The organism is Bacteroidales bacterium, from assembly GCA_016707785.1.
In the GTDB taxonomy this organism is placed as follows: Bacteria; Bacteroidota; Bacteroidia; order Bacteroidales; family UBA4417; genus UBA4417.
Window position 1 is genome coordinate 1 of the sequence record JADJGZ010000033.1, and the last position, 57,601, is coordinate 57,601.

Genomic DNA, 57,601 nt, shown 5'->3' on the forward strand with positions numbered 1-57,601 from the left:
CACCCATTACTAATCGCCCTGTTCAAAAACGTATTCAGTGGTAACATAGCCTTCGATATTTCAAGAATCAGGGAAGGAAATTTAGCAGATAAAACCACTTCATCATCAATCATTGAAGACACTATGTAACTCTTATATTTCAGCAATTCAACAAATGGAAAATCTGCAGGGAAATCTTTTGGAGGCTTCTTTAACTTATCAAAATCATCCAAAGTCCCGAAATACTTCACAAAATCTTTTGCTTCCAATATCTTGTTGAACTCATCACTATTGAAATAGACTTCATTCCTGACCAATTTCAGGATATCAGGTTGTGGCATATAAACACCCCCGGCAACCATACTGGCACCCGGCTCAATATGAATATAATATCCCGGGTTGAAAGTCTTCCTTCCACCTTTGCTTATAAAGGCTCCAAAATTTGTTTTGTAAGGAGACTTATCCTTCGAAAATCTTACATCTTTAAAAATCCGGAACATGCAATCCTTGACTTCCGGTGCCTGTATCATTGGATCTAAAATATTCAACTCCTTGATGGTAATCGCTATCAACGCTTCTGCCTCTGCCTTTGCAGCTTCATAGGCCTTTTTATTTGCCTGAAACCACTCCCTCGTATTATTCTCTTTTAATTGCCTTAGAAAATCAAATGTTTTATCTGTGATCATATGAAAAGTTTGAAAAGTTGTTGATCAAAAATACAATTTTCCTGTCGAAACACTCCGATTTTTTACTACTTTAGACTTGCGGTATCGCATATCAGTTATTTCAGTTTTTCATATAAATCTTTCTTCTATGAGGCATTTTATTTTATGCACAATTGTGCTATTCTTCAACATTTCCCAAGAAATTAAGGCTCAATACGGAACTCCTGTTGGCTCCAGGTCATTATCCCTTGGAGGAGCATCTGTCACTTTAACAGACCCATTTTCTGTTTCCAATAACCAGGCAGGAATGGCTTTTATTGAAAAATCCTCCCTGGCTATCTGTTATGAGAATCCATTTCTTTTAAAGGAACTGTCAAAAAAAGCATTGCTTTTGTCCTTAAAAACCCGCTATGGCAATTTGGGAATGACGCTCCTTCAAACTGGAAATTCTGATTATAATACACTCTTCACTGGTATTGCATATTCCAGGAGGTTAGGACGACAAATTGCCTGTGGAATTCAATGCGATTTGTTGCGAACTCATCTCTCAGATGGATATGGCCAACGGTATATTCCCAGTTGTGAATTAGGACTGATAATGTTTGTTAAAGAAAATCTTCTTTTCGGGGTTCACATCTTCAATCCGGTTCGGTCCTTACTGAGCCCGGCATTTCATGAGAGAGTGCCTACCATCATGAAATCCGGACTCAAATATATTTTCTCATCGCAGCTCTCCTTATTAGTTGAGGTATCGAAAAACACTCATCAACCCATGCAATTCCATTCAGGCATTGAATACTCACCTGTCAAATCCATTTCAGCCAGGATGGGTTATGGTTCTTTGCCAAATCGCTACTCTTTTGGTTTTGGGTTTCAAAAGGGTACCTACGACATCAATCTAACTGGATGTTATCATGAAACCCTGGGCTTTTCACCAAATGCTTCTATATCATATTCCTTTTAATGAACACTTTTAAGTATTTATATATGAAAACATTAGCTTCTAAATTGCTGATATTTATTGTTATTATTTGTCAATCCCATGAGGTTCATTCTCAAACCCTGGATAGCCTTGTTGGTGAACCGGAAAGTCTGCTCGAGGGAATGATGGAACAATACACTTCAGCGACTTCTTCAGAGACAGACTTCAGTCAATGGTTCCTCGAACTGGAAACCCTGAAATTCCGCCCGGTAAACATCAATTCCATGAATCAGGAAGAACTACAAAGGCTTCCTTTACTCAACGATCAGCAGATCATGAATCTTCAGGCTTATACCAGGGAATATGGCTTACTGGCTTCAATTTATGAGTTGCAATGGATTGACGGGTTTAATCAAGTCTTCATCGACCGTATTGCTCCTTATATCACGATTGAGTTCAGGCAGGAAGATGATTTTAAACTAAAAAATGCTTTTAAGTATGGTCATTCTAAAATTGAAATGAGATACCAGAGAATTATTGAAGACCAGTCTGGTTATGAAAAGGTTTCAGATAGCCAGATTTTTCTTAAACCCAATTATTATTACACCGGCAACCAGGACGGATTAGCCATCCGATACCGATACTCTTACCGGGATCAGCTTCAACTGGGCATCGTTGCGGAAAAAGATGCCGGGGAGGCATTGTTTGGTGGCCCTGATTCCTTAAGAAAAGGATTTGATTATTATTCATGGCATCTTTACCTGAAAAATATCAGGAAGTTATCCTACCTGGCTCTGGGAGATTACCAGGTCCAGTTTGGACAAGGGTTAACGCTGTCAACAGGACTTTCCATGGGGATGATATCGGGAATCCTGCCTTCCAGGAAAAGAGCTACCCTAATCAAACCCCATAACTCATTTAATGAAAATACATTTTTTCGGGGCATTGCTGCAGGGATCCGCCAGAAACGATTCTTATTTACAACCTTTTATTCGATGAGAAAAAAAGATGGTAACCTGGTAAATTCCGACTCCACAGAAGATGCATCAGCATTTGTAACCTCTATTCAGGAATCCGGGTATCACCGGACAATTGCTGAGATTGCCGACAAAAAGGTCATTTCAGAACAACTGATGGGGTTAAACATCCAATGGTCCGGATCCCATGTGCTTTACGGAGCAACATTTTACCATTCCGGCTATTCGCTTGAGATCCAGAAGAAATCAGATCCATCTGATTTAACATCAAATGGAACAGCTGGTGGAAATTATTTGGGAGTGGATTATTCCTATTCCTACAAAAGGATGATTTTGTATGGTGAAGGCTCTTATCAATTAAATGGTGGATATGCTTTTATCCAGGGATTAAATTTATCGCTTCATCCAATGCTGACTGTCTCCTCTTTTTATAGAAGCACTGGTTTCAATTATATAAATAATTATTCAGCCATTTCCGGCAGTTCCGGTACTAATAAAAGTGAATGGTATATGGGAATTGAAACGGTTTTTAAAAGATTCAGCATCACTGCATATACCGATCTGCAGCAATATTCCTGGTTACGTTACAGGGTTGATTCCCCTTCGCTGGGCTCAAGCCAGGGCATAGAATTATTTTTCACTTTAGGCAGGAAAGGTGAAACAAGTTTCAGGTATAAGAATTCCATCAATGCAATGAACATGGATTTGGAGTTAGAAAAGGTTCAAAAGATCGGATATTCAAAAAAGCAGGATTTTCAGTGGACTTTATCTTATCAACCTCTTCCATGGCTGAGAATTGGCAATAAAGTATATATAAGTCAATTACAATCAGCAGATGCAGCAAAAGAGAAGGCCTACATGATCAGTCAGGATTTAAAAATCCAGGCATTTGGTTCAAAACTGGGTTTCATGCTCCGCTACACGATGTTTGATACCGATTCCTACGAATCCCGGTTGTATTCCTACGAAAACGACCTCCCTTCCAGTTTTTCAGTACCTGCACTAAATGGAAGAGGAAGCAGGTATTACCTTATGTTGCAGCTAAATATGATTAAAGATACCGATATTTGGATTCGCTATTCCAGGACCTGTTTCCCTTCTGCAACTCATATTTCAGAAGGCTCCAGCCAGATAGCGTCGGATCACAAAAGCGATATCAGGTTGATGGTATCATTCAGATTTTAACTTTTTGGACCACTGTATATCAGCGTTAAAATCTCATTACTGATCATCCTTGGTATTCTTCCATATTTGGCTATATTTGTCCGTGAATGAATGAATGTCTTTTAATTCTAACTAAACACATCCAATATGTTTAAGAATCATCCAAAAGGATTACTAGCGGCGGCCCTTGCTAACATGGGCGAGCGATTTGGGTTCTATACTATGATGGGGATTCTGGTTTTGTTTTTGCAAGCCAAATTTGGGCTTTCAGGAACTAATGCCGGACTTATCTATTCCATCTTCTATTTTTCAATCTATATCCTCGCATTTGTAGGAGGATTAATAGCAGATAGAACCCGGAATTATAAAGGAACTATACTTGTTGGACTTGTGGTAATGGCAATAGGATATTTCATGATTGCTTTCCCAACACCCACACCAGTATCAAATCAAACCTTATTTCTGATTATTACTTGTATTGGACTATTCACCATCGCTTTTGGAAACGGACTTTTCAAAGGAAACCTGCAGGCTTTGGTAGGACAGATGTATGATAATAGTACCTATTCAAAAATGCGGGATAGCGGGTTTTCATTATTCTATATGTTTATCAATGTAGGTGCCCTGTTTGCCCCATTGATTGCAGTAGCTGTAAGAAATGGCTGGCTTGGCAGTCATGGCTTCGAATACAATTCAAGTCTACCTGAACTTTGTCATGCATATCTGAATAAAACCATTACCCCTGAAGCCCAGGAAAAACTAAGTACCCTGGCCAATGAAGTAAGCCGCGGTGTTCCCGTGACCGATCTTGATGCTTTTGTAAATGCCTACCTGAATGTATTTACAACAGGATTCCATTATGCTTTTGGAGTTGCCATATTTGCAATGGCAATATCATTGGTTATTTACCTGGTGAACAAGAAAACATTCCCTAATCCTGCGCCTAAGGTTTCAACATCAAAAAGCACTGATCCATCTGCCATTCACATGGATGTTAAAGAAATCAAACAACGCATGTATGCATTGTTTGCAGTATTCGGTGTAGTGATCTTTTTCTGGTTTTCATTCCATCAAAATGGGCTCACGCTTACATACTTTGCAAAAGACTATACCGATCTTAGCATTCTAAAAATTAACCTGGGATTTACAGTTATCAAAGGGGCTGAAATCTTCCAGTCAATTAATCCGTTTTTTATTGTCCTTCTCACACCTATTATTATGGGCCTTTTTGGCTGGCTCCGCGCAAAAGGAATCGAGCCTTCAACTCCCAAAAAGATTGCCATCGGTATGTTTATAGCAGCTCTGGCTTATTTCGTGATGTCAATGGGTTCTTTTGGACTTCCTTTGAAATCAGAAGTTGAAGCTATGGGTGGCTTACCTGAACCTGAGAAAGTAACTCCATTCCTTCTTATTGGCACCTATTTTATCCTGACTGTTGCAGAACTTTTCATTAGTCCATTAGGAATCGCTTTTGTTTCAAAAGTAGCACCTCCTCAATACCAGGGTATAATGCAAGGTGGATGGCTGGGAGCAACAGCTATAGGAAATCAACTGCTCTTTATCGGTGCAATTCTTTATCAGGATGTACCCATCTGGCTTACCTGGTCAGTATTTGTTGTAGCTTGTCTTATTTCAATGCTCACAATGTTATTTATGTTGAGATGGCTTGAAAGAGTAGCTAAATAGAATTAAACAATACCTTTGAGAGGCTGAACGATCATTGTTCAGCCTCTCTTTTTTTATGATAACCTCAGAAAACATATTTCCCTGGAATCACCAGCGACGGTTCAACTCGTATGCTGAACATTTCAGAAAAGAATTTGGCCGTCGGGTACAGAAAGTAACCATCGATGCCGGTTTTACCTGTCCGAACAGGGATGGCACCAAATCAACAGGAGGATGCACCTATTGTGATAATGATGCATTTAACCCTTCCTATTGCCAGCCTCATAAATCAATAGAGCAACAGATAACCGAAGGAATTGAATTCCATAGGGTCCGCTATAGGCGTGCCACCCATTTTCTCGCCTATTTCCAGGCTTTTTCTAACACCTATGCCTCTCTTGATGAACTGAAAAAGCTATACAATGAAGCTCTTGCAGTACCTGGTGTTATTGGACTGGTTATTGGCACCCGTCCAGATTGCATTGATGACGAAAAACTGGAATATTTTGCAGATCTGGCTAAAAAATATCACATCATCATAGAATATGGGATTGAATCCTGTAATAATACTACACTGGAACGTATCAACAGGCAACACACCTTTGAAGATAGTGTTGAAGCCATAAAAAAAACTGCTGACTATGGAATCAGAACAGGTGCCCATCTTATCTTCGGATTACCAGGCGAAACAAGGCAGGAAATGCTGAATAATGCCTCACTCCTCTCAACCCTTCCTTTGAATAATATTAAATTTCATCAACTTCAAATCATAAAAAATACAGCCATGGCATTAGATTATTCCAAACACCCTGAAGATTACCATCTTTTTAGCCTGGAAGAGTATATTGAATTCATCATTCAATTCGTAGAACGCTTAAATCCAGAATTTGTAATTGAACGGTTTACCTCTGAAGTACCTCCCCGATACCATGTTGGGCCTGGTTGGGGTAACCTTCGAACTGACCAGATTATGTTGATGATTGAAAAAAAAATGGAGGAATTGGAAACATGGCAGGGGCGACTTTTTACAAATATCTGAAACGAAACCTCAACAATAAAATGGGTTAATCGTCCTTAAAGTGTGTTAATTTCTTGAAGACCCCCTAAATTTTCATTATATTTGTAATTCAAACCATTAACCAACCTAAAAACTATGAAAAAATTTACCCTTCTGATCCTGGTGATCGCTGTATCATCATTTTCATCCTTTGCTCAAAAAACTACCCATCAGATAAATAAATCAACTATTGGGGAAACTACTATCCTTACTGACTTTACAGAGTTTTCTGATGACTTTGAAGCTGGTATGTCCAAATGGACAGTAACCAATAACTGGGGACTTACTACCAGTAAATCCCACTCTCCATCGAATTCCCTGAGTGAAAGTCCTACAGGCAATTACACCAACTCCCAAACCTCCTATTGCACTATGACCAATGGGGTTGACCTTTCAGCAAAAATGTCGGCTTCTGTATCTTTCTGGGCACAATACAAGATTGAAGCTGCGTTTGATTATATGTACCTTGATGTTTCCACTGACAACTTCACAACCTTTACCAATCTTGAAGTATTTGATGGAGAAGTTACCACCTGGACTCAATACACTTACTCATTAGGAGGATTTGTGGGCCTGGGAAATAATAACATTAAACTGCGGTTCCGCTTTATTTCCGACCAGGGTTTCGTAATGGATGGAATGTATATTGATGACTTCGTAATTACAAGTTCCGATGAAGACCATTCCCCCCCATTAGTACTCTCTGCAGCCCCTGAGTTCTATGAAGGCGTATTAGGAGAATACGTAGTTGGTGCTGATATCATTGATATTTCCGGTCTTGCAACGGTGCAATGTACTTACAATGTTGATGGAGTTGCCCAGACTCCTGTACCAGGTGTGTTAGCAACAGAAGATCATTATACATTCACTATTCCTGCACAGAGTGCCGGTTCCAATGTGGATTATATCATTGAAGCTACTGATGCTTCCACCTTCGCAAATAGCGTTTCTACTGCTGAAGCTTATTATATCGCTGGTGAATATTACAAATACGATAATGCACAGGTCGACTTTTTCGTATCATTCGTTGCTTCAGAAGGAGCTGCTGTTGCATTCTCTCTTAATGGTCCAACCCATTTGGCTACTGCCCTCATCAGGAATTATATAGATATTGAACATAATAATTCCGATATGCTCTTTCACATTTGGTCAGCAGGGCCGGGCGGACCAGGGACAGATCTTATTACTCCATTTACTGTAACACCGGAAGCATCACTTTCCAACACCTCACCAATGACCCGGATAGACCTCAGGCCATATATGGCACAACTGAGTAACCTGACCGGAGATATCTTTGTTGGCTTTACAGTACTTAATGACACTGTAAACCTGACTGAAACAAATCCAGGCAGTACAGGAAGATCATTCTTCTTTGACGGGTCAGCATGGGGTGTAGCCTCAGGAGCAGATTTCCACTTCAGGTTGATCACCACTGGCTCAGGTGTAGGAGTTCCGGAAGCAGAAGGAAAAAGCTTCACACTTGCTCCAAATCCTATGGATCATTACACATTTGTCTCTATATCAGAGACCCTTCTCCAGCCCAGAATTGAACTTTACAACATGGAAGGCAGAAAACTTGATATAAAACAATATATCCAGGGTGATAAAATCCAGCTTGTCAGAGGACAACTCACCAGCGGTCTATATTTACTTAAAGTAATGGATGGAAATAAAATCGTTGGACAGGAAAAACTTATGATAAAATAATCCGACAGATTCTACAGAATTCTAAGAGAAAGAGGCTGTTTCAGTTCATGAAACAGCCTCTTTGCTATTTAAATAAATCCAGTCGTACAAATTTACCAGGATATTGTGGATCCTGAAAAAAGTCGTCAATCTCTATGTAAAAGCCTGAATAGGTTTCCTTCCAGTATAATGATTCGATATAAGGAAAGGATTCATCAGCCTGGTAAGTATCAGCGTACCAATTAGAAATATTCAATGGTATTGAGTTTACTTTACAGTCCATTATCATTATCGCGGCTCCTGCATCGGTTTCCTGGTGAATGACAGCAGTTACAGTTTTATCTTCATTTATTGTTATCGTTGCATCACCTTTATTGGGGTTCGCTCCATAATTTCCATCCCAGGATGCAGTGAGAACATTTCCATTTTGAGTAACAGGAATTTCTATGAATCCATTGCTGACCCAATTCCCGTAAGAATGGCTGGGATTACCGGTATTGTAGTAAGTTGTGTGATGACACATTGTGTTTAGATAAAAAGAGAAAGCTCTGAATAGCTGCTTTTTAGTTATCCTCACCTTGAAGGATAAATTCGCCGGATCATTCCCACTTGAATAATATTGGTTTGTATATACCAGCAGAAAACGATACCCTTCAGTAACCATGGATTTAAGGTCATTAACTGAAACAGTCCCTGAGCCTGATCCCACAAGTTCCAAAGGTGAAGTACCATTTTTGAAACGGAATAAAGAAATCCACTGATCAAATGTTTGATCAGGAACAATTGAAAGGGCAGATTCATCATCCAGTGCTTCTTCTTTTATTGTAATTGAGTAAATCTTCGACGATAGCTGAGGGTATGAAGAAGAGAACGTCTTAACACTATCGGCAGAGCTATTTATATTAAACTCATCAGCTTTTGATCCTATGAGGTATGAAGTGGAAATATCCGAATATATGCTTCCCCTGCAATACTCCTGGATCATGTTTCCATACCATTCATCATACGATTTATCCAATCCAGTCCTGATTGCCTCACCTACATTGCTGCCGGTTCTGATTTTTTCATAAATCAACTTTAATTTTTTCAACACCATATTTGGCAACCATGTGTTTAACAGCAGTTGACATCCCATAACCATATCCGCGTGCATCCGGTTTAGAATCATTCAGTCCTCCTTCAAAAGGCGCTAGTTCATTGCCTGCTCTTGCTTTAGAAGTATATCCTGACACATCAGTAAAGTATTCCTCCGACCACACCGCCACTGCCTCATCAAACCAATAATGCGGAGAGGCGAACTTGGCTTTTGAAAATCCAGACCTTGGATCATAAAGTGATTGTACAAAATGGAAAAATTCATGCCCGGCAGTAACTCGTATTTCTGGCATTTCATTCAACTTTTCAGAATTGATGGAAATTGAAGCATAATTGTCGCCCCAGGCAGAAGAAACCTGCTCACCATAGAGTGTATTGTCCATAGGATAGAGGGTAACACTCATTGGCCAGGAAGTCCTGTTACTATAGTCGAATGAAAACGGAGGAGAATTGAATGTAGTATAGGCTTCTTCGAGATAAGAGGCAACTGTGGAAGCCTGGCTGGCTTTTGAAGCCGGGAAAGTCAAATTAAAATGCCCGCCGCTGCTTGTAAGCGATTGTTGCGATTTTGCAACCATGACTCCTATGGTCAGCTTCTCATCGCTAGGTGCATTTGATTTCTGGTAAATAGATGGGGTTCTGGGAATAGTCACCACAATTTTACCATCAATTTCCAGGTGCTCAATTTTCCGATACACCGTTAATGTAGAATCCAGTGACTTAACATGGGTGACCTCCGCAAAAAAAACAGTCAGGGGTTGAGAAAGATCAAGCCCACTGAGCTTTACCTCCATAGGCTGACCTGAAGAAGGAGGTAAATCAGTTAAGAAATATAAGGGTGAAACGGCATCAGATGAAAAGGGTGTTTCAACAAGCTTACTTATTTTAACAGGCGTTGCTGCAGAAAAGGTTCCTTCAGGGATTGAGAGAGAGAAATCCCCTGAAACAAGATCAGCACCTGCCGAAGTCACAGTTTGATCAATAATCAGATCTCCAAGATTGATTTCCGGATCGTTGGATTTGTCATCTTTTGAGCAGGAGGCAAAAAGCAGTACAATGCTTAATAAGCCAATAAAATATTTCATATGATGTGAATTAGGTATTTCATGAAAAGTACTATGCATGAAAAGGCAAAGAATCCATCTTAAATTGACCCTAAACCTTACTACTATTCATTTCTAGAATTTCAAATGGTAATAGTAACCTACTCTCTTCCTGGAAATTTATTCGCCTATCTCAGATATTGAGAGTCGATAACCAATGTTGTGAATGTTTTCAATTTTTATGGAAGAGTCTTGCTTTAATAATTTTCTGAGTCTCGAAATAAAAACATCAAGGCTGCGGCTTGCATAAAACTGGTCATTCCCCCATACTGAATTCATGATGGCATCTCTTTTTACTATTGTATCCATATTCTTACAGAGGTACAAAAGCAATTCTGATTCCTTGTGCGTGAGGCTGGTTGTATCATTCCCGTTTGACAGCATCAACTTCTCAGGCATAAATTGATAAGTCCCCAGTGTGATGATTGAGTCATGATGATTTCGGCTAACTTCCACTTTGCTTCTTCGAAGGAAAATTTCAATTTTGAGAATCAGCTCTTCAATGCTGAAAGGCTTGGTGATGTAGTCATCTGCACCTATCTGCAGGCCATAGATTTTATCATCAATGGTTGACCTAGCCGAGAGAAATAATATAGGTGCTGATTCATCTTTTTCACGAACTTTCCTTGCAAGGGTAAACCCATCTATTCCCGGGAGCATCACATCCAGGATATATAAATCAAAATTTCCGGCCTTAATCTTTTCATAGGCAACAATGCCATCTTCGCAATAATCAACCTGGTAACCGGCACGTTCAAGGTTGTCGCGTGTGACAAATGAAAGAGTTAGGTCATCTTCCACATAAAGAATTCTGGCTGATCTCATTATTTACACTGCTTGATTTTTGATTTCCAAAACAAATATAGCCCCTTTTCCCTGCTCAGGTAGCAGACGAATTTTCCAGTGGTGCGCCTCACAAATACTTTTTACATAGAATAATCCCAATCCAAAACCTTTAACATTATGGACATTATCAGTCGGTACTCTATAGAACTTCCTGAAGACTTTCTTCTGATGCTCTTGACTGATTCCCGGCCCATTATCAGAGATAAAAACCTTAATTATATCACCTTCAGTTTTTGAAAGAATTTCTACTTCCGGAACAGGCCCAGCATATTTAATGGCATTATCAAGCAAATTATAGAAAATATTAGTTACATGTAGCTGATCTCCTACCACTTCAACATTTCCAGGAACCAGTAATGTATTTATGGTGGCATCTCCTTTGTATTGAGCCCGGCAATTTTCCACCACATTCAGGATCACTACATTAAGGTCAAACTTTTCCTTTTTAAGATGAAATCCATTTTTTTCAATCCTTGCAATCTGAAGTACTTTATCTACCTGGTCATTTAATCGTCCGATTTCCTGCTTAATTATTGAGCCATAGGTTAATAATCTTGAAGGCTCATGAACAATATCCGGATTGATGATCACGTCAGCAGAGATATTGATACTGGCTATCGGAGTCTTGAATTCATGAGTCATATTATTGATAAAATCACGCTGCATTTCGGATAATCGCTTTTGCTGTAATATTACAAATATGGAATAAGCAAAAAAGATCACAGAAATGCCTAATATTCCCAGCATAAAGAACCATATTGCCATATCGCCAGTAATGGTATTATCCAGTAAAGGGAAATTGACCCCGAAATAGTAATTATATTCCTGGTACTTAGGAAGATCTACTGAAATAGCATCCTCTTTGACCGAGCCGTTATAAAAAAAATAATTCCCATACTCCATCACATCAGTATTGCAATTGTATATTGCATACTCAAAATCAGTATGAATGTTCAGTCTTGAAAATTCCGACTTGAGGTAATGTTCTAAAATATTGGCATCAATTACACTATTTAAATCCACAACGAAATAGTTCGATGATACTTGTCGGACCGGGTTTGTGGTGGATGGCATTGTATGATTAAAAGCATAGATCCTGGAAGCAACATTCCTAAGGCCAATAATTACAGTCTGAGAAAATTGCTTTTCCTTATTAGTCCATTCCTTCTTGATGAAATAGCCTTGTATGGCAATTATCCCAATGATGGCAAAAGCCCCTAATAAAACTACGTACCTGATATGCCTAAATCTCATTTACCTCTATTAAGAGTATAAAAATAGGGTAATTTAAAGAATCCCGGCTGCGCGTTTACAATTCGTTTACACAGTTTTACATTTCATTAGGAGAGTTTTACATTTCCTTTAATAAATCAACTAATTATCGTTGCATATTTGTAGCACCAACATTAACCCCTTATATTATGAAAAATCTACTCCTCCTCACAATTGTCATTGCTATGATTGCCGGCTCAGGTTTTGCACAAACTACTGCCACCAAACCGAACGAAACTTATACAGTTCCAGTAAACCCGAATGCTCCGAAAGCAAAATGGGACAAAACCATTAATGATTTTGGCGAAATTGCCCAGGGAATTCCAAAGACCGCTGAGTTTAAACTTACGAATGACGGGAAAGAGCCTTTACTCATTCAGACAGCCAAGGCATCATGTGGATGTACTAACCTTCAATATTCACAGGAACCAATTTTACCGGGAAAATCCAGTATTATTTCAGCCACTTACAATGCAGCAGCACCTGGGCCATTTACAAAGACAATTACAGTTACAACGAATGCTGACCCTAATCCCGTTGTACTTCAGATTAAGGGAACGGTTGCACCTAAAAAGGAAGAACCTAAATAATGTTGAATCCTGAAATTTAGCATTAGCAAAAGGAATGTGCATAAAAGATAAGATCGGCAGTATTTGCCGATCTTTTTCTTTTCACAACGCACTCACAATATTTACTATAATCATTTCTTACTCTCCGGCTTCTTTCCGTCTTGATTTGCATTAGGGCTTCTGCCAGCATTTGATAATGCCTTGCTGATGATCCATTCCAGTTGGCCATTCACACTTCGAAATTCATCTGAAGCCCATTTTTCAACAGCTTTCAGCAGATCCTCGTTAACACGTAGTGCAAATACCTTCTTTTCAGCCATATTAATTATTCTGTTGATTCATCATTTTATTCAGGGCAATTCTCAATTCAGATGGATTTTGTGTGCCAAAGAGTACCTTCTTCCCATTCTTCAGGTAAAAACTGACTCCTTGAGAACCTCTGACATTAAAAGCTTTACCCCGAAAAAGCCTGTAGCGTATTCCCCAGCCACCATAGTCAAGCAACGGATTATATTTCCCAACATCAAATTTCTCAATCTCACTCGGCTTTATAGAACGTATATTATTGATAAGAGGAGGAAACCGATAATAAAAACCGTCATTTCTGACCTCTGTAATGAGTTTTAGATTGAGTATTAACAAAGCAGTAACTGAAACTCCGATGACTGAGGCTATTGAAGTAATTATCAAACCGTTATCTGACATTGGTTGATCACCCCAGGGTTTACCCAACTGGATCTGCTGATATAAACCATATCCCATCAGGATTACCATAGCAAGAACCCCAAGGAAAACAAGAATTATGATCCATCCTTGTCTGAAATCCTGTTCCTCATGGAACAGGTAATGGCCTGAAGCTTTCATTGTTCCTAGTATAAAGAGCCTGTGTTTACAACCGGTGAAGCATCTTTATCAGAGCACAGTACCACCAGAAGATTGCTAACCATCACAGCTTTACGTTCACTATCAAGGGATACCAGCTTCTTTTCTTCCAGCTTTTCCAGGGCCATTTCAACCATGCTCACAGCTCCTTCAACAATTTTAGTCCTGGCTGCTACAACTGCCGTAGCTTGCTGCCTTTTTAGCATTGCCTGCGCAATTTCAGCTGAATAAGCGAGATGGGCTATCCTTGCTTCAATAACAAGAATCCCGGCGATCTGAAGTCTTTCCGAAAGTTCTTTCTCAAGAACATGATTAACTTCTTCTCCCCCTGAACGTAAGGTAATTTCTGACTGTTCATCATCAAAATTATCATAAGCATAATGCCCGGCAAGTTTGCGTACTGCCGACTCACTTTGGATTTCAACAAACCGCATGTAATCGTCCACCTGGAAAGCTGACCTATAAGTATCCTCTACTTTCCACACCAGGACAATGCCAATATTGATTGGATTCCCCAATTTGTCATTTACTTTGAGTAATTCACTGTTGAAGTTTCGCGCCCTGAGAGAGATTTTCTTCTTTACAAAAAACGGATTCAGCCAATAAAAACCATTATTCTTTAAAGTACCTTCATATGCACCAAAAAGAATGAGAACACTGGATTCATTCGGATTGACAACCAGGAAGCCGGTTGACAAAAATGAGAATACCACTACAGAAGCAATACCTGCTATCAGGCCAATAATGTTTTGATTGAATAAAGCAAAACAGACGATGGCCAAGGCAAGTAATAAAACCATAACAATCAGTGCAAAATAGCCTGAAGATGGAGATGCAATTTTTTCTTTTTCCATATTATTTTGATATTATTTTGATATCACAATAATACAACCTATTTTGATGTTTCCAACATTTGGAATAAAATTTTTTTCCTGACGGGTAAATCATACTTTTGCCACCTTATGAAAAAAATATATAATCATCTATTCTTTGATCTCGATCACACATTGTGGGATTTTGAACGTAGTGCAGAGGAGGCTAAACAATCACTCTTCACAAAACTGAAGCTGAAGGAAATGGGTATTCCTTCTTATGAAGCATTCAGGGAAAAGTATATTGGGATAAATTCAGGCTTATGGGCCCAGTATCGTGAAGGCAACATTGAAAAAGCTGCACTGAATTTCAATAGGTTCTACCTTACACTTTGCGAATTCGGAGTGGATGATTCTGAAGTGGGAAAAAAGATGGCAGCTGGTTTTATTGAAGAGATTTCAGCAAATACTTATCTCTTCCCTCATGCAGTTGAAATCTTAGAGTATCTGTATGCTAAATACCCACTATATATTATTACTAATGGATTTGATGAAGTTCAATTCCCTAAATTGAAAAATTCAGGTTTGGATAGATTTTTTAAAGTTATCATTACCAGTGAAGAAGCCGGGTCAAAGAAACCTGACCCTTCAATTTTTCATTATGCTTTAAATAAGACACATGCCCGGGCAGAAGAAAGCCTCATGATAGGAGATGACCTTGTGGTTGATATTGATGGAGCCAGGCAGGTAGGCATAGATCAATTGTTTGTCAATCACAACCAGACCATCCACCAGGATTTAGTTACTATTGAAGTTAAAAGCTTAATAGAAATTAAGAACTACCTATAAAAAAAAATCCCGCCAAAGGCAGGATTTTCCGATAGCAGAACTATCCTTAATTCTTTTTAGGTACAGGTGTAGCTTCAGTTTGAGCGTGACCTTCTTTAGTACAAGCTGCTTTTTCAGCAGGTGTGCAAGTTTTTGAGCAACCTGATTTTGAAGTACTAGCCTTATCACTGCAGCAAGCTTTACTTGAAGTAGCTTTCTTATCTGAACAACAAGCCTTAGCGGCTGGAGCAGCTTTATCTGAGCTTACCTTTTCGGTTGTGGCTTTCTGAGTACTGGTAACTTTCTGAGCTGAAACGGTGTTAAGGGTGAAAGCAAACACCAGGGTCATCAGGGAAACGATCATTGCAAGTTTTTTCATATCAAATAATTTTTAGAGGTTTCAATCATTTAGTAACGCAAAAGTAATAGGTTTTGTTGGATACTCCATCCGGATTTTTGTTAAGGAGTTGTTAAAGCCATATAGCACCAGTCCATTTCACGATTGGGGAAATTAATATAATTGTTTCTTCACGACCTTAATTAAAGTGGCCTATTTTAGTTATCCCACCTTTTACCTTCTGTTCAAGTTTCACTTCTATTGATGCAGACAGCGGGAGAAAAAGATCCACCCGGCTGCCAAACTTTATGAATCCGAGCTCATAACCCTGGTTAATTCTCTCATTTGTTCTGGAATAGCATACTATTCTTCTTGCCAGGGCACCGGCAATCTGCCTTACCATGACAAGTCCGTGTTGAGAGTTTTCTATTACAACCGTATGTCGTTCGTTTTCAGTTGAGGACTTTGGATGCCAGGCTACCAGGAATGAACCCGGCCAATAATTAGTATAAACAATCTTTCCACTTATAGGGTAAAGATTCACATGCACATTATTAGGTGACATGAAAATGGAAACCTGTCTGCGACGGTCATGAAAGTATTCCGACTCTTCAACTTCTTCTATTGCGACAATAGTACCATCTGCCGGACAAAGAACAACATCAGGGTGTGACTGCATAATTCGTTCAGGTATCCGGAAGAATCGCAGAACAACAAGGTAAATAGCTGCTACGGCAGTGTAAAAAAGGTAATGAAAGATTGTGTGGACCGGGAAAAATCCAACCAGGGCAACAATCAGCAAAATGCAAAGAATGGTTGTAAAGAGGATGATACGGTGGCCTTCCTTATGAATCCGGTACCTGGTCATAATCAAAAATTAACTTTAACGGGTGAGTGTCAAAAATACAAATACAAATGGCACGGAGATCAGCACAGCATCAAATCGGTCAAGTATACCACCATGGCCGGGCAAAATATTACCTGAATCCTTTACCTGTAGACTCCTTTTCATCATCGACTCCACAAGATCACCCAGTGTTCCGGTGATGACAATTATGAGACCCATTACAAGCCACTTCCATAACGGATAAATAGGAAAAATCACTGAGCAGAGATAAGCTACCAATAAAGCAAATAGTGCTCCTCCTATACTCCCCTCCCATGTTTTACCGGGTGAGATACGACTGAATAACTTATGTTTCCCGATGAGTGAACCAACAATATATGCACCGGTATCATTCAACCACAAAATAAGAAGAAACCCGATCATTGTCCCAAAATGCTCAGGTCCGGAAAGACTTACAGGATCAAAAAAATATATTGCAAGACCCAGGGGAAGAGGAATGTATAATATCCCTGCAAGACTAATGGCGATATTTATAAATGGTTCAGTTTTTACTCTCCATAGTTCTGCAATAAATAACAGGAACAGTATTGGCAGAATAAGAAGTATTAAGCTGCCATTTAAATACCCCAGTGCATTCAGGGCAAGAAGTGCGTATAACAATGCACCTGCCACAATTGCCATGGAGCTAAAAGGGGAAAAAGGACTATGCTTCTTAAAAAGTCCATAGAATTCAAAAAGCCCCAATAAAGATACCACTAGAAAGAGCACTGAAAAAACCAGTTGACCCAGCAGGGCTGAGCCCAGCATCACCACAACAAAACCTGCACCTGTGAGAGAACGTAATGTAAAATTATTCACCTTTATATTCTACGATTAATTGTCTGGCTATAAATGAATCGTCTGTTGAAACATAGATTTCGATATCACCTATAAGGTAAAGAGTATCCTGCTTGTTTACGATAATTGCCTTAATCTGGGAATCTTCAAGTATAGCTTGAATCATGTCAGCTTCATAGAGCTTGTCTGTTTCATAAATTTTGATCCAATCCGATTCCATTTCTATTCTTCTTCAGTTTCCTGTTCAGTCAGTTCTGTAAGAAAAACATAGATTTCTTTAGGCCCATGAGCACCCATTACCAGTGTTTTTTCAATATCAGCAGTTCGGCTGGGGCCTGTAATTACAGAAATCATAGAAGGAATTTTATTCCCATATTTCTCCCTGATTCCTGCTAATGCATCTTTAAGGTCTGGTACCAGCTGAGAGGTATATGCAATCACAATGTGTATTTCAGGGTATACATTAAGCCGACGACCGGAATCCTGCCTGGAGGACACCATTATACTACCTAACCGTGAGATAAGAAACTCACAGGAAGTGATTCCTACTTTCAACACTTCGAAGTTTTCAGCATCTGACAGGAAAGGAATATCAGCCTGTGAAAGGAGATACTGCAATTCAGGATCAGTACAGAATACATCCTGCCATTGTTGCTCATTGGCAAGAGCTGATAAAGAAGCCACAAGGTCCAATTCCCCTTCACAATAAATGAACTTCCCTCCTATGCTGGTAAATTCCTGAGCAAAATTCACATCCGGGGATTCCTCCATTTCCTGGTAGATCCTGGAATCAAAATCGACCTGGGCATAGGGGTTATCTGTTTTATAAATAAGTGCATTTCGCACTCTTTTCAATACTTTTTCCCTCGAGGTACTTTCTTCCATGGAAATCAGGTTGCAGTGAAAGACAGGTATTAAAGAAAATGATACTGCTTACTTAAACACCGGGTGGTGGTGGTGGTGGTGTGCTCTTATCATCAGCATCAGCAGACAGAAGCCTGGTATCATCCTGGCTTTCTGCAGAATCAGTTGAGTTGCCATTAAGCGTCACATGTTCATGGTCGTCAAATGGCCTGACACCGAAAATATGTTCAAGATCTTCCCGGAAGATAACCTCCTTAAGAAGAAGAATATCTGCCAGTTGATTCAGTTTCTCCCTATTATCTATGAGTAGTTGTTTAGCTCGTAAATAAGCCCCCTCTATCATTTTACTGATTTCTTCATCAATAACCTGGGCTGTTTTTTCACTGAAAGGCTTACCAAGCATATATTCCTGCTGGCCTGAAGAATCATAAAAACTTATGTTCCCGATTTTGTCATTCAATCCATAGAAAGCAACCATAGCATAAGCCTGCTTTGTTACTTTTTCCAGGTCATTTAATGCACCCGTTGATATCTTTCCAAAAACCACTTCCTCAGCGGCACGACCTCCGAGGGCGGCAGTGATCTCATCGTACATTTGCTCGAAAGTAGTAATTTGACGTTCTTCCGGAAGATACCAGGCGGCACCTAATGCTTTACCCCTGGGAACAATCGTCACTTTTACCAGCGGATGTGCATACTGTAAGAGCCAGCTAATAGCAGCATGACCAGATTCATGGTATGCAATCACTTTCTTTTCATGCTGAGAAATAATTTTATTCCTTTTTTCCAAACCACCGACAATTCGGTCGATCGCATCAAGAAAATCCTGTTTGTCTATTTGATGTTTATCCTTTCTGGCGGCGATAAGTGCTGCTTCATTGCAACAATTGGCAATATCGGCACCTGAGAAACCGGGTGTCTGTTTGGCTAAAAACTCCCTGTTAATGGAATTATCCATTTTCAGGTTTCTCATATGTACAGCAAAAATGGCTTTCCTTTCTTCAAGGTCAGGAAGTTCAATATAAATCTGCCTGTCGAAACGACCGGCACGCAGTAAGGCGCGGTCCAGAATATCTGCACGATTGGTTGCAGCCAGAATAATAACGCCTGCATTGGTTTGAAAACCATCCATTTCAGTTAGTAACTGATTTAAGGTGTTTTCACGTTCATCATTTGAACCTGTCATTGGGTTACGGCCGCGGGCTCTTCCAACAGCATCAATTTCATCGATGAAGATGATACTAGGGGCTTTTTCCTTAGCTTGTTTAAACAGATCTCTTACCCGGGAAGCTCCAACGCCAACAAACATTTCAACGAAATCAGACCCGGAAAGTGAGAAGAAGGGAACTTTAGCCTCCCCTGCAACCGCTTTTGCCAATAAAGTTTTCCCGGTTCCGGGAGGGCCAACAAGCAATGCACCTTTAGGAATCTTACCTCCCAGTTCAGTATATTTTTTGGGATTCTTTAGAAATTCAACAATTTCCATTACCTCAACCTTAGCTTCCTGCAATCCGGCTACATCGTTGAAATTCAATGAAACCATGGTATCCTTATCAAATAACTGAGCTTTGGATTTCCCAATATTGAAAATCTGTCCACCTCCACCAGCGCCACCACGGGTCATCATTCTCATTACTAGTAACCATAACCCCACCAAAACAACTACAGGAAGTATCCAGCCCAGTAATTCACTACCCCAGTTCCTGCGGTTAATATTTCGGGGATAAACAATTGAAGGAAGTGCTTGCTGGGCTTCCCTCATATCCTTCTCGAATGTTTCGACAGAACCTATCTGATAAACATATTGAGGTGCAGTATTTACAATATTATTCGAAGGTTTAGCATCCTTGAACTTCTCAAGAGACAGCTTATCCTTCTTGATATAAATCTCTGCCTGCTCTTTGTTTACAAGAAGTATCTTGTCAACTTCCTGACTCTGCAACATTAATTTTAACTGGCCCCAGTCTATCTCTTTCGGACTGGTACCCATATTGGCAAAATATAATCCAAAGAAAATAATGCCAAGAATACCATAAATCCAGTAGAAATTGAACTTGAATTTTGGATTTTTTGAACGGTTAAAATTACTTCCGGGGAATTTATCGCCCTTATCTTTATTATTTGAATCTTCTGTCATTATTATTTTCCTAATGTTCTACACTATTATACTGCAGGGATATCTATTCGCTCTGCATCTGCCCATAATTTTTCCAGTTTGTAAAAATTCCTGGATTCTTCAAGAAAAATGTGCACTACTACATCAAAATAATCCAGTAGTATCCATTCAGCATTTTCATGACCTTCCTTGTGCCAGGGATTATAACCTACTGCTTTTTTCACTTCTGCCTGCACCGAATCAGCAATAGCTTCAACCTGTGTGCGGGAGTTCCCATGACAGATAACAAAATAATCAGTAATGCTGTTCGGTACTTTACCGAGATTAAGTTTTACAATCTCAATCGCTTTTCGCTCCTGCATTCCCTTAACTATTATATCAGCCAACATTTCAGGAGCTTCAATCTTCTTTCTTTTTGCCATTTATCAGGTATTATCCATGCAAATATAAGGATTTCCCGAACCTTTGAAGGAAACAGGAATACAGTCATTCACAAACATTGAGCCTTTTCTTCAAATGCGCCATTCTGTCAGGCAGTAAACTATGAAAAAAACAGGACTGCCAAAGGCTTACCCAATTCTTGATTTATTTCCTCCAATTTTGTCAATTCATGTACCTTTGAATACATAACATTAATATAAGGATGATGTCAGGTTTCCATGTCATTGAGCTCGATGAGATTGATTCAACCAACGCCTATGCCCTGAAATTGCTATCAGAAGCGCGGCCTCCGGAAGGTACTGTAATCAGTTGTTTTAAGCAATCACAGGGAAGGGGCACTGACACTAACCATTGGGAAAGTGAGCCTGGCAAAAACCTGACAATCAGCCTCATTCTTTATCCGACATTTCTTCCTGTTTCGGAACAGTTCAGCCTGAATCAGGCTATTGCGCTTGCCTTGCAGGAAATGGTCAGTAAAATCGTCCCATCCGGTAATGTAACGATCAAATGGCCAAATGATATATATATCGGAAATAAAAAAGTAGCGGGTGTTCTTATCCAGAACTCAGTCATGGGCTCAACATTTGATTTTGCTGTTATTGGCATCGGCCTTAATGTAAATCAGCGGGAATTCCTGAGTGATGCTCCTAATCCGGTTTCTCTTTCACTGATAACGGGTGATACCTATGAACTGTCCACGATCCGGGACCACTTAATTGAATCGTTGAACAAGTATTACCAGCTTTTGAGAGAAGGAAAAAAATCTGACATTAATAAATACTATCTTGAACATCTTTTCAGAGTCGGCCAATGGCATAACTACCTGCTAAAAGGAATTGAAGTTAATGCCAGAATAACCGGAATTACAAATTTCGGACAGCTTATGCTTGAAGGTTCTGATAAATCAAACTGGGTTTGTGACCTGAAAGAAGTGAAATATCTATTCTAAATTCCCTCAAAATGAAAATTGTCGTTAGGGCTGAAAGAAATTCGGATTACCAGGAGATCGCAATGTTAAATGACCTTGCATTCGGACAGGAAAACGAAGGCCTCCTTATAGAAGCACTCCGCAAAAGGAAAGAGTTCATTAAAGAACTTTCGTTGGTGGCAATTTTAGAAGGACAAATTTCAGGACATATTCTCTTTACTCCTGTCAGTATTTCCGGAAACGGGAAATCTACTATCAGCCTGGCTTTAGCTCCAATGTGCGTAATGCCTGAACTTCAAAACTTCGGAATTGGAAGTCAATTAGTGGAACATGGCCTGAAAGCAGCTCAGTCTCTTGGGTTCAGATCAGTAATCGTATTGGGCCACAAAGAGTATTATCCACGATTTGGATTTAAACCTGCCTCCTTTTTCGAAATAACATGCCCTTTTGAGGTACCGGATGAATGCTTTATGGCTCTTGAATTACAGGATCAAGCCTTAATCGGCATTTCCGGAATGGTTTCATACCCTATAGAATTTGATCGCTTCGGTTAATAGTAAAATCCAATTATTACCTGCCAAAGCTGCATTCGTCCTTCTCAAAATTTGTTAGAGGAGTCAATCCAAATGCATTCATTCTATTTTCTGAAATTTTTATAGTCCTGTCAGGGTATTCCCAATTTAAAGTGTCTTATATATTGAAATCCAATACTTTGAAACAAGGTTATTTCTTGTCATCTCAATTGAATATCGTAAAACTCTCAATTATTGTCTTTTTGTGTTTAAAATCCTTTCAGCCATGAAACCCACTATCATTTTTTTATTGTTCTTCATGATGTTTACCTCAGGGCTTGTGGCACAAGTTTGCTTTCCTGCTAATGGAACCTGGTATCAAACTTATCATTCCATTGCCTGGGGCCATGGAGGTGAAATACTTTGGGATGAGACTACTTACAATAGTTATAAAATAGCCGGGGATACTATTGTTGGAGACTCAACATTTTTCAAACTGGTAAAAAACCAGGCCTTAAATTACTTTGTCTATGAGGATGGGGAGAAGGTCTATGTGGGATCACAACCTGACAACTTGAGGCTATGGTTCGATTACAGTCTGAACCCCGGTGATACATTCCAGTTTCACGCTCCCTACTATTCAGCCTGGCCATATGTACTAAAGCTGGCAGTGTTGTCAACAGACAGTATACTGATCAAAGGCATCATGAGAAAACATATTGTTTTCTCAGAAATCCCTGGCTATGGAGCCGGGCCAGAATGGATACAAGGCATTGGAGATATTAATTTCGGAGGGCTCGAAATGGATTATTCATATGCAACCTGGTACGCAAATACTATGACACTGGACTGCTTTACGCAATCAGAGTTAAGTATTTATGGAGTGTGTACCATGGATGTTCCTGAACCAAAAACAACCTGCCTGGTTTCTCCTAATCCTTCCGATGGAATATTCAGGCTGTATATGCATCAATTGACTTATCCGTTGCACATAGATGTTTACGATTCTCAAGGCATGATTGTATTCTCAGGAATGATCCAGTATGCAGATAATTCAATAATTGACCTGTCAGCACAGACCTCTGGTGTCTATTTCCTGAAAATCAAGGATAAAAAGGGGAAATCAAAAAGCCAGAGGATCCTTATCATTTAGGACATTCAGTTTGAATGTGCTTGATGAACAATTTCTTCTTCCATTTCCAGTTCAATCTGTTCAGCTACCAGTTCAGCAATATCTTTAACCTTGGTTTGGGTTCCATCCCGGAATGTTTTCTTGCACAATGGGCATGCTGTTATCAAAAGGTCGGGGGAGGCTTCCGTAAGCACTGTAAGGGCCTGATCCCTGATAACTTTGCGCTGATCATGACTTAAGCCTGTATCTCCAATGCTTCCTCCACAGCACAGCGCTTTCTCCTTTTCCTGGGGTATTGGGATAACCTTAGCTACTCTGCGTAATAACTTTCGTGGTTCCTTGTAAATGCCGGAACCCCTTCCCAGTTCACAAGGATCATGATAAACAGCAGACAAGCCTGAATGATTGAGCCACAAACTTCCTGCTTCAGCAAGTCGCAATAAATACTGGGTATGATGCAACACCTCAACCCCATATAGTTTGTACTCTTCATTGAACATTTTATAACAGATCGGACAGGATGTTACCAAAATCCTGGCACCAGAAGCATGGATAAGCTGACGGTTTTTCTCCATCAAGGATCTTGCAGCCTCATACATACCAGCCATCAACATTGGCCGTCCACAACATATGGATCCATCTGCGTCCATAAAACGGTATTTCACATTAGCGGCATCCATTATTTTAATCATGGCTCGCTTAACCGTAGGTGTGAGATGGCCCATACAACCAGCAAAATATAGTACATTAACCCCTTTGCTGTCGGCAGCATCAGCCGGAAGATAATTGTAGGAATGATCAATGCCTTTATTGTCCAGATTGCGGGCTGCAATCCTTAAATCAAGCAGGTCAATTTTCACCGGACAGGCCTCCTGGCACCTTCCGCAAAGCATACAATTTGCATTAATGGCTGGATCTGTATATTTATCACGTTGTGAGCGAATGAAATAAACTGGTGTGGAACCGGTATTACCAGCCTCATTCATCTGGCAGGTATCAATACAAACTCCACATCTTGGACAGGCTCTCATTTCGATTTCGCTGAAGCTGTTAAGAATCTTTCCCGACTTAACCCCAAAATGTTTGAGGTATATCATTACCACTTCTGTTGGGATATGCATGTAACGCGACCATGGAAGGGTGACAAAAAATATTCCCAGCACGGTTGAATATCCCCACCATAGTGCGTATGATGCTGTTGAACTCACAGTGACAGGTACAACCAACGCAATGATATCACCCAGTGAGTTTGTCAGAAAGCCTCCCCCTTCAAACTGGCTGGCTGTGAAACTTTCTGCCAGAAGCCGAAAAGGGAAAATCAGCCACAAACTCATGACAGCCCAGCGATCAAATCGATTTTGCTTTGTTGTACGTTTCATCCCAAACCATCGTGACCTTATTCTCTTTACGAGGGCAAGAACAAGACCTGATAAAACGAAAAGTAGTATCAGATCCATGCTGAACCTGAAAAAACCCGGCAGAGTATCGAGTTCAAAAGGAAGAACCCTTTTATCGTGAACGAAGAATTTTAAAAAGATGGGATAATAAGGTGGATTGATGTGCCCGCCACTATAAATCCTAGATTCAAGGTTCCCCATGAGAATGAGCAATAACCAGCCCAAGGCGAAACTCATATGCAAATATCCTAACAGCCTGTTTTGTTTCCACATGCGCCTATGAAGCAGCGCTTCAGTAAATACTTCCCAGGTTGCAGGAAAAATCTGGAGACTGAACAATCCATAGCCAATCTTCTTTCTGCCACTTCGGTCGATCAGGGCTATCCACCTGCTGAACTTGATGAAGAGAACTGTTAAGAGAAATAACAGTCCACCAAAAAAAGGTATGACAAAAATATCAAACGTCATTTCTGTAAAGGTTGTAATGCTTTAGCCATTTGTAATACCAGGTTACGGGTATTTACTCCTTTGGGACAGGCCAACTGACACTTCCCGCATAACATACACTTTGAAACTTCATTAAAAAGGCCTGTATAAAGCCCACGTTTCAACAACAATATTGATTTCCTGAGGCTGAAATCAGTAAAGTTTGCGGCTGTACAAGTGGCTGAACAAGTCCCACACGAAATACAAAGGTGGATTGAGGGTTCCTTTTCCTCAACTAAACGGTATAATGAATGGTCAATCGCATCATAATCAATTTGACGGTCGTTGTTCACCGAAAACCCAAACTGCTTTTTCACGGTAGTCTTTCCCATGGCTAATCAGTTAAAGTATCCTGAACAAGGTAATCATGGATGGCCAAGGCTGCTGATCGGGCATCGGTGAGGGTTTCAGTAAGTGTTTTCGGCCCGGTGCAGGTGCCAGCAAGGAACACACCTGGTACTTCACTGATATTGGAGAATAAGTGGGCATCGGCTGTGTTCAGAAACCGGTCTTCTGAGGTTTTGAAACCAAGGCTGACACCCAGCTTTGAATTCCCTTCGGCAGCTTCCATACCTGACATCAGCACCAGCATATCCACTGTTATTTTTAAAGGCTTACCTAAAAGAGTATCTTCAACTTTAACGACAATATTGCCTGACATATCTTCCGTTGATTCACTCAATCGTCCCCTAATAAATTGAATGGAATGCTTCTCCTGTGCTTCTTTATACAACTCTTCATAATGCCTGCCGAACATACGGAGATCCATATAAAAACAGAAAATTTCTGCATCGGGGAATAGTTCCTTTACCTCGATGGCCTGTTTTACAGCGGTTATACAGCAAACCTTGGAGCAGTATATGTTCCCTGACTTTTCATCCCTTGATCCTACACAATGCACAAACCCAACCCTGGCAGGAGATTTTCCCAGGCGATGCCTGATACCATCATTTTCTTTGAAAATCTTTTCAAGATCGGAGGATGTAATTACATGGTCATATATCCCATATCCATATTCCTCTTTTCTTTCAGCCTCAAATAATTTAAAACCAGTAGTAATCAATACAGCATCAGTATTCATCACCCAACCATCGGCTGCAGAAATGATAAATTTTCCTGAAAAAGGTTTAACTGATTGAATTTCTTTATTGTAGTAAATAGGGATTGATGCATCAATATTTCTGATCAGGTGATCAACGACCTCACTGGCAGGGCGTCTGTCAGGGAATAATTCATTCCAGTTGTTGATATGCCCTCCGGGAACCTGACTCTTTTCAATGATATTGACGCTATACCCCAATGAATGCAGTACAGATGAAGCCTCGAGACCTGCGGCCCCCGCTCCGATGACAGCAATCGTTTTACTCATTCGGCATAGAATTTAAGTATTGATGGTGCTTCTGGTTTACCAAGGTCTTCACCATTAGGTCCTTTAAACTTATTTTCAGGAATATACTCAATTCCTATTTTATCAAGCAATGGTTCACAGGCAACCTGGTGAAGCTGCAAACCTAACTCCCAGGGATCATACCCCAGTAACAGGCCAGCCACTTCCTCATATGTAAAAACTGGAATTCCCTGATTGTTTTTTCCATAAGTACGGCCTTCCATTTCGCTAAGTGCATATTGCCAGCGATCAAGAAACATAGGGCATCCAGGGCAATTGGTTATAATCATATCAGGCTCAAAAGGTGCCATAGATTCGAATTTTTTCTTCGAGCAGGCAATTGAAAAGCCTCTGTTTGCCTGAACAGCATATTGTCTGAATCCGAATCCACAGCAATGCCGTCTCTCAGGGTAATCAATCACTTCACCTCCCCAGGCTTCTACCATGCCAGTGAGAACGTATGGATACTCAGCACCTCCAACCCCTTTATGGGGAAACATTTTTGAATAATGACATCCAATGTGTTCTACAACCCTCAAAGGATTTCCAGTATTTCTATTTATGAGCCTGTATTTAGCTTTGGCAGCAATTTCATTTCTGAATTTAAAGATGATGTCGCTGGCATGTGCCAGGTTTGAGGGGATCTCAAATTCACGGCCAGTCGCTTTCATCAAATACTCCCTTGTTTTGTCGAGTGTTTCAGGAAAATGACGCCATGTTTCAATGATCTCGGTATACAATCCAAAAGAAGTAATGCAAGAAGCAATGTAGTTTTCATAACCGGCTTCCTTCATAAGGGCAAATTGCCTGGCAATCACCGTCATCGTAGTTTCGAAGGGGACTACATCAGTATGATATCCTATTCCTGTACAAGATGTGTGATGCTGACTATCATAGAGATCTTTCCCTAATTCATCTTTGAGAATTTTTGTAAATGCCTTTTCAGAACCCGGAAAAAAATTTTGCCTGATGCATGAACGGGCATAAAAGAATTTATCGTCGGCGATCTCTTTTTGATATTCTTTCCAAATGAGCCTTTTTCCTTCAAGCTTCATTCCCTGGTATGTGTTTCGTTATTGTCAGTATAAACTTTCATAAAATAGGCTGCTCCCTGGTCCTCTTCGAAGCTTATACCCATTTCTTCTGCTTTCTTTTGTGAGAATTCTTCAATTTTATTGAACCTTTCAATTCCTCCTGTTACTTCAAAGATTCTACGGATTTCGTCGAGGTCCGACTGGTCAATTTTCCTGAGAGCGCCTGGTCCTTCTCCCTGGTAATTTGCCCCAAGTTTTGACATTACAGGTTCCAGGTGCTCCATTTCCCATTCCCAGACTGGCCCTTGCTCAGGATGCAGTTCCGGTGCTATACTTTGAGGGTTGATGCAATAACCATGAGATAATATTTTTTCTCCGATACCCCTTTTAATAGCCAGTTGCTGCCTTCCTTTCTCCGATTCAGTAAAGTAACCCATATCCTGGGAAAGAGACCTAAGGGCAATAATCATCAATCCGGGGGTGTTCCCTCTAGGGCATCGTGTTTTGCATGACATACATTCGCCGCAATACCAGATAGTTTCACTCTTAAGTAGTTCGATTAAATTGATTTCATCGCGTTTTTGAACTGCAACTGCAATAGCTCTCGGATCGTAATCATAGAACTCAGCTGCCGGGCAGATTGCAGTGCAGGTACCACAATTGATACACGCTTTAAGGCTTTCAACAAACCTGACATCTTTATCCAATCGGTCAAATAGTTCACCCATATCCGGAAGGCTTGGTTAACCTGGTGTGACTTGTATAATCATTATGAAATAGCAAACAAATATAGCTAAGAAATTTTGGCGAACTACATCATTAGCTTATCTGGAAAGAATCTTAAAGCAAGATCCTGGTGTAAAAGACGATAATTATGGCAAAAACATAAAATAACCCGGAAACCACAACATGTTTCCTTCATCTCATTAATAATCAGAAAAAATAATGCCTGAGACTGGCCAAAAAACTTAGTTTCTTTTAACTCTCCATGACTTGTTTGAGCCGGGCTGCCAATAAATTAATGAAATCCCGCATGGGTTTTTCAGCCATCATGGAGATAAATGGATTCATATCTGCATCCATGACTAATTGCACTTTTGTTGAAGTTTCTCCCTCAACTTCAAAATGACAGGAGAGTTTAAAATCAAAGGGTAACTTCCCCTCTCCTTCCATAACTACTTTTGAAAATGGAAGCCTTTCAATCATTCTCATGCCAAGGGTTGCCAGTCCTTTGATTTCAAAAGAGCATTGATCCGGGGTTGCTGACCAGTTCTGTACTTGTTCCGGCATCAGGTGAGAAAAGTTGGTAAAGTCACTTAAGAAAATGTAGATATCCTTCGCTTCACGCTGTACCAGGAAAGAATCGCTTGAAATTGATTTACCCATAATTAAACGCCCCAGGTTTTAGGATTCTCACGCCATTGAATCAATGATTGCATGTCGGAATCCTTTATAATATTCTGCTCCAGGGCTTTTTTTACGAGATAATTATAATTAGTGAGTGTTTTTAGGATGCAATTAGCTGCCTTAAAACTTTCTTCTGCTTCCGGAAGGCCATAGGTAAAGATGGCAACCATTCCCTTAACGTTGCATCCGGCATCGCGTAGTGCCTGCACAGCATTTAAACTGCTTTTGCCAGTGGAAACGAGGTCTTCAATCACTACAACGGATTGCCCGCTTTCAACCACTCCTTCAATCTGATTTTCCAGGCCATGCCCTTTTTTCTCGGAACGGATATATACAAAAGGAAGTCCAAGATCCTGAGCCACAAGCACACCTGCAGCAATTGCTCCCGTAGCAACACCGGCAATCAGGTCAACATTTCCAAATTCATCATTTATGAGTTTCACAAACTCCTGCCGGATATAGGTCCGGATCTTTGGATAAGAAAGAGTGCGACGATTATCGCAATAAATTGGGGACTTTATACCTGAACTCCAGGTAAATGGATTGGCATTGTCCAGCTTAATTGCTTTAATTTGCAATAATGATTCAGCAACGGTTAGGGCAGTATCTTCAAACTTCGATTTCATCTATCTTTCGGATTACTGTTCGGGGTTTACTTAGTAAGTAGTTTGATTGCAATATGCTTCCCAACTACTCAAAGAATATAAAACGCAAACTTTATTATGGGTCAAAGGTATAGAGTTTTTCTGAATGATCGCGTGATCGAAATTTCAGAAATTATCAACAATATTGATAATCAGCCTGATGAAATAACAATTCAGTATTCTGATAAGAAAGAACTCAAAAAAGAAATAGAACGATTCATATTGGATCCTAATTGCAATAGGATGAATATTTTTTCAGCCGTTCATCCTTCAGACAGTTGGAAGGATTTTATTTCATGTTTCAAATACCTGGAAGCAGCCGGTGGAGTTGTTTACAATGAAAAGAAAGAGATACTTTTTATCAGGAGATTTGAAAAATGGGATTTGCCTAAAGGCAAAATTGAAAAAAATGAGCATCCGGAGGAAGCTGCTGTAAGGGAAGTAGAGGAAGAAACCGGGTTGAATCAGCCAGCTATTTTACATTCTTTGCCTGATACTTACCATCTATATCCGGATCGCAATAATAAGTTCATTCTTAAAAAGACATTTTGGTTTCGAATGTCATACTATGGGTCGGAGGCACTTATACCACAATTGGAAGAACATATCACTGAAGCCAGGTGGATTTCTGAAAAAAAGTTAGATGAAATTCTAACTAATACCTACGCATCATTAAAAGGCTTGCTGGAACAGCTTTAGCGCTATTATGACAGGCCATATCCCTGACAGTATCTTTTCCTTCACTGAGTCGCAATTTCTTTTCATAACTTTGTATAAATATAATCTTTATGAAAATAGCAGTCTTTCCAGGCTCCTTTGATCCGATTACCCGGGGCCATGAATCTATAGTTCAACGTGCGATCCCGCTTTTTGATAAGATTATTATTGCTATTGGCACTAATATTGACAAATCAGGCTATTTTACATTAGAGCAACGGTTAACCTGGATTCATGAAGTCTTCAAAGATGAACCCTCTGTTTCTGTAACCAGTTATCATGGACTTACAGTTGATTTCTGTCATGAAGTGAATGCAGGTTATATGATCAGGGGATTGCGCACATCTGCAGATTTTGAATTCGAGAGGAGTGTTGCCCAGGTGAATACCCGCCTATCGGGAGAATTGGAAACAATATTTTTCCTCACTTTGCCTGAACATGTAATGATTACATCTTCTATTGTAAGAGAAGTGCATAAGTATGGAAGAAATGTAAGCCAGTTTGTCCCTGATGGTATAATTATTCCGAAGTAGATTCCTGGAAAAGAAAAAAGGTAAAATGCACTTTCCCATAGTTCCGTTCTTCCTGGAAGCAGGGATGTTTACTGAAATTTACCGATGAATCATGTTCGATGATCATCATCCCTTCATCATTCAATAAACCATTTTTGATTACCAGGTCAGGAATAAGCAAAACTTCCTTCATATCATAGGGCGGATCTGCAAAAATGATATCGAATTTACGTTTGACTGATTTGAGGTAATTAAAAACATTAGCCTTTATAACATAAACATTGCTAAGTTTAATTTCCACTATTGCTTTAGAAATATACTCAGTACAACGATGATTCAATTCAACAGCGACCACATCTTTTACACCCCTGGAAGCAAATTCCATAGTAATACTTCCTGTACCGGCAAAAAGATCCAGCACTGATGATTCGGTGAAGTCTACCTGATTATTCAGGATATTGAAAAGACTTTCCTTAGCCAGGTCGGTAGTAGGACGAACCGGAAGCCCTTTTGGGGGATGAAGTTGCCTCCTCTATGTGATCCACTGATTATTCGCAAAATGGTAGATTAAAGAGTGTGAAGTATTTATGAACAGGAATATCTGAAAAAACAGTGCCAAAATCAGCCTGTACGCCAAAATTTGCAAAATTCAGGCGGTCAATATAGTGATACAGCATTTTAAAGTCCTCATCACCTGCTATGATATCACCCATCAGGTTTACAATTTCTTCAGAGGGCACGAAACCCATTTGCTCCAGGACATATATTGTAAAGTAAACCAGATCATCGGGTGCAGATCTTTTGAAAGTATTGTAATATAGTAATTTTCTACCCTGAATAATGATTACATCAAAAAAGCCTCCCATAACATTTAAGAATACCTGCCTTGCAATAATATGATCATTTGATCTCAGAAGGCTCTGAATAAGGGCTGTAGCTGTTGATCCGGGTTGCAGGACACTAAACCTGGAAATGCAAAGGTTCCTTATGCAGGAAGGCAATGCATAAGCAACCTGAATATTGCCAATTTCAAGAAACTGAGTAGCAACAATTTCAGCAGCATCCAACTGATGATTGAACCTGAAGTAAGACTCAAGGCTCGTTTCATGAACAAAACCCGGGGGTATTAAAGTAGCTTTCGGAGAAGCATATACAAGATCAATTTTATTGAAGGCAAGCTGGAACAGATCAATTTTATTCATTTCCTGCTTAAAGAGCTCACATAGTTTCTCATTCCTGGGAATTGCTGAACTATTTCTAATACCAAGGGTATAGTCGGCAAGGGCCACAAAGGTCATAGTCCTGGGGTCCAGAACACAAAAAGAAAATCCATCCGGCCTTAGCAGGATGGATAATCTGTATTTTTCAGTATGCCCCTGGTCAAATAATGGATCAACCAGGTTCAGGATACATTCCAAGGTTAGAGTATTATCAGATTACTCCCAGTTGCCGTCGGTAGAGGCTTCATACATAGAACCTACCTTAAGCCCGGGAAATTTATTCTTGTCTTTCATCTCCTGAACTCTATTGATTACTAACTGCTTATTTAAACCAATAGAATAAGTTTCGAGAGGAGCAGTGACTTCAAAAACACTGACATCAACTCCCCCTTTATTAATTTTACCTGCCTGCAGAGTGAACTTTTCATTATTTGAAAAGGGAATGAGTTCCAGCTCTTCCAATTTATAGTTCTTCTTAGCAAAGATTGAATCAAAGATACTTACAAAACCAATTGTATCAGTGATGGTCCTGGTATTGGTAGTGTCCTTTGGATCAGGTACCATTTTAACTTCAGGAACTTTACCTTCACGAACAAACTGAATCAGGGTATCAAAGCTAGTAGTATATCGCTTATTCAGTGTCTTGAAAAGAGACTGAGCAGTGCGGATATCCTTAAGTTTTGAGATAACATCCTCACTTCTTGACTGAAGTTCTTGTTCAAATTTTAGCGGTGTATTGATACTATTGTAAACCAGATAACCCAGAATAACAATAACCAGGGCAAGAACAACCTTAATGACGGGACTTTTCATATATTGAATGGTTAAAGATTTTCAACCTTATTCCTTGATCCTCAAAACCTAGGCGGATAACTTACAAGGAGGGTGCAAATGTAGAATAAATTCCATAATAATGTATTCAGGTTACATCGAAAAAATGCAGTAAATCATTATGGAACGTTTTTTGATATAGTCCTTACTATCTCTAAAATTGAGGTAAGTACGATTAATATTTCTACATTTGTACTTCCATAAGTGAAACACTATAAATAAACACTGGTAACACTATGAAAAATTCCCTTTTTCTTGCCACTGCTCTAGCAGCAATCTTTTTCCTGAACACCCCTGTTCTTTTTTCACAAACCAAAGACGATGCCGGTAATGCTTATAATGCAGCCCGTACCTTATCAACTACTGATAAAGCTGGTGCACTTAAAGGCATGATTGAGGTTGTTACTATGAGTGAAAAAATTGGGGCGGAAGCTGATGATATTAAAAATATGGCGATAGCTGTCATTCCTGATTGGCAGTACCAAATCGCCAATGATTTCCTCAAAGAAAAAAAATATGATGAGGCGATCACTGCATTTGAACAAACCATTGTTCTTGCAGAAAAATATAATGACACTGAAAAGAAAAGTAAATCTTTGGGGCAGCTCCCAAAACTACATTTTATTAAAGGACAGGAAGCTTTGAAAGCAGATAATACTGATGGTGCAATTGCCAGTTTTGACAAAGCTATTGGATTTGATCCTGAATACACTAAAGCATATTTCAGCAAAGGAGCAGCGTATAAGAAGAAAGGTGATTTCGATAATATGCAGAAAGCGATGGATAAAGCCTATGAACTGGGAATCAAGACCAACGACACTGCCACAGCTGCAAAAGCAAAGGATGCTATGGGTTCAACCTTTCTCAGCAGGTCCAATAAAGCATTTGCTGCCAAGAATTATGCACAGGCAATCGAACTCGCAAATAAATCCCTGGAATACACCCCTGAAAGTAGCTCTACCTTCCTCATCCTTTGTGTTAGTTATAATGCCCAGGTAAAATCAGACCTTGCACTGGAAGCAGCTAACAAAGGTTTAGCAATTGAACAGAAACCTGAAAAACAGGCTGATTTCTATTTCCAGATTGGAAAAGCGTATGAAGGAAAAAAGGATAATGCTAATGCATGTGCCAATTATAAAAAAGTGACAACCGGTCCTAATAAGGCAGCTGCAGATTACCAGATGAAAACGGTATTAAAGTGTAAATAGATAATCTTTAAGATTTTAAAAAGGCTGTTTCCAGAAGGAGACAGCCTTTTTATATTTGGATCAATGATTTCTTTCTTTAACTCGCTATTAATAATTCCATCCGGGCGCAGGCGAGGTCCACTTAAATGAATAAATTATTCAACTCAGAATAAGAAGGAATCTCTTCTAAGAATTGGTAGGTATTTGCAGTTGGATCAAGAAAACAACAATAGTGGTTTAATCCATTAGTGATATAGAAAATACCGGCATTTAGCTGCATATTATATCTTGCAGCCTGATCAAAAGTCTTTTGAGTAATCAAGACAGAGGGTGCTTTACATTCAATCAATACAATTGGAGTGCCTGAATTATTGAAAGCAACCAGATCAAATCGCTTAACAAGTCCGTTCAGCACGATTTTCTTCTCTACGCCAAGTAAACCAATCGGAAAACCTTTAATACCCGTAAGATAGGCAATAACATGCTGACGCACCCATTCCTCTGGAGTAAGCCGAACCATTTTTCTCCGGATCGGATCCCAGATCATTTGCCGGTCATTCTGTGAGGAAATTCTGAATTGAAAATCTGGAAAATCTAGTGACTGCATGAATACTTTTTGTCAAGATTCAGGTTAAATTTCAAAATGAAGCCTGTGTATACAAAGATGGATTAAAAAATCTAAATTTGCGTCATATCTGATAATTTCAGCCTATGAAAACGAAAAAGGAGATCGTTGAGAATTGGTTACCAAGATATACCGGTACTCAATTAGAGGATTTTGGCGAATACATTCTTTTGGTAAACTTTTCAGCCTACCTCGAAGAATTTGCACGAATGAATAATGTGGAGATCAAAGGAGCGGGACGTTCGATGCCAAGTGCCACAGCAGGGAACATCACCATGATCAAATTTGGAATGGGAAGTGCTAATGCTGCAACAATAATGGATTTATTAGGAGCAATTCATCCAAAAGCCTGTTTATTCCTTGGTAAATGCGGTGGGCTTAAAAGAAAGAATCAACTGGGTGATTTAATTTTGCCCATAGCAGCCATAAGAGGAGAAGGAACGTCCAATGATTACTTTCCTCCCGAAGTACCTGCACTCCCGGCATTCAGTCTTCAGAAAGCTATATCAACCTCTATCAGGGAACATAGCAGGGACTATTGGACAGGAACCGTTTATACTACCAACCGCAGGGTTTGGGAACATGATAATGAATTCAAGAAGTACCTTCGTTTGACAAGGGCTATGGCTATTGATCTTGAAACTGCAACTATTTTTGTTGTTGGTTTTGCTAATGAAGTACCAACCGGTGCTTTATTACTGGTTTCTGATCAGCCAATGATTTCTTCCGGGGTAAAAACTGAGAACAGTGATAAAATTGTGAATGAGAAATTCATGCATGACCATCTCTCTATTGGTATTGAATCCCTGAAACAAATGATTGACAAGCATCTTACCCTGAAACATCTGCATTTCTAATCAATTTCCTGCATCACCCGACTACATGATTGCTACTTTCAACCAGTTAAAAAAAGATCTTCAGACAAAGGATTATCACCCTATCTATATCTTATATGGTGATGAACCCTATTATATAGACCTGATATCGGACTATATGATTGAAAATGTGTTGGATGAAACTGAAAAGGCATTTAACCAGGTGGTACTTTATGGCAGAGACACCCCGGCTATCATGCTGGTTGATCAGTGTAAACGTTTCCCGATGATGGGCAATGTGCAATTGATTGCATTACGAGAAGCACAGGATATGGATGTAAAGAAGGAAGAAAATATCCTGCATTTATTGTCTTATCTAAAGAACCCTTCTCCATCCACTATTCTGGTATTAGGATATAAATATAAATCACCAGGAGTTAAAATACTGAATGCAGCGAAAAAGGAAGATAAAAATGTTGTCCTCTTTGAATCAAAGAAAAAGAAGGAAAACGATTTACCTGTATGGATCAGTGAACAAGCCAAAGAAAATGGCTATAGTATTAATACCAAGGCTTGTATTATGCTAATCGAATTTCTGGGTAACAACCTTGAAAAAATTGAGAATGAACTGGGAAAACTCTATATCAACCATCCGAAAACTGAAATAATCACAGAAGCTGTGGTTGAGAAATATATTGGCATAAGTAAGGACTACAATATTTTCGAACTTCAACGTGCAATTTCATCAAAGGATGCGTTTAAAGCAAATCAGATTGTTGACTATTTCGCAAATAATCCTAAAGAAAACTCAATATTCAAAATATTACCCATACTTTTTAACTACTTTACAAAGATCCTATTGCTCCATAGCCTGGAAAATAAGAGTATATCTGATGTCATGAGTAAATTAGGTACTCATCCCTCTGGTGCGGAGGAGTTTCTAAGAATGGCAAGGAATTATCCCCCTGCCAAGGTCCAGGAAATTCTTTCATGGATAAGGGAAACCAATACCAGGACTTTAGGGATTGAAAACTATTCGGCTAATGACAGACAGCTATACAGGGAGTTAATTTTCAAGATTCTGCATTAAACCGGATGTCGGTTTAGTCCTCTACCCTATTAAATAATCGATCAATCCTGGTGCCATATTTTTCCTGGATAAAAAGTCGTCTTAACTTTAGTGAAGCAGTGAGTTCACCTGTTTCCACCGTCCATTCCTTATCCAGAATATCAAAGGCTTTGATTTGTTCTGTTGCACCAAAGAACTTATTGAACTTCGAAATTTCTTTTCCAACGCGATTTTGAATTCGTTCATTCTGAACCATTTCAATATCTGTTGTATAAGGAATTTCCTTACGGGCACACCATGACTTGAGAAAAGCAAAATCGGGGACAATCAAAGCTGCTGCATATTTCTGGTTTTCACCAACAACAATCAGGGCATCAATGAAATGTGACTCCTTAAATTTATTTTCAATTAATTCCGGGCTGATATATTTTCCAAAAGAAGTTTTAAAAATCTCTTTTTTCCTGCCGGTTATTTTCAGTTGTCCTTCAGGTTCAATCCGGCCAAGGTCACCGGTATGAAACCAGCCATTGCTATCGATAGCGGCGCTTGTGATTTCCGGCTCCTTATAATAACCCATCATGAGACTGGGTCCTTTACATATAATCTCCTGGTCAGGTGCAATCTCGACTTGTACATTACTGATCACAGGACCAACTGTGCCAAATTTCACCCCATTTTCTTCAAAATTATTCACAGAAATCACCGGAGAGGTTTCTGTTAATCCATAACCTTCAAGAACCGGGATTCCAGCGGCCCAGAAAATCCTTGCCAGCCTGGGTTGCAGAGCAGCGCCCCCGGAAACCATGACTTTAAGATTCCCTCCCAATGCAGCAGACCATTTTGAGAAAACCAATTTGCGGGCAATCTTCAATTTTGCTTCATAGAAAAACCCATTTTGCCCGTACATTTCATATTTTAATCCAAGATGAACCGCCCAGAAGAAGATCATTCTTTTTATCCCCTTCAGTTTTAACCCATTGGCCATGATCTTATCATAAATCTTCTCGAGTAAACGTGGCACAGTTGAGAGAATATAAGGTTTCATCTCCCGCATGTTGTCCGAGATCGTAGCAATGCTTTCGGCGTAATAAATAGATATTCCGGCATACTGATAAAGGTAAGTAAGCATGCGTTCATATACATGACAGAGTGGCAGGTAACTAAGCGCTTTGCCTTCATCACCGAAGGGAAGGATATGCTTGCAGGCCATGAAATTTGAAATAATATTCAGATGGGAAAGCATTACCCCTTTTGGGTTACCTGTAGTGCCTGAAGTATAGATGATAGTGGCCAGATCAGAAGGTAAAATAGAAGACTTGATATTTTCCAGTTTCTGCTCTTCAACATTCGCTTTTCCCAGGGAAACAACTTCGGAAAACATTGGAATACCTTCTGTTTCCCTGAAAGCATATACTCCTTTGAGTGTAGGAATTTCACTAATAATGTGTTCAATTTTCCGGTAAGTATCCCAACCTGAAACGAAAACATACTGAACCTCAGCATGGGCAAGGATATACCTGTAGTCGGACTCGCTGATAGTTGGATAAACAGGTACATGAATAGCACCCATCTGAAGAATACCCATATCCACAAAATTCCACTCCGGCCTGCTCCCTGAAATGGTAGCAACCTTATCGCCTTTCTTTACACCTAAGGCCATCAGACCATAGCTAACCTGTGTTGAAATTGCAATGTAATCATCGATAGAATACTTAACCCATACCCCGGCTTCTTTGCCGGCAAACAGATCATCTTTCTTAGTGTAAGTATCCCGGATATGTGGAAGCAGGTCGAAAAGACGGGTAACATTGTTCATCAGGTTTCCTTATTTAGGTGTCATGTCTGCCGAACCGCAATGATAATACCCCGTTTATAAGCCTTTGGCCCGAAATATCATTTTCGCAAATTCAGTTATTTTGTAGTTTCAAGAGATGCAAAATTCACAGAATGAAATAGCAACGGTATAAAAATACAAATTCCAACTAAACACATATAAAAATGTTCATATATTTTTAACATTCAGAATTAAAACCTGGGGGATGATCGAGTAATAGCAAGAACCTTTTCAGCACTATTCTGAAAAAATCGATTCCGGTAAAGAAGTATATCCTTTCTAAAAAACTACAGATTCTTATCGAAATAAGCAGGACTTGCCTGGGCAGCAGGCATAATCACAAGGTCATTTACATTTACATGAGGAGGAAGTCCTGCGATCCAGGTTGCAGCTTCGGCAATATCATGCCCAGTTAGAGGGGTGAAACCTTTATAGACATTGGCAGCCAACTCCTTGTCACCTTTGAACCTTACTTCAGAGAACTCAGTCTCTACTGCGCCGGGTGCTATTTGTGATACCTTGATTCCTTTTGCGAGAAGGTCAATACGCATCGCTTTTGTCAATGCATCCACGGCAAACTTTGTCGCACAATATACATTGCCCTTTGGATAAACTTCCTTCCCTGCAATTGAACCAATGTTAATAATATGTCCTTTCCCATTTTCAATCATCCAGGGAACTACTTTTCTACTCACATAAAGAAGTCCTTTAATATTGGTATCAATCATTATATCCCAATCATCTACTTGTCCTTCCTGCAGATGATTTAATCCCAGAGAAAGTCCGGCATTATTGATCAATACATCAACCGATCGCCAATCCGCGGGGACTGAATCCAATGCTTCTTCAACCATTTTTCGATCTTTCACATCAAAAATCAAAGGCAATACCTGGACATTAAATTGTTCTCTTAATTCTTCAGCAATTTTATTAAGACGGTCTGCCCTTCTTCCGGTAATTATCAATCGGTCATTCAATCCAGCAAAGGAGAAGGCACATTCTTTACCAATGCCACTTGTAGCTCCGGTTATTAAAATAGTTCTATTCATCCTGGATCAGCTGTTAGTGATTAAATCGTAAGAAATTGAGTATGCTAAAAAAATAAGTAAATATCAATTGGAGAGCACCATGGGCTCTATCGGTAATCGTCCTGTATGGTTTATAACAACTGGAATCGGGAACCTGATCCGGAAGAATCGGAGTCCGGTGTATGTTATACCAGGCTTAAAGCCAACTGACTCATCTGGTTGAAGTTGAATTGACGCTCAGTGGCACTAACATGTTCACCTGTAAGAAGATGATCGCTAACCGTTAGAAGTGATAATGCATCCACTTGGTGCCGGGCAGCAAGCAAATACAATCCGGCGGATTCCATCTCAACAGCAAGAGTACCATGCCTGCGCCATAGTGCATAACTATCACCCAACTCTGGATCATGATAAAAGAGGTCAGAAGAAAGAATGTTACCTGCTTTTAGTTCCAGTCCCATTTCCCTGGCATTTTCATTTGCTTTTAAAGCGAGCTGAAAGCTTGCTGTAGGGGCAAAAGTCATACCGGGGAATGCTCTCCCAACGGCTGCAGAATCGGTGGAAGCGCTGACTGCCATGATTAGATCGCGGACATGAATATCTTCTCTGATTCCTCCACAGGTACCAACCCTTACCAGGGTTTTGACTCCGTAATCATTGATCAGTTCGCTTACATAGATCATCAGCGATGGTAGTCCCATGCCTGTACCCTGAACTGAAACTCTTTTTCCTTTATAGTAACCAGTAAAACCAAGCATACCGCGTACATTATTGTAGCAGACAGCTTGTTCGAGTTGGTTTTCAGCTATATGTTTAGCCCTGAGGGGATCTCCCGGTAGAAGAATAAAATCTGCTATATCGCCGGGTTTTGCTTCAATGTGGATGCTCATATTCTGTTAAAAATGTGCGCAAAGATACACACAATAGATTCTCTACCTAATTTCTATACTCCTGATATTTCTGTTTCCAAACCTGTTTTGGGCTGATCCCCGAAATAAAAGAAGTTGCGACAAATTAAATTAAGGCGAAAGATTCTTCATGAAAGACAATCTCCTCCTTTTCCAGTAGTATTAATTATGATTGTTTCCGGATCCATTCCCTGGCATTAACAAAAGCCTCTATCCATGGACTTACCTGGTCATTTTTCCTGTCGTTAGGGTAATACCCCCATTGCCATGGATACACAGATCTTTCAAGGTGTGGCATAATTGCCAGATGCCTGCCATTTTCAGAAGCAAGACATGCTGCATCATACATCGAACCATTAGGATTCCCGGGGAAATCATGATAGGAATAAGTTGCAGGAATTTTGTAAGCGGATGACTCATAAGGGAACCAGAACTTCCCTTCTCCGTGGGCTACCCAAATTCCCAGGGTAGAACCAGCCAATGAAGAAAGCATCACTGTGTTATTTTGCTGGATATCAATAGTGAGGAAATTTGATTCATACTTATGGGTATCATTATGCAACATCCTTGGCTTCTGCTCATGATCAGGATTCAACAATCCAAGTTCAATCATCAGCTGGCATCCATTGCACACACCCAAAGAAAGAGTATCCTCCCTTTTAAAGAAATCCTCCAGCGCTTTTCTTGCCTTCTCATTATATTGAAATGCACCAGCCCATCCTTTTGCCGAACCCAATACATCACTATTTGAAAATCCCCCAACAAAAACAATCATTTGAATATCCTCCAGGTTTTCTCTGCCTGTTACAAGATCTGTCATATGGACATCTTTAACATCAAACCCGGCAAGGTGTAATGACCAGGCCATTTCACGATCGCCATTGGATCCTTTTTCACGGATGATTGCTGCCTTTAACCCTGTGGGTATTCTCCGGGATGATTCGAGGGTGTATGATTCAAGACTCCCCATGAAATGATCAGGAAAATTGAAATTTCTTTCCTGTAGCTTATAATTGGCGAATCGCTCCTTTGCCTTTTGTTCACCACTTTGTATTCTATCCAAAAGGGCAGAAGACAGGAACCAGTCATCACGCAGGGAATCAATTTCGAAACTGTATTGTTCGGCATTATTCTCAATCTGCAATAACCTCTGAGGAGAAGGAGTACCTAATACAATATAATTAACTGCTTTTTCATGTAGAAATACTGTAGCAAAATCCAGGTCATTCACCTGAATAACTACCCCAGGATTTTCTGAGAATAACTTTGTGATCAAATCATGACCTCCCAATTCATCCAGACGGAGAGACAGTCCGACACCCGGGCTGCTAAAGGTCATTTCCAACAGGGTTGTAATCAATCCCCCGGAAGAAATATCGTGCCCGGAAATGATGATTCCTTTTCGAATCAAATCCTGTATGGCATTAAATGCAGTTTTTACATAAGCTGGGTCTGCCGCATCAGGAGCTACACGACCGATCTGATTAAGGGACTGTGCAAAGCTACTGCCACCCAATTCAAAAGAGTTTCCTGAGAAGCTTATGTATAGAATTGAAGAAGTGAACTTAGGTTGAATAACAGGTGTGATGCATTTAGTGATATCCTCAACTTCTGCAACAGCAGTAATAATCACGGTACCAGGTGCTAATACAGCATTTCCATCAGGATACTTCTGTGTCATTGACAAGGAATCCTTTCCTGTAGGAATATTGATACCCAGCCCAATAGCGTATTCAGAGGAAGCCTGGACAGCTTCATATAGCCTTGCATCTTCACCTTTATTCTTACATGGCCACATCCAATTGGCACTGAGTGAAATACTTTCCAGTCCCCCATTGAGCGGAGCCCATACAATATTGGTCAGAGCCTCTGCAATGGCAAGACGTGACCCCTTTGCGGGATCAATGATTCCGCTTACAGGAGCATGCCCAAGGGAGGTTGCAATGCCTTTCTTACCCTGAAAATCCATTGCCACCACACCACAATTATTTAAAGGTAATTGAAGTGAGCCAGCACATTGTTGCAATGCAATACGACCTGTTACAGAACGGTCCACCTTGTTGGTAAGCCAATCCTTGCAGGCTACTGCTTCCATCTGCAGTACATCCTTAAGGTAAGTCATTATCATTGCCGGATCATAAGTAATCGCCGGAAAATTCTGAGTTACAGTTTCATCTTTGATAATGGTGCGGGGTGGTTTTCCAAATAGATATTCCAATTTCAGATCCAGGGGTTTGTTGCCATTACCAGGGTCCTGAAAGGTAAATTGCATATCTCCCGTGATGTGTCCAACATTATAAAATGGAGCTCTCTCCCTTTGTGATACATCCGACAATAAAGAAGCATGATTTTGGTCAATCACTAATCCCATTCGTTCCTGGGATTCATTTCCAATGATCTCCTTTGCTGAAAGAGTAGGATCTCCAACTGGAAGTTCAGTCAGATTAATTACACCACCTTGCTCTTCAACAAGTTCTGAAAGGGAGTTTAAATGTCCCCCTGCTCCATGGTCATGGACAGAGATGATCGGATTTTCATTGCTTTCAGCCAATGCTCTGATGGCATTATAAACCCTTTTCTGCATTTCAGGATTGGAGCGCTGAATAGCGTTTAATTCAATACCGCTATGATATTCGCCAGTCGCCACTGAAGATACAGCACCACCGCCCATTCCAATGCGATAGTTATCACCCCCCATTACAACAACCAGGTCTCCAGGCTGAGGGTGGCCTTTTTGACTATCCTTCTTTTTAGCATAACCAATCCCTCCTGCTAACATGATTACTTTATCATAACCATATTTATGAAAGGATTCCAGATGTTCGAAAGTAAGAACCGAACCACATATCAGGGGCTGTCCGAATTTATTGCCAAAGTCGCTGGCTCCATTGGAAGCTTTAATGAGAATTTCTTCAGGAGTTTGGTATAACCAAGGCCTGGGAAGTAATCCGGATTCCCATTTGCGATTGCCGGAAGTCCTGGGATAAGATGTCATATAAACGGCTGTTCCTGCTATAGGAATTGAGCCTTTACCGCCAGCCATTCGGTCGCGGATTTCTCCGCCTGAACCTGTGGCTGCCCCATTAAACGGCTCCACCGTTGTGGGGAAATTATGGGTTTCAGCTTTTAAAGAAATTACTGTATCTATTTCGCGTATCTCAAAAAAGTCAGGTTTATCGGGACTGGCAGGAGCAAACTGCTCAGATTTGGGCCCTTCAATAAAGGCAACATTATCCTTATAAGCAGAAACTATTCTTCCCGGATGAGCCTTTGAAGTATTCCGGATCATCTGGAAAAGGCTGTTTCCCTTCTCTTCTCCGTCAATAATAAAGGATCCGTTAAATATTTTATGGCGGCAATGTTCTGAATTTACCTGGGAGAAACCAAAAACTTCACTATCCGTAAGGCTTCTATCCAGCTTAACGCTAACCTCTTCCAGGTAGGCAACTTCTTCTTCGCTGAGTGCAAGACCTTCTTTAAGATTATATGCTGCAATATCAGTAATCATCAGGATTTCGTCCGGATTTTTATTCACTTGAAAAATATCCTGAGAAAGTCCCTCGTACATGCGTTCAAGCATTGGGTCAAAGGTAGCAGCAGGTGAAGCCGCTTCCCTGAATTCTTCGATCCTGATAATCCCGGATATACCCATTGTTTGTGTAATCTCAACGGCATTGGTACTCCAGGGAGTAATCATTTCACGACGGGGCCCAATAAAAAACCCGGCTACTGATTGTTCCTTCAAGAGCCGGGCGTCGCTGAATAACCATTCCAGTTTTTGAAAATCATCATTCGCTGGTTCACCTGAATACTGCACAGCATATAGGTTACCTGAATTTCGAAAATATAAGATCATAGAGGGATTGTTTCAGAATGCAAAGATAGGAAATCTGAAAACCTGAGAGGCATTAAATTTGGAACCAAAGCCTCAATCGATCCGCAGAGTGCCAGCAATTGAGTATCCTATTCAAATAAGGAAAACTTATGCAGATTAACACTAAAACCATCTGAAAGATGCATTAAACATCGTTATTATCATTATATAATATATCTGACAAGGCCTTACAGAATAATACAGGAGATAAAAAGCCAAAGACAAATCCAATAATACAAACATTTTACTGATTTTGTCAATCATATGATAGATTTTTTATCTAAATAAATGCAATAATCATCTAAAAACACCACCCTTTCCTGTAAAACAGGGAAGAAAACTCATTTATTCCTGATTATTAGCTACTTCATGTAATTTGAGAGAATAATAGGAGTACCTTTGCGGCACTAAAATAAATTAATGAAGAGATTTGATGAATTGGGCCTGCAGGAAAACATCCTCAGGGCCGTTAATGAACTAGGGTTCGAAAACCCTATGCCTGTCCAGGAAGCTTTAATCCCGCGAATTCTAGAAAACAATACTGATCTTGTAGGCCTTGCCCAGACGGGTACAGGTAAGACAGCGGCATTTGGGCTTCCCTTGTTACAGATGATTGATCCCACAGTTAAAACAACGCAGGCGATTATCCTTAGCCCTACACGCGAACTTTGTGTGCAGATTGCCAATGATATCCGCGGTTTTGCAAAGTACATGCCGGGCATCAATATTGTACCCATCTATGGTGGTGCTGGTTTTGAAGGCCAGGTAAAAGAACTGAAAGCGGGAGCACATATTATTGCTGCTACACCCGGACGTATGCTTGATATGATTATGAGGAAAAAGTCTGATTTATCAGGCATTAAATGGCTCGTACTTGATGAAGCTGATGAAATGCTTAATATGGGCTTTGAGGAAGAAGTGAGAGGCATTATTGAAAGTGCTTCGACCGACAGGCATACCTACCTTTTTTCTGCAACTATGCCAAAAGAGGTTGAACAGATTGCGCTTCAATATATGCATAAGCCCCAGACTATCAGTGTTGGGCAGCGGAATAAAGGAGCGATCAATGTAAAACATAACTATTATGTAGCACATGCTAAGGACCGTTATAATATTCTGAAAAGGATTTGTGACTATCATCCTGAAATGTATGCCATCGTTTTCTGTCGTACCCGCCAGGAAACCCAGGAAGTATCTTCTTCTCTAATTCGTGATGGCTACAATGCTGATGCCCTGCATGGGGATCTTTCCCAGGCACAGCGCGACCATGTAATGAATAAATTCCGTCAGCGTCATTTATCAATACTTGTTGCTACTGATGTAGCAGCTCGCGGGATTGATGTAGATGACCTGACTCATGTAATTAATTATAACTTACCTGATGAACCGGATAATTATATCCACCGCAGTGGCCGTACCGGAAGAGCGGGAAAATCAGGGACTTGCATCTCGATAGTTAACCTAAAGGAAAAAAGCCGGATTCGTCAGCTCGAAAAACAGGTGGGTAAGGAATTTAACCAGGCAAAAATTCCTTCAGGAACCCAGGTTTGTGAGAAACAGCTCTATCATCTTATTGACAGGATGGAGAATGTTGTTGTGAATGAAGAAGAGATCATGGCTTTTCTGCCGGTGATTTTCAAGAAGCTACAGTGGCTGAGCAGTGAAGAATTGATCAAACGATTTGTTTCTGTTGAATTCAACAGGTTCCTTGAATACTATAGGAATGCTGACGATCTCAATGTTGATGAAAGTCGGGAGCGTGAACGCGGATCGTCGCATTCATCACGTGAAAACTTTACCTGGCTGTTCTTAAGCATTGGTAGGAAAGATGGAATTCTTCCTCCGAAGTTGCTGGGCCTGATTAATGATTATACACGTAAAAGAGATCTTCGGATTGGTAAAATTGACATTGGTGACACTTTCTCCTTTATTCAGGTGGATACAGATTATGTAAAGCAGTTTATTGAAGCATTCCAGGGGAAATTAATCAATGACAGGCCTATTCGCGTGGATGTTTCAGAAGAACAGGACCGCCAGGGCCGTCCTTCACGTGGCCGTTCAGAAGGAGGCCGTGGTTATGAAAGCCGTGGTGGTGACAGGAGGAACAATGACAGGCGAAGCGGTGACAGCCGGGGTGGAGACAGCAGGGGTGGTGATAGCAGAGGAGGAGAACGCCGTTTTGATGGCCCCAGATCACCAGGCAAAAAATTTGGTGGCCCTAAGGAATCAAGTCGTGCTCCAAAGGAATCAAGTCGGGGTGATGAAAACCTGAAGTATGGAAAGAAGAAGAAGTGGTAGATTAGGCAAATAATCTTATTAAGGACAATCCCAAAAAATGAAGTGATAAAGGGAGGGGGAGAGGGCGAGAAATGCTTCTATAATGATGAAAAAAGGGTGGAGAGGTAATAATTAGGGAGAATAATAGTCATTAGGGAGAATTTATCAGAAAGTCCATTTCTCGGGAGATTTTATCACTTTGATAATCATACATATAATTCTTTCGTATTGAGAATTATAGCTATCACATAAGTCAGGAGATATATACTGACAATCTCGTGCAAAGTCTAACCAGGTTTGTGTTTCAGCTGCTTCACCCTCTGAATCCGACAACTTGGCTATAAATGCCTTTTCATATCTTCTTTTTCGCCAGGCTTCAGCTAAGTTTACGCAAACTGACCGTGAACTTCTCCTGATCTGATCTGTCAATGAATATCGTTCATGAGAAGGGAAATTCCTTGTCAGTTCGAAAATTTCTAAAGCCAATTTATAGGATAACTTATAAACTTCCAATTCCTTATGTGAAACAATAAGTGTCATAAAACATGATATTTGAATAACTTTTATAAAGAAACTGCGATTGCAAGAAAACCAAAAATTCCGATTAATTCGGCAAGTTTTATCTTAGGAAAAACACTAATAGCTTAAATATGTGCTTATTAAAAAATTATTTGCCTATCAATCCACAAAAATAAGATATTCAAGGTGTTAGATTCAAAACAGTCACATTAGTACAATTTTTCTAGTCCTGAGTTTAGTTTACATTCTCAGTAAACCTATTTCAGGACTAGACACACCACCCCACCCCTATCTCCTAATCCCCCATCTCCTAATCTCCCCATCCTAATCTCCTAATCCCCTCATCCCCTCCCATCCCTCATCCCCTCATCCCTCACCTATCTCCTCATCCCCCATCTCCTCATCCCCCCACCCCATCCCCTCATCTCCTCATCCCCTCATCTCCACATCCCCTAATCTCAATGCACTATTCTTTAGTAGCCAGCCATCTTTCAGCTTCAATGGCGGCCATGCAACCGGTACCTGCGGCAGTAACAGCCTGACGATAGACATGATCCTGAACATCACCGGCAGCAAATACCCCTTCAATATTGGTACGGGTGCTACCAGGAATGGTTTTAATATAACCTTGTTCATCCAATTCAATCTGATTTTTGAAAATATCCGTATTTGGTTGATGACCAATAGCAACAAAGAAACCTTGTACTTCAATTTGTTTCAGTTCCCCGGTTTTATTGTTTCCTATCAGAGCACCGGTAACAACTTTTCCATCTCCAAGAATTTCCTTGGTAGAAGAATTCCACAGAATTTCGATATTGGGAGCTGACATCACCCTGTGTTGCATTGCTTTTGAAGCACGCAATTCATCTCTGCGGACAACCAGATATACCTTACGGCACATTTTTGCCAGGTAAGATGCTTCTTCACAAGCTGTATCACCTCCACCAACAACAGCTACATCCATTCCACGAAAGAAAAATCCGTCGCATGTAGCGCAAGCAGAGACGCCATTACCATTATATCTTTTTTCTGATTCAATGCCTAACCATTTGGCTGTTGCACCTGTGGAAATAATAACCGTTTCGGCAAGCAGTTCTTTTCCATCATCAGTAGTAACTGAAAATGGGCGTTTTGAGAAATCGACCCTGTCAATGATTCCAAACCTGACATCTGTTCCAAACCTTTCTGCCTGCCGCTGAAGATCTTGCATCAGTTCAGGACCGGTTATTCCTTTAGGATATCCGGGAAAATTATCCACTTCAGTGGTTGTGGTAAGTTGTCCACCCATCTGAAGCCCGGTATAGACAACAGGCTTTAAATCGGCACGGGCAGCATAAATGGCAGCGGTATAACCTGCAGGACCTGATCCAATAATCAGGCATTCGATCATGTTGTTTTCAGGATTCATTTCAATTTTAAATTAGGGCGCAAATTTAGATTTTTTCTCCTCATTAACACAAACTATACCATAATTATATCTACTTGATTTTCATATCGTTATAAAATTGTCATATAGACTAAACATGCCAATATGGCTGAATACCTGAAAAAAAAAGGATGAAAATAAAAAAAATGTATATTTGCACCCTCATTCGAGGATCGGGGTGTGGCTCGTCACCAGTGACGAGATTGGCTAGCGTATCCCGCAGTTGCGGGGGCAGTTGCGGGATGGTCGTCAGTTCGAGTCTGACCACTCCGACAAAAAGGTGCTGAAAGGCACCTTTTTTTATTCCCTCTCACTTTTTCCAATTCGGAAAAGAAATATTCAGGAATTCCCTTTCCCGGAAGATTTGCATTAATAAAATATTCCTAAATTTATGCGAACAAATTGATTAGCTTTACTATGTATTTATAGGCATGTTTTTTGTATTTTAATCTCACTTTCAACATTTTGCGGTAAAGAACAGGAATACCATCAACTCTCCTTGCTCCTATTTAACTTGTGACTGCTTTTAACATTCATCTGAAAATTTAAGATTTTCATGTATTCAAGGCTTCAAATAAGGCAAGAAATCTTGTTTTCAATAACTTTAATGACAGGCTTATTATGAGCTTCATGCTTATAGATACTAAAAGTCTTTGCTTCAAATAACCAACAAACTTGCCGGCATACATGATGCAGGTAATACATTATTAACCAAACCCATACACTATGAAAAAATTACTCTTTATCCTCGTGATTTCCTTCCTTTGGGTCGGCATTTCCTGGGGTCAAAAACATTCAGGCCTCACAGAATCTGCTACTTTAAAGAAACAGGTACAGAATACCACAGGCAAGGCCCGGCAGACAGGTGCAGCCCGCAAAACGGCAGGTCCCACTCTTATTCAGGCTGCCCCGTCAGAGAACATTTTAAAGGCTACAACCGGTGGAAAAGCGGCTACTGCCTGGTCAACTCCATATACCTTCACTCAAACTGCTGGGACATACTCTGCAATCAGTGGTACAACAGTTGGTACAACTGCCAATGATGAAGAGGTTTTTGGCCCCTTTAACATTGGTTTTACCTTTAATTATAATGGAACCAACTATACACAATTCAGTATTTCCACGAATGGATTTATTGGGTTGGGAAGTACTACTATTACCAATTCATCCCTTCCCCTAAGCACCGGGGCTTCCAATAATGTTATCAGTGCTCTGGGATTAAACCTTCAGGGACAAACCGGGTCAAGCATCCAGTACCTACTTACAGGGACTGCTCCTAACCAGACCATGGTAATTCAATGGACTAATTACAGGAAAGCTGCTGCAACGGGAGATGTTTTCAATTTCCAAATCAGGCTGAACCAAAATGGCAACTCCATTGCAGTTGTATATAATGCATTTACAGTGAATGGCACAAACAGCACTCCCCAGGTAGGAATACGAGGAGCATCAAATGCAGATTATAATAACCGGACTGTTGGCGCATCCCAAACCTGGGCAACCTCGATTGCAGGCACAGCCAACACATCAAGTTGCTTTCTGCGTTCAGCCAAGTTTCCAGCTAATGGTCAAACATACACCTGGACACCATTGAACTGCACAATCAGCACCTTCCCATATAATGAAGATTTCTCAGCAACCCTAAACTCATGCTGGAGCATCTCTCAGGTGAGCGGAACTGGACTATGGACAATGGCGACCTCCATCAATTATCCTGACCTTGTACCAGTAGTTACGCTCAATCCACAAAGCGGAACACACCTTGCAAAATTTGACTCTTATAATTATGTTGCAGGAACTGTTTCCAGGTTGAAAACATCAACTTTTAACTTTACTGGTCTTACCAGTCCATCCGTAGAATTTTATATGGCACAGGATGGTCAATATACTAACCTGGATGTAATTGAAATCCAGGCTTCCACAGATGGAGGTGCCACATGGACAACTTTATCCCCGGGTTATTATAGGTTCAATTCAACCTTTACAACTCCAGGCTGGAAAAAATACACTGCTTACCTGCCAGCCTATGCCAATACTAACAATGTAACCCTTGCTTTTCTTGCAACCAGCCTTTATGGAAACATGATGGCCATTGATAATGTTGTTGTTAAACAAGGCGTCACAGATGATGTTGGAACAGCAGGTGTATGGGCTCCCACAAAGCTTCCTGTTGGGCAGAATTATCCATGGTTTTCAATTATTAAGAACTATGGTCCGAATACTGAAACATTTGATGTAGATACCAAATTAAGGGTAAATGGAACTCCAACGGTTACTACTACCAATTCCATTACCAGTCTGGCCTTTAATGCAACCTCTACCCTTAGTGGTTCCTATAACTTGTCTTCATATGCTGCCGGTAGCAGTTTCGACATCCTGAATCAAACAAAGCTTTTGATTGATCAAAATACAGCTAACGATATATTAATCAATTCAACCCGAGCCTGTGTAAAGGATTCTATTTATGCATGGGATGATGGTGTAGGTGAAAGTGCTGTGGGATACAACACTGGCACAGGATGGTTAGGCCAGATGTATTATCTTTCTGCTCAAGACACTTTAACTTCCATTTCAATCAATTGGGGAACCATTCCCGGAGCACTGGCAGGTACCAGTCTTGAAATCTATAATGTTGCCGGAGGATTACCAACTACTAAATTTGGTGATATAGTAACCGGTATCAGCCTGACAACTGCTGATGAAGGTATATGGAAAACTTATGCCCCATCAACACCTATTGTACTGCCGGCGGGCACTTACTGGATCGGTGTTCATCAAACGGTTGCTTTGGCAGGAACCTATATTCTCAACTACGACGATACCGGACTTTCAGCTGAAAATTATCTTACAGGATTTGCCTTTTATAGTGCTGATGCTGTAACCTGGAATGACTATTATGCTTCCAGTCTGTATTCCATTAACCTGGTACGTCCAAATTTTGCAAATGTATTGACCCCTTTTACTGCCAATCCTACCAATCTTACAGCTACACCAGTAAGTGACAGCCAGATTAACCTGGGTTGGGCACTGAATGGTAACGGAAACAATGTCCTTGTTGCCTGGAATAGCACGAATACTTTTGGTACTCCTGTAGATGGAACTAACTATAGCACAGGAAATACAATTCCCGGTGGTGGCACAGTACTTCAGTATAATAATTCAACTTCCTATAACCATTCCGGATTATCAGGAAATACAACCTATTTCTATAAGATTTGGTCATACAACGGAACGCTTTATTCATCAGGTGCTGCTACAAATGCAACCACCTATTGCAGTTCTACTTCTGTTCCATACCTGGATAATATTGACAGTTATACCGCACCTTCAACAGGATGTCTTGCTGTACAAGATGTAAATGCTGATAACGAAGAGTGGTTTACTTATTCTACTGCAGGCTATCCACATTCCGGTGTAAATTGCCTTGCAATAGCTTACAGTGTCCCAGGTGTAACAATGGATGACTGGGTCTTTTCCCAGGGACTGAACCTGGTTGCCGGACAAAGCTACGATGTATCTTTCTACTACCGATCGGCAGCAACAGCCACCTATTCAGAACGGCTTGAAGTTAAATGGGGAACGGCAGCCAATGCAGCAGCCATGACCAGCAGTGCAATATTTGATATGGTTGATTTTATTCAAGGTACATACCTTGAGGGGAAAGGCACATTCACCCCATTAACTTCAGGTGTATATTATGTCGGATGGCATTGCTACAGTCAGCCGGATATGGCTGGCATACTCCTGGATGATCTTTCTGTGATAGCCACACCAACCTGTGCTCCACCAACTTCGCTTAATGCTACCAGTATCACTACAAATTCAGCGACACTCAGCTGGTTAGCAGGTGGTACCGAAAGTAGCTGGGAATATGTTTATGGAATGAATCCATTGGCAACTCCTGCCGGTTCAGGAACAGCTGTCGGGACAACCTCCGTTTCCATTAGCGGTCTGAATGTTAATCAATCCTACCAATTCTACGTAAGAGCCATCTGCGGTGGCGCAATTGGAGATAGCCCATGGGTTGGTCCTTTTACATTCCAAACCTTATGCAACACAATTAATACATTCCCATTCAGTGAGAACTTTACTGCCGGGATTGTACCTCCGACATGCTGGTCAGAACTCATTACGAATTCATCTTATAATTGGGCAGTTAGCGCTACTACTGACTATGCACAAGTGGAATATGACCCTACCCCTGCTGCCCAGGATGAATGGCTTATCACTCCTACACTTGATTTCTCTGGCTTAACACACCCAAGACTGAGTTTTTCATGGCTGATGAGTTATTATTGGGGAGTTGATCCATATAATAATTATGACCTGAATTGTAAAATCAGTATTGATGGTGGTGCCACCTGGACCGCATTATGGTCAGAAGCCGGTGAAGGTGTTTTCACCAATTTCACATGGACACCCGAAATTCTTGACTTACTTGCTTACGCAGGGAAATCCAGTGTTCTTATAGCCTGGCAATATGCAGGAAATGATGGAGCTCAAGCCGGCATCGATGATATTGTAATCGATGAATGGCCTGCATGCCCTACCCCTACTTTATTGACAGCAACCAATATTACAGAAATCAGTGCAGATCTTGGCTGGACAGCCGGTGGCAGTGAAACAGCCTGGGAATATGTATATGGTCTTTATCCCCTTGCTGTGCCAACAGGATCAGGCACTGCTACTTCCACAAATCTTGTTTCCATCACTGGTCTTTCTGCAGCCAACTCCTACCAATTCTATGTAAGGTCGATGTGTGGCGGAGCATCCGGAGAAAGTACCTGGGCAGGTCCATATACCTTCTCCACGCTTTGTCCTTCCTATGCACTTCCATTCCTTGAGGAATTTGAATCCACATCCTCAACTTTATCATGCTGGTATAGTTATGATCTGGATGGCGCAGGAAATTCATGGGGAATATCGTCCGCGATTAATCATACCACGGCTGGAACAAATTCTGCAGTTCATGACTATAATTCAACCATTGATGAGAATGGCTGGCTTATCAGCCCGGCATTACAAATTCCCGCCTCAGGAATAACGGAACTGAGCTTCTGGTCATTTAATGACTTCCCTACCTATTACTTTAAGAATAGTGTATTGATTTCAGAAGGTTCTCCTGATCCATCTGACCTTGAGTATGTTGAAATATGGTCACCTGAATCTGTATTAGCTTCCTGGGAACTGACCCAACTGGATCTCAGTACCTATGCAGGGAAAACCATCTACATCGCTTTCCATTACGAAGGATTGGATGCACATTCATGGTATGTGGATGATGTGAACGTAACCAATTCGTTACCAGCACTTACCTTAAACGTGGATATGTCAACAGCCGCAGGTTTTGTCCCGGGAACTGATGTAGTTTATATTGCAGGTAGTTTCCCCGGCGCAACCTGGAATGAGCCTGGCACAAACCCAGCATTACTTTTGTCACAGGTGGGGGCTTCTCTTACCTACACAATCACTTTGCCATTACCAGCAGGTACATATGAGTATAAATACTTTAAAAATGCAGGTTGGTCTAATGGTGAATGGTCAGGAGGATCAAACCGCTCCATAAGCATCACTGGAAATACCACGGTAAATGACACATGGGGAGGTTCAATCAATTGGGCAAATTTACAATGGCCCGGTGTAGGAACAATCAATACCGGCGATAGCTATGATGTTTATGCCCAGGTCAATATCCTCAATGGCATTACCTTTGCCCCCGGTCAAACCTATGGAATGACCGCATGGATTGGATACAGCACTGATAATACCAATCCGGATACCTGGACGAACTGGATTCCGGCTCCGTTCTTTGGTCAGTCGGGTGACAACGATGAATTCAAGCTGGATTTAGGTTCAGTGATTACTACAAGTGGAACCTATTACTATGCAAGCAGATTCCAGTTTGGTAATATGCCTTTTGTTTATGGTGGATTCAATGGAGGTTTTTGGGATGGTGTTGGTAATGTTTCAGGTGTGTTAACAGTAAATACTCCAACTACCAAAACATTGAACATCAAACTCTTCCTTGAAGGATTGTACGCTGGATCAGGACTCATGAACCAGGCACAGGGATTATCCGGCCCTGAATTTGGTGCCGGTATTGCTGACCAGGTAAGCATTGAATTGCATGATGCAATTGCTCCTTATGCAATGGCTTACACTTTTACGAATGTTGATCTGCTTACAGATGGAACTTTATCCATACCAACCATCCCGGCCAGTATCAGTGGTAGTTATTTTGTGGTTATTAAACACCGCAGCACCATTGAAACCTGGAGTGCCGCTCCAATTGATTTCAGTGCAGCGAGCCCTTATTCCTATGACTTCACGACATCAGCTTCGCAAGCCTATGGGAATAATATGAAGCTTGCAGGTACCGATTATCTAATCTGGGGCGGTGATGCAACCCAGGACGGTATAGTTGACGGATCAGATATGGCTGCCATTGACAATGCCAGTACTGCTACATTACAAGGATATAACCCTGAAGATGTAAATGGAGATGGAATTGCAGATGGATCAGATATGGCAATGATAGATAATAATTCTACTGCAACTGTTCAGGTGCAAAAGCCCTAGTTAATTCTTAAATTTTTGAAGGGGGGGACTAATATTCCGGCCCCCCTTTTTAATTAGTTAATCTAACTATTATTGCAACTGTAAATATTACTCATATCATTCATTATCAACTAACAGATATTGCTTTTTTGATGAAAAGGTTGTAAATTAAGGGCTCGCTAAGCCAAAACCTCACAACACCATTCTTCAGGTGTTAATATTGATTTCTCTCGTTTCTCAGGCTTAGGTAGCAAGGTTTAATAAAGTTCTTCATATTGTAACCTTCAGGATTTGTTTCATCTGTTAAATCAAATCAAATGAAAAATCTAGCCATGATTATCTGTTTGCTATTTATAGCGATAGCAGTAAACGCTCAGTTAGCCATTAATTCCGATGGCAGCTTACCTGATAATTCAGCTATGCTGGACATAAAAGCACCACCAAGGGTATCCTTGCTCCCGGGATGACCTTTGCGCAAAGAAATGCTATAGTCAACCCTGCAACAGGTCTTACTATCTTCCAGACAGATGTTGTTACCGGCCTCTATTATAATTCAGGTACTCCGGCGGTACCGGTTTGGCAGTTGGTAGGCAACAATGCCGGTCAATGGCTAAACAATGGCTCTACTATTTATTACAACAATGGATATGTTGGAATTGGAACTGATACACCTTTAAGAAAACTTCATGTTGATGGGTATTACTATCTTTCCAATTCTACAGATTATCCTTTCATCTTCATGGATCTGAACAATAGCTTCGCTTCTGGACATTGTGGGCTCACTTTCCTTTATAATTCCCTCTATAAGGCGTGGATTTATTATGACAATGGAGATAATCTTCTAAGGTTGAGTGCTGAAAATGGTCCAGGTTTCAGGAATGACATGGTGATAACAAATGCAGGTTCAGTGGGTATAGGTACACAAACTCTGCTGCCAGCCTGCATGTGGTAAAAAACTATTGGATCCCGCACAGGCACCTTCGGAACAGATATTAGTCCGTGGACTACAGGACTAATGTTGCAGTGGGTAATGACAATGAAGACGCTGTGTTTTATGTAGGCCAGGAACCTGGACGTGAAGGATACCTTTTATGGCAATACGATTCAGATCCGTCTTTGGGATATTACAGTATAGGTACATTCAACGGAGCCAATAATATGGTGTTGCAGGAGTACGGCGGAAATGTCGGTGTAAGAACTTCCAATCCAATGGCATTATTCCATGTTGCCGAAAACAGTCCGGGCTATACCGGGTTGTTCGGGAGTCCAATCAGTGACTGGTCTTCTTCTACAAATTTAAGCATAGGTGATAGTGATGGCCCTTCTGTGCTTTATATTGGACAGAGTGAAAGTAATAAAGGTTACCTCTATTGGAATTACAATTCAGTTGCTTCTGATGCTTATCTCGCACTTGGTTCATATTTTGGTTCCAATCCCCTGGTCTTCCAGCAAAGCGGCGGAAATGTTGGCATTGGAACCATTACACCATCATCACGACTGGAAATTGATTTTGATAATTATGGTAAGTCATATTTGGGTTATTCCTCACTAGTGACAAATTATATAGATCATTTAGAAATCCAGCCCAAGGCGATGGGCAGGCTGGGATATATGCTTTTAGGTCGAGGGATGTGCAAAATGATGGTACAGGATACACATATTATGGTTGCAATACTGCCATGAAAGGATATTCATACTGGGGTGACTTGTATTCGTTCGGTGTCGGGGGCTTCAATTACAATGATTTAACCCGGTGTGGAGGCATACTTGGTGCCTATGCATATGCTACTACCAGCAGTTATTGGGGTTCATTAGGTTATAAAAATAGTGGCAGCAGCACTTACGGTGGCTATTTCACCAGTTCGACTTCAGGGGCAGGTAAATCTTCTCAGGCTAATGCTGCTATTGGCATCGGGATTGGTGCTGGGCGACCTGATAGGAGCCGATATCCATGGGAAAAGTATATGGGGTGTATGCTGAAGGAGAAAACTATTCAATCTATTCCAATGGCCCCGTTTTCAAGAACAACCTGGATATCCATTTGCAAAACAATGGTACTGAAACTAATACCGTGTTATATACAAATGTATCAACAGATGCCACCATTCAAACTTTTGGTGTAGCAACCCCAGCAATGGAATGGCCTCTGTTTCATTCGATCCTGCGTTTTCATCAGCAATATCAAAGGAAAGCCCTGTGATCATCACCATAACTCCCACCGGAAAATCAAATGGTGTCTACCTTTCTGAATCCTCCAGCTCAGGATTTACGGTTATTGAGAATAATGACGGAAAGAGCAGCATAGCCTTC

Annotated in this window: 53 protein-coding genes, 1 tRNA gene and 1 pseudogene; 23 read left to right on the forward strand and 32 right to left on the reverse strand. The window is 40.5% G+C overall.

The genetic code is table 11. From position 1 onward, the window contains the following. The coding region (locus IPH84_15780) for a DUF2461 domain-containing protein (protein ID MBK7174647.1) at positions 1–665 on the reverse strand (665 nt) is incomplete at its 3' end. Positions 666–792: 127 nt separating this feature from the next. Here IPH84_15780 and IPH84_15785 point away from each other — a divergent pair. From IPH84_15785 to IPH84_15805, 5 genes are all read left to right on the forward strand, one after another. Then, positions 793–1,608 carry a hypothetical protein gene (locus tag IPH84_15785; GenBank protein ID MBK7174648.1) on the forward strand — a complete coding sequence of 272 codons (816 nt, stop codon included), beginning with the start codon at positions 793–795 and terminating at the stop codon, positions 1,606–1,608. Positions 1,609–1,631: 23 nt separating this feature from the next. Continuing rightward, positions 1,632–3,728 (forward strand): helix-hairpin-helix domain-containing protein, encoded by a 2,097-nt coding sequence (locus IPH84_15790; protein ID MBK7174649.1) that lies wholly within the window; start codon positions 1,632–1,634, stop codon positions 3,726–3,728. 126 nt (positions 3,729–3,854) lie between these two features. Next, positions 3,855–5,393: a peptide MFS transporter gene (locus IPH84_15795; protein MBK7174650.1), complete on the forward strand. Its 1,539-nt coding sequence runs from the start codon at positions 3,855–3,857 to the stop codon at positions 5,391–5,393. Positions 5,394–5,448: 55 nt separating this feature from the next. Beyond that, positions 5,449–6,411 carry a TIGR01212 family radical SAM protein gene (locus tag IPH84_15800; GenBank protein ID MBK7174651.1) on the forward strand — a complete coding sequence of 321 codons (963 nt, stop codon included), beginning with the start codon at positions 5,449–5,451 and terminating at the stop codon, positions 6,409–6,411. A 114-nt stretch (positions 6,412–6,525) separates the two neighbouring features. Beyond that, positions 6,526–8,136 carry a T9SS type A sorting domain-containing protein gene (locus IPH84_15805; GenBank protein MBK7174652.1) on the forward strand — a complete coding sequence of 537 codons (1,611 nt, stop codon included), beginning with the start codon at positions 6,526–6,528 and terminating at the stop codon, positions 8,134–8,136. Positions 8,137–8,200: 64 nt separating this feature from the next. Here IPH84_15805 and IPH84_15810 read toward each other — a convergent pair whose 3' ends face one another. From IPH84_15810 to IPH84_15825, 4 genes are all read right to left on the reverse strand, one after another. After that, positions 8,201–9,205, reverse strand: a complete 1,005-nt coding sequence (locus tag IPH84_15810) for a hypothetical protein (protein MBK7174653.1) — start codon at positions 9,203–9,205, stop codon at positions 8,201–8,203. Beyond that, positions 9,180–10,295 carry a hypothetical protein gene (locus IPH84_15815; protein ID MBK7174654.1) on the reverse strand — a complete coding sequence of 372 codons (1,116 nt, stop codon included), beginning with the start codon at positions 10,293–10,295 and terminating at the stop codon, positions 9,180–9,182. Before IPH84_15815 ends, IPH84_15810 begins: the two co-directional genes overlap by 26 nt. Before the next feature lie 138 nt (positions 10,296–10,433). Further along, positions 10,434–11,138 (reverse strand): response regulator transcription factor, encoded by a 705-nt coding sequence (locus IPH84_15820; protein MBK7174655.1) that lies wholly within the window; start codon positions 11,136–11,138, stop codon positions 10,434–10,436. Between the two features lie 3 nt (positions 11,139–11,141). Then, positions 11,142–12,413 (reverse strand): HAMP domain-containing histidine kinase, encoded by a 1,272-nt coding sequence (locus IPH84_15825; protein ID MBK7174656.1) that lies wholly within the window; start codon positions 12,411–12,413, stop codon positions 11,142–11,144. 167 nt (positions 12,414–12,580) lie between these two features. Between IPH84_15825 and IPH84_15830 the strand changes: the two genes are divergently transcribed. Then, positions 12,581–13,021: a DUF1573 domain-containing protein gene (locus IPH84_15830; protein MBK7174657.1), complete on the forward strand. Its 441-nt coding sequence runs from the start codon at positions 12,581–12,583 to the stop codon at positions 13,019–13,021. A 110-nt stretch (positions 13,022–13,131) separates the two neighbouring features. Here the strand turns inward: IPH84_15830 and IPH84_15835 are convergent, their stop codons facing one another. The 3 genes from IPH84_15835 to IPH84_15845 are packed head-to-tail and all read right to left on the reverse strand — an operon-like array spanning position 13,132 to position 14,736. Further along, positions 13,132–13,320 (reverse strand): Arc family DNA binding domain-containing protein, encoded by a 189-nt coding sequence (locus IPH84_15835; protein ID MBK7174658.1) that lies wholly within the window; start codon positions 13,318–13,320, stop codon positions 13,132–13,134. A 1-nt stretch (position 13,321) separates the two neighbouring features. Further along, complete coding sequence (locus IPH84_15840) at positions 13,322–13,864, reverse strand: hypothetical protein (protein MBK7174659.1); 543 nt, start codon at positions 13,862–13,864, stop codon at positions 13,322–13,324. 5 nt (positions 13,865–13,869) lie between these two features. After that, positions 13,870–14,736 (reverse strand): SPFH domain-containing protein, encoded by an 867-nt coding sequence (locus tag IPH84_15845; protein ID MBK7174660.1) that lies wholly within the window; start codon positions 14,734–14,736, stop codon positions 13,870–13,872. Between the two features lie 108 nt (positions 14,737–14,844). Here IPH84_15845 and IPH84_15850 point away from each other — a divergent pair, with 108 nt between their 5' ends. Further along, positions 14,845–15,543, forward strand: coding sequence for a noncanonical pyrimidine nucleotidase, YjjG family (locus tag IPH84_15850; GenBank protein MBK7174661.1), 699 nt, complete (start codon positions 14,845–14,847; stop codon positions 15,541–15,543). A gap of 46 nt (positions 15,544–15,589) precedes the next feature. Here IPH84_15850 and IPH84_15855 read toward each other — a convergent pair whose 3' ends face one another. The 7 genes from IPH84_15855 to rsfS all read right to left on the reverse strand — a co-directional run bounded on the left by IPH84_15855 (position 15,590) and on the right by rsfS (position 20,945). Beyond that, positions 15,590–15,901 carry a hypothetical protein gene (locus IPH84_15855; GenBank protein ID MBK7174662.1) on the reverse strand — a complete coding sequence of 104 codons (312 nt, stop codon included), beginning with the start codon at positions 15,899–15,901 and terminating at the stop codon, positions 15,590–15,592. A 157-nt stretch (positions 15,902–16,058) separates the two neighbouring features. After that, positions 16,059–16,727: a phosphatidylserine decarboxylase family protein gene (locus IPH84_15860; protein ID MBK7174663.1), complete on the reverse strand. Its 669-nt coding sequence runs from the start codon at positions 16,725–16,727 to the stop codon at positions 16,059–16,061. A 15-nt stretch (positions 16,728–16,742) separates the two neighbouring features. After that, positions 16,743–17,564: a CDP-archaeol synthase gene (locus IPH84_15865; protein ID MBK7174664.1), complete on the reverse strand. Its 822-nt coding sequence runs from the start codon at positions 17,562–17,564 to the stop codon at positions 16,743–16,745. Next, positions 17,557–17,763, reverse strand: a complete 207-nt coding sequence (locus IPH84_15870; GenBank protein ID MBK7174665.1) for a DUF2007 domain-containing protein — start codon at positions 17,761–17,763, stop codon at positions 17,557–17,559. The genes IPH84_15865 and IPH84_15870 overlap by 8 nt, the downstream gene beginning before the upstream one ends. Before the next feature lie 2 nt (positions 17,764–17,765). After that, positions 17,766–18,428, reverse strand: coding sequence for a lactate utilization protein (locus IPH84_15875; protein ID MBK7174666.1), 663 nt, complete (start codon positions 18,426–18,428; stop codon positions 17,766–17,768). A gap of 52 nt (positions 18,429–18,480) precedes the next feature. Beyond that, positions 18,481–20,544: an ATP-dependent zinc metalloprotease FtsH gene (gene ftsH, locus IPH84_15880; protein MBK7174667.1), complete on the reverse strand. Its 2,064-nt coding sequence runs from the start codon at positions 20,542–20,544 to the stop codon at positions 18,481–18,483. Between the two features lie 26 nt (positions 20,545–20,570). Then, positions 20,571–20,945 (reverse strand): ribosome silencing factor, encoded by a 375-nt coding sequence (gene rsfS / locus IPH84_15885; protein MBK7174668.1) that lies wholly within the window; start codon positions 20,943–20,945, stop codon positions 20,571–20,573. A gap of 224 nt (positions 20,946–21,169) precedes the next feature. On the opposite strand from rsfS, the gene IPH84_15890 reads away from it, so the two are divergent. The 3 genes from IPH84_15890 (at position 21,170) to IPH84_15900 (ending at position 23,557) form a co-directional block, all read left to right on the forward strand. Continuing rightward, complete coding sequence (locus tag IPH84_15890) at positions 21,170–21,913, forward strand: biotin--[acetyl-CoA-carboxylase] ligase (GenBank protein ID MBK7174669.1); 744 nt, start codon at positions 21,170–21,172, stop codon at positions 21,911–21,913. An 11-nt stretch (positions 21,914–21,924) separates the two neighbouring features. Further along, on the forward strand, positions 21,925–22,446 hold the full coding sequence (locus IPH84_15895; protein ID MBK7174670.1) for an N-acetyltransferase: 522 nt from the start codon (positions 21,925–21,927) through the stop codon (positions 22,444–22,446). Between the two features lie 244 nt (positions 22,447–22,690). Beyond that, entirely contained in the window at positions 22,691–23,557 is an 867-nt protein-coding gene (locus IPH84_15900; GenBank protein ID MBK7174671.1) for a T9SS type A sorting domain-containing protein, read from the forward strand. Between the two features lie 5 nt (positions 23,558–23,562). On the opposite strand, the gene IPH84_15905 is transcribed toward IPH84_15900, so the two are convergent. From IPH84_15905 to IPH84_15935, 7 genes are all read right to left on the reverse strand, one after another. Next, positions 23,563–25,401: a (Fe-S)-binding protein gene (locus IPH84_15905; protein MBK7174672.1), complete on the reverse strand. Its 1,839-nt coding sequence runs from the start codon at positions 25,399–25,401 to the stop codon at positions 23,563–23,565. Continuing rightward, positions 25,398–25,751: a 4Fe-4S dicluster domain-containing protein gene (locus IPH84_15910; protein ID MBK7174673.1), complete on the reverse strand. Its 354-nt coding sequence runs from the start codon at positions 25,749–25,751 to the stop codon at positions 25,398–25,400. The genes IPH84_15905 and IPH84_15910 overlap by 4 nt, the downstream gene beginning before the upstream one ends. Before the next feature lie 2 nt (positions 25,752–25,753). Further along, positions 25,754–26,788, reverse strand: a complete 1,035-nt coding sequence (locus IPH84_15915) for a CoB--CoM heterodisulfide reductase iron-sulfur subunit A family protein (protein ID MBK7174674.1) — start codon at positions 26,786–26,788, stop codon at positions 25,754–25,756. Then, complete coding sequence (locus tag IPH84_15920) at positions 26,785–27,861, reverse strand: heterodisulfide reductase subunit B (GenBank protein ID MBK7174675.1); 1,077 nt, start codon at positions 27,859–27,861, stop codon at positions 26,785–26,787. The genes IPH84_15915 and IPH84_15920 overlap by 4 nt, the downstream gene beginning before the upstream one ends. Next, positions 27,858–28,568 (reverse strand): 4Fe-4S dicluster domain-containing protein, encoded by a 711-nt coding sequence (locus IPH84_15925; protein ID MBK7174676.1) that lies wholly within the window; start codon positions 28,566–28,568, stop codon positions 27,858–27,860. Before IPH84_15925 ends, IPH84_15920 begins: the two co-directional genes overlap by 4 nt. Before the next feature lie 250 nt (positions 28,569–28,818). Then, positions 28,819–29,226, reverse strand: coding sequence for a hypothetical protein (locus IPH84_15930; GenBank protein MBK7174677.1), 408 nt, complete (start codon positions 29,224–29,226; stop codon positions 28,819–28,821). Between the two features lie 2 nt (positions 29,227–29,228). Further along, on the reverse strand, positions 29,229–29,873 hold the full coding sequence (locus tag IPH84_15935) for an orotate phosphoribosyltransferase (protein MBK7174678.1): 645 nt from the start codon (positions 29,871–29,873) through the stop codon (positions 29,229–29,231). Between the two features lie 261 nt (positions 29,874–30,134). On the opposite strand from IPH84_15935, the gene IPH84_15940 reads away from it, so the two are divergent. Together IPH84_15940 and coaD are read left to right on the forward strand one after the other, a co-directional pair. Continuing rightward, complete coding sequence (locus tag IPH84_15940; protein ID MBK7174679.1) at positions 30,135–30,590, forward strand: NUDIX domain-containing protein; 456 nt, start codon at positions 30,135–30,137, stop codon at positions 30,588–30,590. Between the two features lie 89 nt (positions 30,591–30,679). After that, entirely contained in the window at positions 30,680–31,141 is a 462-nt protein-coding gene (coaD, locus tag IPH84_15945; GenBank protein MBK7174680.1) for a pantetheine-phosphate adenylyltransferase, read from the forward strand. Here the strand turns inward: coaD and rsmD are convergent. From rsmD to IPH84_15960, 3 genes and pseudogenes are all read right to left on the reverse strand, one after another. After that, positions 31,128–31,678: pseudogene (gene rsmD / locus IPH84_15950) on the reverse strand (16S rRNA (guanine(966)-N(2))-methyltransferase RsmD). The gene coaD and the pseudogene rsmD overlap by 14 nt on opposite strands. Continuing rightward, entirely contained in the window at positions 31,669–32,538 is an 870-nt protein-coding gene (locus IPH84_15955) for a DUF3822 family protein (GenBank protein MBK7174681.1), read from the reverse strand. Before IPH84_15955 ends, rsmD begins: the two are co-directional and overlap by 10 nt. Positions 32,539–32,556: 18 nt before the next feature. Then, positions 32,557–33,153 carry a hypothetical protein gene (locus tag IPH84_15960; GenBank protein MBK7174682.1) on the reverse strand — a complete coding sequence of 199 codons (597 nt, stop codon included), beginning with the start codon at positions 33,151–33,153 and terminating at the stop codon, positions 32,557–32,559. A gap of 254 nt (positions 33,154–33,407) precedes the next feature. Between IPH84_15960 and IPH84_15965 the strand changes: the two genes are divergently transcribed. Next, positions 33,408–34,379 (forward strand): hypothetical protein, encoded by a 972-nt coding sequence (locus tag IPH84_15965; GenBank protein ID MBK7174683.1) that lies wholly within the window; start codon positions 33,408–33,410, stop codon positions 34,377–34,379. A gap of 121 nt (positions 34,380–34,500) precedes the next feature. On the opposite strand, the gene IPH84_15970 is transcribed toward IPH84_15965, so the two are convergent. Beyond that, positions 34,501–34,965: a type I restriction enzyme HsdR N-terminal domain-containing protein gene (locus IPH84_15970; protein ID MBK7174684.1), complete on the reverse strand. Its 465-nt coding sequence runs from the start codon at positions 34,963–34,965 to the stop codon at positions 34,501–34,503. 104 nt (positions 34,966–35,069) lie between these two features. Between IPH84_15970 and IPH84_15975 the strand changes: the two genes are divergently transcribed. After that, positions 35,070–35,840, forward strand: a complete 771-nt coding sequence (locus IPH84_15975; protein ID MBK7174685.1) for an AMP nucleosidase — start codon at positions 35,070–35,072, stop codon at positions 35,838–35,840. Between the two features lie 25 nt (positions 35,841–35,865). Then, positions 35,866–36,888, forward strand: coding sequence for a DNA polymerase III subunit delta (gene holA / locus IPH84_15980; protein MBK7174686.1), 1,023 nt, complete (start codon positions 35,866–35,868; stop codon positions 36,886–36,888). A 13-nt stretch (positions 36,889–36,901) separates the two neighbouring features. Here the strand turns inward: holA and IPH84_15985 are convergent, their stop codons facing one another. From IPH84_15985 to purL, 4 genes are all read right to left on the reverse strand, one after another. Next, positions 36,902–38,683: a long-chain fatty acid--CoA ligase gene (locus IPH84_15985; GenBank protein MBK7174687.1), complete on the reverse strand. Its 1,782-nt coding sequence runs from the start codon at positions 38,681–38,683 to the stop codon at positions 36,902–36,904. Positions 38,684–38,988: 305 nt separating this feature from the next. Beyond that, on the reverse strand, positions 38,989–39,750 hold the full coding sequence (locus IPH84_15990; GenBank protein MBK7174688.1) for an SDR family oxidoreductase: 762 nt from the start codon (positions 39,748–39,750) through the stop codon (positions 38,989–38,991). A 164-nt stretch (positions 39,751–39,914) separates the two neighbouring features. Further along, a complete protein-coding gene (gene deoD / locus IPH84_15995) occupies positions 39,915–40,619 on the reverse strand; it encodes a purine-nucleoside phosphorylase (protein ID MBK7174689.1) in 705 nt (234 codons plus the stop codon). A gap of 184 nt (positions 40,620–40,803) precedes the next feature. Continuing rightward, complete coding sequence (purL, locus tag IPH84_16000; protein MBK7174690.1) at positions 40,804–44,493, reverse strand: phosphoribosylformylglycinamidine synthase; 3,690 nt, start codon at positions 44,491–44,493, stop codon at positions 40,804–40,806. A 438-nt stretch (positions 44,494–44,931) separates the two neighbouring features. On the opposite strand from purL, the gene IPH84_16005 reads away from it, so the two are divergent. Then, positions 44,932–46,809, forward strand: a complete 1,878-nt coding sequence (locus IPH84_16005) for a DEAD/DEAH box helicase (protein ID MBK7174691.1) — start codon at positions 44,932–44,934, stop codon at positions 46,807–46,809. 144 nt (positions 46,810–46,953) lie between these two features. Here IPH84_16005 and IPH84_16010 read toward each other — a convergent pair whose 3' ends face one another. Together IPH84_16010 and trxB are read right to left on the reverse strand one after the other, a co-directional pair. Beyond that, positions 46,954–47,328 (reverse strand): four helix bundle protein, encoded by a 375-nt coding sequence (locus IPH84_16010; protein MBK7174692.1) that lies wholly within the window; start codon positions 47,326–47,328, stop codon positions 46,954–46,956. Between the two features lie 445 nt (positions 47,329–47,773). Next, positions 47,774–48,715 (reverse strand): thioredoxin-disulfide reductase, encoded by a 942-nt coding sequence (trxB, locus tag IPH84_16015; protein ID MBK7174693.1) that lies wholly within the window; start codon positions 48,713–48,715, stop codon positions 47,774–47,776. Between the two features lie 192 nt (positions 48,716–48,907). Here trxB and IPH84_16020 point away from each other — a divergent pair. The 7 genes from IPH84_16020 to IPH84_16050 form a co-directional block, all read left to right on the forward strand. Further along, a tRNA-Asn gene (locus IPH84_16020) sits at positions 48,908–49,006 on the forward strand. A 453-nt stretch (positions 49,007–49,459) separates the two neighbouring features. After that, positions 49,460–55,312, forward strand: coding sequence for a choice-of-anchor J domain-containing protein (locus tag IPH84_16025; protein MBK7174694.1), 5,853 nt, complete (start codon positions 49,460–49,462; stop codon positions 55,310–55,312). Positions 55,313–55,608: 296 nt separating this feature from the next. Then, complete coding sequence (locus IPH84_16030) at positions 55,609–55,758, forward strand: hypothetical protein (GenBank protein ID MBK7174695.1); 150 nt, start codon at positions 55,609–55,611, stop codon at positions 55,756–55,758. Then, positions 55,755–56,243, forward strand: coding sequence for a hypothetical protein (locus IPH84_16035; GenBank protein ID MBK7174696.1), 489 nt, complete (start codon positions 55,755–55,757; stop codon positions 56,241–56,243). Before IPH84_16030 ends, IPH84_16035 begins: the two co-directional genes overlap by 4 nt. 47 nt (positions 56,244–56,290) lie before the next feature. Next, positions 56,291–56,974, forward strand: coding sequence for a hypothetical protein (locus IPH84_16040; protein ID MBK7174697.1), 684 nt, complete (start codon positions 56,291–56,293; stop codon positions 56,972–56,974). Continuing rightward, positions 56,971–57,414 carry a hypothetical protein gene (locus tag IPH84_16045; protein ID MBK7174698.1) on the forward strand — a complete coding sequence of 148 codons (444 nt, stop codon included), beginning with the start codon at positions 56,971–56,973 and terminating at the stop codon, positions 57,412–57,414. The genes IPH84_16040 and IPH84_16045 overlap by 4 nt, the downstream gene beginning before the upstream one ends. 16 nt (positions 57,415–57,430) lie before the next feature. Continuing rightward, positions 57,431–57,601 (forward strand): hypothetical protein (locus IPH84_16050; GenBank protein ID MBK7174699.1); only part of this gene is annotated, 171 nt, incomplete at its 3' end.

Bases quoted from the DNA above. Each gene is read 5' to 3' on its own strand.
- trxB (MBK7174693.1), bottom strand. From the start codon at position 48,715: ATGAATCCTGAAAACAACATGATCGAATGCCTGATTATTGGATCAGGT.
- ftsH (MBK7174667.1), bottom strand. From the start codon at position 20,544: ATGACAGAAGATTCAAATAATAAAGATAAGGGCGATAAATTCCCCGGA.
- IPH84_15890 (MBK7174669.1), top strand. From the start codon at position 21,170: ATGTCAGGTTTCCATGTCATTGAGCTCGATGAGATTGATTCAACCAAC.
- IPH84_15915 (MBK7174674.1), bottom strand. From the start codon at position 26,788: ATGAGTAAAACGATTGCTGTCATCGGAGCGGGGGCCGCAGGTCTCGAG.
- IPH84_15985 (MBK7174687.1), bottom strand. From the start codon at position 38,683: ATGAACAATGTTACCCGTCTTTTCGACCTGCTTCCACATATCCGGGAT.
- IPH84_15910 (MBK7174673.1), bottom strand. From the start codon at position 25,751: ATGGGAAAGACTACCGTGAAAAAGCAGTTTGGGTTTTCGGTGAACAAC.
- IPH84_15830 (MBK7174657.1), top strand. From the start codon at position 12,581: ATGAAAAATCTACTCCTCCTCACAATTGTCATTGCTATGATTGCCGGC.
- IPH84_15855 (MBK7174662.1), bottom strand. From the start codon at position 15,901: ATGAAAAAACTTGCAATGATCGTTTCCCTGATGACCCTGGTGTTTGCT.
- IPH84_15840 (MBK7174659.1), bottom strand. From the start codon at position 13,864: ATGAAAGCTTCAGGCCATTACCTGTTCCATGAGGAACAGGATTTCAGA.
- IPH84_15990 (MBK7174688.1), bottom strand. From the start codon at position 39,750: ATGAATAGAACTATTTTAATAACCGGAGCTACAAGTGGCATTGGTAAA.
- IPH84_15805 (MBK7174652.1), top strand. From the start codon at position 6,526: ATGAAAAAATTTACCCTTCTGATCCTGGTGATCGCTGTATCATCATTT.
- IPH84_16035 (MBK7174696.1), top strand. From the start codon at position 55,755: ATGACCTTTGCGCAAAGAAATGCTATAGTCAACCCTGCAACAGGTCTT.
- IPH84_15925 (MBK7174676.1), bottom strand. From the start codon at position 28,568: ATGGGTGAACTATTTGACCGATTGGATAAAGATGTCAGGTTTGTTGAA.
- IPH84_15795 (MBK7174650.1), top strand. From the start codon at position 3,855: ATGTTTAAGAATCATCCAAAAGGATTACTAGCGGCGGCCCTTGCTAAC.
- IPH84_16045 (MBK7174698.1), top strand. From the start codon at position 56,971: ATGAAAGGATATTCATACTGGGGTGACTTGTATTCGTTCGGTGTCGGG.
- IPH84_15935 (MBK7174678.1), bottom strand. From the start codon at position 29,873: ATGAAATCGAAGTTTGAAGATACTGCCCTAACCGTTGCTGAATCATTA.
- IPH84_15825 (MBK7174656.1), bottom strand. From the start codon at position 12,413: ATGAGATTTAGGCATATCAGGTACGTAGTTTTATTAGGGGCTTTTGCC.
- IPH84_15820 (MBK7174655.1), bottom strand. From the start codon at position 11,138: ATGAGATCAGCCAGAATTCTTTATGTGGAAGATGACCTAACTCTTTCA.
- IPH84_15920 (MBK7174675.1), bottom strand. From the start codon at position 27,861: ATGAAGCTTGAAGGAAAAAGGCTCATTTGGAAAGAATATCAAAAAGAG.
- IPH84_15970 (MBK7174684.1), bottom strand. From the start codon at position 34,965: ATGCAGTCACTAGATTTTCCAGATTTTCAATTCAGAATTTCCTCACAG.
- IPH84_16030 (MBK7174695.1), top strand. From the start codon at position 55,609: ATGAAAAATCTAGCCATGATTATCTGTTTGCTATTTATAGCGATAGCA.
- IPH84_15785 (MBK7174648.1), top strand. From the start codon at position 793: ATGAGGCATTTTATTTTATGCACAATTGTGCTATTCTTCAACATTTCC.
- IPH84_15870 (MBK7174665.1), bottom strand. From the start codon at position 17,763: ATGGAATCGGATTGGATCAAAATTTATGAAACAGACAAGCTCTATGAA.
- IPH84_15940 (MBK7174679.1), top strand. From the start codon at position 30,135: ATGAATATTTTTTCAGCCGTTCATCCTTCAGACAGTTGGAAGGATTTT.
- IPH84_15835 (MBK7174658.1), bottom strand. From the start codon at position 13,320: ATGGCTGAAAAGAAGGTATTTGCACTACGTGTTAACGAGGATCTGCTG.
- IPH84_15860 (MBK7174663.1), bottom strand. From the start codon at position 16,727: ATGACCAGGTACCGGATTCATAAGGAAGGCCACCGTATCATCCTCTTT.
- deoD (MBK7174689.1), bottom strand. From the start codon at position 40,619: ATGAGCATCCACATTGAAGCAAAACCCGGCGATATAGCAGATTTTATT.
- purL (MBK7174690.1), bottom strand. From the start codon at position 44,493: ATGATCTTATATTTTCGAAATTCAGGTAACCTATATGCTGTGCAGTAT.
- IPH84_15900 (MBK7174671.1), top strand. From the start codon at position 22,691: ATGAAACCCACTATCATTTTTTTATTGTTCTTCATGATGTTTACCTCA.
- IPH84_15845 (MBK7174660.1), bottom strand. From the start codon at position 14,736: ATGGAAAAAGAAAAAATTGCATCTCCATCTTCAGGCTATTTTGCACTG.
- holA (MBK7174686.1), top strand. From the start codon at position 35,866: ATGATTGCTACTTTCAACCAGTTAAAAAAAGATCTTCAGACAAAGGAT.
- IPH84_15965 (MBK7174683.1), top strand. From the start codon at position 33,408: ATGAAAAATTCCCTTTTTCTTGCCACTGCTCTAGCAGCAATCTTTTTC.
- IPH84_15895 (MBK7174670.1), top strand. From the start codon at position 21,925: ATGAAAATTGTCGTTAGGGCTGAAAGAAATTCGGATTACCAGGAGATC.
- IPH84_15930 (MBK7174677.1), bottom strand. From the start codon at position 29,226: ATGGGTAAATCAATTTCAAGCGATTCTTTCCTGGTACAGCGTGAAGCG.
- IPH84_15875 (MBK7174666.1), bottom strand. From the start codon at position 18,428: ATGGAAGAAAGTACCTCGAGGGAAAAAGTATTGAAAAGAGTGCGAAAT.
- IPH84_16005 (MBK7174691.1), top strand. From the start codon at position 44,932: ATGAAGAGATTTGATGAATTGGGCCTGCAGGAAAACATCCTCAGGGCC.
- IPH84_16010 (MBK7174692.1), bottom strand. From the start codon at position 47,328: ATGACACTTATTGTTTCACATAAGGAATTGGAAGTTTATAAGTTATCC.
- IPH84_15815 (MBK7174654.1), bottom strand. From the start codon at position 10,295: ATGAAATATTTTATTGGCTTATTAAGCATTGTACTGCTTTTTGCCTCC.
- IPH84_15960 (MBK7174682.1), bottom strand. From the start codon at position 33,153: ATGAAAAGTCCCGTCATTAAGGTTGTTCTTGCCCTGGTTATTGTTATT.
- IPH84_16025 (MBK7174694.1), top strand. From the start codon at position 49,460: ATGAAAAAATTACTCTTTATCCTCGTGATTTCCTTCCTTTGGGTCGGC.
- IPH84_15850 (MBK7174661.1), top strand. From the start codon at position 14,845: ATGAAAAAAATATATAATCATCTATTCTTTGATCTCGATCACACATTG.
- IPH84_15790 (MBK7174649.1), top strand. From the start codon at position 1,632: ATGAAAACATTAGCTTCTAAATTGCTGATATTTATTGTTATTATTTGT.
- coaD (MBK7174680.1), top strand. From the start codon at position 30,680: ATGAAAATAGCAGTCTTTCCAGGCTCCTTTGATCCGATTACCCGGGGC.
- IPH84_15905 (MBK7174672.1), bottom strand. From the start codon at position 25,401: ATGACGTTTGATATTTTTGTCATACCTTTTTTTGGTGGACTGTTATTT.
- rsfS (MBK7174668.1), bottom strand. From the start codon at position 20,945: ATGGCAAAAAGAAAGAAGATTGAAGCTCCTGAAATGTTGGCTGATATA.
- IPH84_15975 (MBK7174685.1), top strand. From the start codon at position 35,070: ATGAAAACGAAAAAGGAGATCGTTGAGAATTGGTTACCAAGATATACC.
- IPH84_15800 (MBK7174651.1), top strand. From the start codon at position 5,449: ATGATAACCTCAGAAAACATATTTCCCTGGAATCACCAGCGACGGTTC.